This window comes from Olsenella sp. KH3B4 (assembly GCA_900111695.1).
Lineage (GTDB): Bacteria > Actinomycetota > Coriobacteriia > Coriobacteriales > Atopobiaceae > Tractidigestivibacter.
Genome location: FOHD01000002.1, coordinates 57,672 through 115,342, shown reverse-complemented (window position 1 = coordinate 115,342; position 57,671 = coordinate 57,672). Strand labels below are relative to the sequence as shown.

Below are 57,671 nucleotides of genomic sequence, written 5' to 3'. Positions count from 1 at the left end.
ATTATTGCAGTCATTAATTCTGCTCCAGTAACCGATGACACGACCAACGGAATACTGTTGGCTTGGGCGGCTTTCGGCCAGCAGAATGCCCTCGTTCTGGGTTGGCTCAATCAGGTTACCCTTGGGTTCCTCTCTCTTTATGTTTGTATTGGTATTACCTATTACCTCGCCAAATCGTATGACATGGAGGTGTTTCTTCCAATCATTATTTCTCTTGCGGGATACTGCATGCTTGTAATTGATCCGCAGGAAATATCGTTTGGGAATGTGCTTGGCCAGCTGTCTTACTTTGATGGCAAGGGAATCCTGGTTGCCCTCTTTGTATCCATAATGACTGTGGAGCTCTCTCGTGTTCTTTATGAGCACAAAGTAGGATGGATTAAGATGCCAGATTCCGTTCCACCCGCTCTGATGGTTTCCTTCGGTTCTCTTGTCCCTTGTCTCATTGTTCTCGGAATTGATTCGGTCATCTTTATACTTTGCAAGAACATTGCGGGAACTTGTTTCGCGGCAGTTGTTATTGGGGCACTCTCGCCTGCGGTTGAGGCGACCGATAATATGGCGTTCGCCATTCTTGTTGCATTTCTGCTCAATTTTGGGTGGTTCTTCGGAATACACGACACGGTTTGGTCTGGATTCCTTAGCCCCATTGAGTACGGTACCCTCTCCGTTAATGCTGCTGCTCAGGCGGCGAGTACAGCTTTGCCTCATGTCTTCACTGTTTCGTTTTGGTGCTACTTTGGCATTATCGGGGGTTTGGGAAACTGCCTTGCTCTAGGTCTGCTTTGTCTTCGCTCAAAGAATAAGGAAGTCAACCTTGTTGGTAAACTCGGTATCGTCCCGGCCTTTTTTGGCATTTCTGAGCCAATAACGTTTGGACTTCCAATCATGCTGAACCCGCTGCTGTTCATTCCTAGCATTGTTACCAGCATCGTTAACGTTATCATTTCTTATTCACTGATGTCCGCCAACATCATCGGGAGAACCTATGCGATGCTCTCATACAACATGCCTTCAGTTTTTGGTGCGTACTTTTCGACCGGAGACTGGAAAGCAGTATTGCTCATCGTCGTATTGATTATGCTTGACATGGTTATCTACTTCCCATTCCTCAAGGCATACGAGCGTTCTATGGGAGAGGAGACGACCGAGGCGAACGCGGCCGTTTAGAACTAGCGATTCATTATGCAGGGAAAGGCCGATGCATTTGTATTGACGAGGCCGACCGTGAGGTCGGTCTCGTTTTTTCTGGAAAAGGGATTCTTTTCAATACTGTCTCAATCAAAATGTTGAACTAATCAATTTGAAAGGCTGTGGGGATGTGAGCAGTACTAACACGAGTGACCAAGGCACATTTTCCCGAGCACTCGATGCAAGGACGGTTGTATCAATAATCGCTTCGGGTAGTCTCGCATTCTGTGCGATTGTGTTTGAGACCTCGACTAACGTCGCCATCCCGGTCATGATGTCGGAGCTTGGAGTCGACACAGCGACAATACAGTGGATTACATCCGCGTACCTACTCGTTTTGTCGGTGACGATTCCCGTATTCCCTGTACTCAAGTCACGCTATTCCTTGCGTCGTCTTTTTGCTGTTTCAACACTTTCCTTTACAGCGGGAACGCTGCTTTGCTGTACCGCAGCTACATTTCCCCAGCTCCTGTTGGGTAGAGTTATTCAGGGGCTGGGGACTGGCGTTGCGATGCCGCTTATGTTCAACGTTGTAATAGATCAAGTACCCTTTGAGCACATGGGCATGATGATGGGCGTTGCGTCGCTGATTATTTCGTTGGCACCGGCAATTGGGCCTGCTTATGGTGGAGTTGTGCTAGAAGCGTTTGGGTGGCATGCGATGTTTTTGTTTGCGGTCCCCCTCATTACTGTGGCATTCGTTGCAGGAGTGGTCTGTCTACGACAGACAACGGAACTGGCTATACGCCCATTTGACGCGACGGGGTTCCTTTTTGTAGCCTCTGGTTTTCTTCTGATTGTGGTGGGGGTGAATCGGCTATCTAACGGTGGGCTCACCGTTATTGTTGCAGCTCTTCTAATTGCCGGCCTCATTCTTCTTGTTCAATTTGTAAGACACGCAAGACGTGCTAAATATCCTCTAGTGTCTCCTGAAGTGTTTTCCTCAACTAGATTTATGACGTCAGTAGCTGCAATTGCGGGCGCGTCCTTCGTATGCCTCGGATATGCATGGTTGATTCCCAACTTCACCCAGGTGGCTCTTGGTACGGGAGCAAAGGTTTCTGGCCTTGTAGTGGTTCCTGGGTGCGTGGCTACGATGCTGTTCTCTCCGGTTGCTGGTCGACTTCTTGATAGAAAAGGACCGTGCGCTCCCATCGCAGTTGGTGCAACCCTGTTGGTATTGGGTGCTATTCTGATGTGCTTCCTTTCATTGGATACCGTCTTGGGATTGGCGGTGTGGTACCTGCTATCGGGAATGGGGGAAGGTCTGTTGGCTAGTCCCTCGATGACCTACGGTCTTTCTTCTCTAAACGATAGCCTGCGGGCTGATGGGACTTCGGTTTGTAACTCTCTGCAACAGCTAGGTGGCTCGGTAGGAGTAAGCACCGTTACGGCGGTTGTGGCCGCTGCTCAATCTTCAAATGCTGACAATACAACCGGAATGGCGCTAGGTGGACAAACCGCCTTTGTCGTGCTGGCAATCGTTGCTGCCGTTGCAGCCGCATTCTCGTTGATTGCTCTGCGGCTTGCTAAGTCCTGATTGACCCTGCGAGCTCACCCCGAGTGGGCGAGCAACATGCTAAACAGTTCTCACTACCGGAACACCTGGTGCTGCTGAGAAGAAATTGGACGAAATTGCGCCGCCGAGCGGCCCAAAACGTGGTACGAAAAGTTCCCAACAGCGCCTGGGGGGCGGAGGCGCGCCGTTCGGCATAAAGAACGGGGGACGGCCGCAAGACTGCCATCCCCCGTACGTGCGTCTATCCTGCAAGTGCCCTACATGTGGTCGTGGCAGGTGCGCGCAATCACGTCGAGCTGCTGCTCGCGGGTGAGGTCGATGAACTTCACCGCGTAGCCGGAGACGCGGATCGTGAAGTTGGCGTACTCGGGCTTCTCGGGATGCTCCATCGCATCTTTGAGCTTCTCGACGCCAAACACATTGACGTTGAGGTGGTGCGCGCCGTTGGAGAAGTAGCCGTCAAGCACGTTCACCAGGTTGCCAACGCGCTGCTGCTCGTCGGTGCCAAGCGCGCCGGGGTTGATGGTCTGCGTGTTCGAGATGCCGTCAAGGGCGTACTCGTAGGGAAGCTTGGCCACGGAGTTGAGGCTCGCGAGCAGGCCGTTCTTCTCGGCACCATAGCTGGGGTTGGCGCCGGGCGAGAAGGGCGTGTAGGCCGGGCGGCCGTCGGGCAGGGCGCCGGTGGCCTTGCCGTACACCACGTTGGACGTGATGGTGAGGATGGACGTCGTGGCCTCGGAGTTGCGGTAGGTGTGGTGCTTCTTGATCTTGGTCATGAAGGTCTTGAGCAGCCACACGGCGATGTCGTCCGCGCGGTCGTCGTCATTGCCGTAGCGGGGGAAGTCGCCCTCGGGAACGTAGTCAACAACCAGGCCGGACTCGTCACGCACGGTGCGCACACGGGCGTACTTGATGGCCGAGAGCGAGTCGACCACGTGGCTGAAGCCCGCGATGCCGGTGGCGAAGGTGCGGCGCACATCAGTGTCGATGAGGGCCATCTCGGCGGCCTCGTAGTAGTACTTGTCGTGCATGTACTGGATGAGGTCGAGGATGTTCACATACAGGCCGGCCAGCCAGTCCATCATGATGTCGAACTTGTGCATGACCTCGCCGTAGTCCAGGTACTCGCTCGTGATGGGGGCGAGCTCGGGTCCAACCTGCATGTGGTTGCCCTGCTTGTCGGTGTACTTGAGGTCCTTGCCGCCGTTGATGGCATAGTTCAGGCACTTGGCGAGGTTCGCGCGAGCGCCAAAGAACTGCATCTCCTTGCCGGTCTGGGTTGCCGAGACGCAGCAGCAGATGCTGTAGTCGTCGCCCCACACCGGGCGCATGACGTTGTCGTTCTCGTACTGGATCGAGCTGGTGGTGATGGAGATCTTGGCCGCGTAGCGACGGAAGGCCTCGGGCAGGCGCTTGGAGTAGAGCACCGTGAGGTTGGGCTCGGGCGCGGGGCCCATGTTCTCAAGCGTGTGCAGGAAGCGGAAATCGTTCTTGGTCACCATGTGGCGGCCATCCTGACCGAGACCCGCCATCTCAAGCGTTGCCCACACGGGATCGCCGGAGAACAGCTCGTTGTAGCTGGGGATGCGTGCGAACTTGACCATGCGGAACTTGAGGACCAGGTGGTCGATGAGCTCCTGCGCCTGAGTCTCGTTGAGCTTGCCGGCCTCGAGGTCGCGCTGAATGTAGATGTCCAGGAACGTGGAGATGCGGCCAACGGACATGGCGGCGCCGTTCTGGGTCTTGATGGCGGCCAGGTAGCCAAAGTAGAGCCACTGCACGGCCTCGTGTGCGTCGCGTGCGGGCTGCGAGATGTCGTAGCCGTAGATCTTGGCCATCGCCTTGATGCCCTTGAGGGCGCGGATCTGCTCGGCAATCTCCTCGCGCAGGCGGATGACGTCGTCGGTCATGGTGCCGTCGCCGCAGTTGAGGAGGTCTTCCTGTTTCTTCGTAATGAGGAAGTCAATGCCGTAGAGCGCAACGCGGCGGTAGTCGCCCACGATGCGACCGCGGCCGTAGGTGTCGGGCAGACCGGTGATCACATGGCTGTGGCGCGCGGCGCGCATCTCGGGAGTGTAGGCGTCAAAGACGGCCTGGTTGTGGGTCTTGTGGTACTCGTTGAAGATCTGGTCGTACTTGGGGTTGATCTTGTAGCCGTAGCTCTCTGCCGCCTGCTGGGCCATCTTGATGCCGCCGTAGGGCATGAAGGCGCGCTTCAGGGGCTTGTCGGTCTGGAGGCCGACGACCTTCTCGAGGTCCTTGAGTTCGGGGTCGATGTAGCCGGGGCCGTATGCGGTGAGGCCAGAGACGACCTCGGTCTCGCAGTCGAGCACGCCGCCGTTGGCGCGCTCCTGCTTCTGGAACTCCTGGACCTTGCCCCACAGCTTGTCGGTTGCCTCGGTGGGGCCGGCGAGGAACGACTCGTCGCCCTCGTACTGGGTGTAGTTGCGCTGGATGAAGTCGCGGACGTTCACGTCATCTGTCCAGTGACCTGCCGAGAAGCCCTGCCATTCGTCACGTAGTGCCATGCGTTCCTCCTGTAGTTGCTATGCCTGCGGAAGCCCCGGCACCGCTGCGCCGAGGATTCGTTCCGCGTTTTCCACTCGTTCCTTGCTGGGCGGCTGGGTGTCGCGCAGCGTGTACGGGATGCCAAGCTCGTCCCACTTGTAGACGCCCAGGCTGTGGTAGGGGAGCACGTCCACGCGACGGACGTTCGAGAGAGTCTTGATGAAGTCCGCAGTGCGGTGGAGGTACTCGTCGTTGTCGGTGATGCCAGGGACCAGCACGTGGCGGATCCATACGGGGACGCCGGCGTCGGAGAGCCAGCGCAGCGCGTAGAGGATGTTCTCGTTGGAGTGGCCCGTGAGGGCGCGATGCTCCGCCGGGTCGATGTGCTTGATGTCTGCGAGGACCAGGTCGCAGGCCGACATGATTCGCTCCCATGCCTGGTAGAAGGGTTGCTGGCGGGTGAAGGGCGCAAGCGAGGTGTCCAGGCAGGTGTTGATGCCACGAGCGTGAGCACCCTCGAAGAGCTCCGCCACGAAGTCCGGCTGGAGGAGCGCCTCGCCGCCCGAGACGGTGATGCCGCCCTCGCGTCCCCAGTAGCTGCGATAACGCTCCGCCTGGTCAAGGAGGTCCGTCGGCTCCATGAGCGTGCCGCGGTCGAGGGCCCAGGTATCGGGGTTGTGACAGTAACGGCAGCGCATGGGGCAGCCCTGGAGGAAGACGATGAAGCGCACGCCCGGGCCGTCTGCCGAGCCAAACGATTCTGTCGAGTGAACACGTCCTTGCATGGTCTGCCTCCGTTCAAGGGTGAGAGTGCCGTTGCCACCTGTGCGCTGCCTTCGTGTGGGCTCAAATGTAATGGGAGTTGCCCGAGCGGTCCTTGATTGAAATCAAGTAAATGAGAAATCACGTGATTCAAACAGGCGCATTATCCCGCGGAGGCACGGCGAGCGAGGGAGCGAGGGGCCACGGTGCATCGAAGTACCCTTCGTTACATTAAATCGCCCGCGGATGCGCCGAACTGCCCTTCGTTACACCCCTTTTTCGGGCTCGATTGGCTTTTGCATTCTAGTTAAGGAATTGATAACGCTTCTACCTGGGCTTTTTCTCCCGTATCTCAGTTCACTACTTTGGGGGTGCCAGAAACTAGGTGTAACGAAGGGCAGTTCGGCGCAGTGGAGAAGAAAAGTGTGTAACGAAGGGCAGTTCGATGCGCTCTAGACGCCCCAACTTGCATTGTGGCCACATCAGAGTCCCGGGCCGTTCGAAACAGCATTCATGTACTGCCCCGTCCACTCGCCCCGCTTAGCTGAGGCAGCGCATCCTGTCCCGGTCGACAATGCGCAGGCGACCGCGGCCCACGCGTTCTACCAGGCCCTCTCTGCTCAACGAGGAAATGGCGCGAGAGACGGTCTCTGGGCGCAACCCCACCGAGGCAGCGATGTCCTCCAGTCCCAGGTGAATCTCTGCGCCAATGCAGCGCTCGTCGCGAAGAAGCAGGTACTGGGCCACGCGCCGCCGCGGGTCGCGAATGCCGAGCATCATCGCCTTCTCCTCGGCGTCGTCCAGCTCGGTGCATACCATGCGAATGAGCCCCAGCGCGGCGTCGGGGTGTTCCGCGAGCATGGCCTCGAAGTCCATGCGGTGAATGGAGCACAGTTCAACGCGGGTGAGGCAGCCCACGGAGTAGTGGTAGACGTTGTCCTCGAGAAACATCCCGTGCCAGATGGCCTGCCCGTCGTGCAGCACGTCGAGCACGTATTCCACGCCGTCGGGGTCGATGCGAAAGGTCTTGATGCGGCCTGACCGCACGATGAGCACCGAGTCGATCGGGTCTCCCTCGTGCACCAGGATGTCGCCGCGCCGGTGGGAGGAACGCACGGAGCGGGCGAGAAGGTCATGCTTCGCGTCATCGGGCAGGCCTGCGAACAGGCGGATCCTGTTGACGCAGGTGCCGTTTGCCGCCTTGAAGCGACAGTCCTCACATTGCTGGCAGGGTATGTCGTCTGCGCGTGCCAACCTGTGTCCCTAAGCTTGATCGGCGAGCTTGAAGCCTGCGAAGGTGAAGCCCGGGCTCACCACGCAGGAGACAAGTGCGTCTTCGCTTGAGGGAACCGTGCGTTGCCAGACTCCTGCGGGAACAACCAGCTCGCCACGGGCGCTGTCTTTGTCAACGCGAAGCGTGACGCTTCGCGCACCGGTCTCGTCGGGCTGCCTGCCACTGCCCCCAAGCTCGAGCGTCACCGCGCCGGGCCCGTGCCAAAGCCACAGCTCGTCCGCATCGACCACGTGCCACGCACTGGCGTCGCACGCCGGCAGCAAAAAGTAGATGCACGAGGCAAGCGGCCGGTCCCCGCCTGCGTTGACCGGAGTTGCCGACTGCCATGTGCGGCGATACCACCCGCCCTCGGGATGCGGAGCCAGGCCCAGCTCATCAATCACGCGCTGCGCGTAGCCGCTGAGCTGCGGCGTGCCATCTGCAGCTGTGCTGCTGTCATCCTTGGTCATCGCGTGCCTCCCGCAAGCGGTCGTCGTGAACCTGAGCCTCCATCATAGCCGCGCGGCGTGCGCTGCGTCCGGCTCGCGCCTGCGCGGGAGTCTCGCCAAAGCGCTCGCGGAACAGCCGATGGAAGTTGCTGGTTCCTTCATACCCAACCATGGCGGCGACCTTCGCCACAGAAAGCCCGGTGTCCGTAAGCAGCTGATGTGCGCGAAGCATGCGCTGTTCGCGCACAAGCTGCGAGAAGGTCCGTCCGCACTGCTCGTGGAGCAACCCCGAGAGGTAGGTGGGGTTGTACGAGAAGCGCTCGGCCAATCCCTGGAGCGTGACGCTTTCGGGGTGTGCGGCAATTTCGGTGAGGAGCAGGGCGACAAGGTCGTCGGGGCTTCGACGTCCGGGATGTCGGCGAATCGCGGGGCTTGCCAGCGCGATGGCCGCCGAGGCCAGGCCACCTATTGTCAGCTCCCACTCCTCCCGACGCTCGGCGTAGGCAACCACCATGAGCGAGAAGATGTCCTGCAGCATAGCGGGGTCAACCTCGCCCGCCTCCGCTATCTCCGTGGTGCCTTGCTGCTCTTGGCCAAGGTTGTCAACCAATACCTGGAAGAAATTGGACGAGGAGGGCGCCAGGGCCATGAGCACCCGGTCCAGCCGCTGCTTGCCGAGAAAGGCGTAGACCATGATGTCATCAGGCCCTGGGCGGCGGTCCAGCAGCAGGTGAGCCGGATGCTCTGCGTCGTAAGTGGTCCTCAGGATGTGGCAGGGCACTGAGGTAGGAATGGCTGGCCTGTCGCGCAGCCGGTACGCCACGAGGAGCGTACCCGACCCCGGCTCCGGGTGCTCCTGCGGCTCCGCGAGCAGGGTTTCAAGCGCGCGCTTGAGCCTCGCTTCGTCCATGAGTCCTCCAACTCCATCGCCTAGAGGCCTGTCCGTGTCCCTATGGTACGCCAGAATTTCTGGTATCTAACGCTGGGGCTTTAGGCGTAGTGTCCTGGTACAACGGGGACGTTTTCCCTGTTTTAACTTGGATAACAGCAAACAATTAGGGCGCATGCCACACAGCGTCCCCATGATGCAAGCGACAAAACCTCAGGCAATTGGTACGGAGGCGCTGAATGGATTCGCAGAGAACAACGTCTGCGGCAAGCGGGAAGGACGTCGCGCGCGAGCTGTGGGCAAGCATGTTTCGTGGGAACTGGCTGCTCTTCTCGGCAAACGTGGCGCTGTATCTGGCGCAGGCCATCGTCACGCTGGCCTTTGCCTACATACTCAAGCAGACCTTCGACGCCGTGGCTGCGGGCGCCCTCGACCTTCTCGTCCAGACGGGCCAAGAGGTCGCCCTGCTCATGGCGGCAGAGCTTGCAATCGGGCTGGCCATGCGCGCCTCGCTGCCGGCGTTTCTCCGCCGTGCGGTGAGCGGGTATCGCCGTGCGGTCTTCGACCGACTGCTGGGCAAGGGCATTGGCGCCTTCGACGGCGGCGGGGCGAGCCGCTACGAGTCAGCGCTCACCAACGACGTTACCACCATCGAGACTACCTACCTCGAGAAGATCTTCACGATGGTCATCGAGATCGTCTCGCTGGCGGGCTCCGTTGCCATGCTCCTAGCCCAAAGCGTGCCTCTGGCCGTGGTGGCAATTGTGTCCGCGCTGGTGCCGCTTGCGATTGGCCTTGCGTCCGGCGGTCGGCTTGCCTCGCGCCAGCGTGTGGTCTCCGATGCCATGGGGCGCTTTGTGGGAGTGGTCCACGACCTCGCCTGCGGCTTCCCTCTCATCAAGAGTTTTCGCGCCGAGCCCGCCGCGCGCGAGCGATTCGAGACAGCAAACGGCACGCTTGAGGCCGACAAGCGCCTCCGCCGCCGCATGGAGCTGGGCATACGTGCGCTGGCAATGACCGCGCAGGGCGTCTCTCAGCTTTCTGTCATGTTCTTTGGCGCGTGGCTCGCGCTTTCGGGCCGTGGGATGACGGTGGGTGGCATCCTCATGGCCACGCAGCTCATGAACAGCATTGCCCAGCCAATCCAGGGCCTGCCGTCCATCTTTGCCGCGCGTCGGGCGTCGCTGGGGCTGGTGGGAAAGCTCGCCCAGATGCTCGGCGAGAACCGCGAGCGTACGGGCGGTACGGCGCTGCCCGCCTCGCTCGCCCAGGGCATCTCGCTTTCAAACGTTACCTTTGGCTATGACGAGAACCGCCCCGTTCTCTCTGGCCTGAGCGTGGAGTTTGCCGCAGGTGGCTGCTACGCCGTGGTGGGGGCATCGGGCAGCGGGAAGTCGACGCTGCTCTCGCTGCTCATGGGTGCGCACTCCAACTACGACGGTCGGATTGCCTTCGATGGGCGCGAGCTGCGCGACGCGAGCCTTGAGTCGCTCTGGGAGACGGTGTCGCTGGTGCGGCAGAATACGTTCCTTTTTGATGCCACGCTGCGGGAGAACGTTACGATGTTTGCAAACGTTGATGCCGCTGAGCTGGAGTCTGCCGTGCAGCGGGCGGGGCTTGCCAGCTTTGTGGCAGCGCATGGCATGGACTACCCGTGCGGCGAGGGAGGCTCCAACCTATCCGGCGGCGAGCGGCAGCGTGTGTGCATCGCGCGGAGCCTGCTGCATGGATCGGGGGTGCTGCTCTTTGACGAGGCCACGTCGGCCCTGGACCAGGAGACGGCGGACCAGGTCACCCGCTCGGTGGTGGCACTTACCGGGACCACGCGGATTATGGTGACGCACCGCCTGGACGCCGGGCAGCTGCGGCTCTTCGACGGCATCGTGGTGCTGCGCGACGGCCGCGTGTGCGAGCAGGGCACCTTCGACGAGCTCATGGCCGTGCCGGATGGCTACTTCCGGGCGCTCTATACTGTGGGGGAGTAGGGCAGCGCGCTGGGTGGCGGGGCGCGACCGGTGTTCCGGGGCTGCGTTCCCAGCCGGCGTTCCGGGGCTGTTCTGGGCCGTTTTTCTTGTCTAGGACGGTGTAATGTGTCGTGTATTGGCCCCGCAGCGCTCGCGTGGTGGGGCCAAGCGCTGCTGACAGCTCGATGCGGGAGATGGTGTCTGTTATGGATTCCGATGAGCCGGTTCAGTCCGCGAGAAGTACCATCATTCTCTTCCTTGTGGCGGCATTTGCCCTGGATTGGGTGGGTTGGATTATCGCCGGTGCCCAATCGGGATGGGTCATTGACGAGTCGAGTGGCATATGGGGTCCGCTGCTTGCCGTCTCGATGTTTGGACCTCTTGCTTCTGCCGTCATAGTTCGCGTGACGAGAAAGACCGCCGTCGACGCTGGCTGGCGGCCTCGCATCAAGGGTGGCGTGCGCTGGTACATGCTGGCACTGGCAATCCCACCGGCCCTTACGCTGGCCGGCTCCGCAGTCTACTTCCTCTTCTTCTCTGGTGACTTTGATCCGGAGGCCTCGCGCTTCTCCGCTGCCGCCATCGCCCAGCTGGGCGTAGGCAGTGATCAGGTTCCGGCAATCTTCGCCATCCAGGTGGCCAATGCTGTAATCTTCGCCCCGTTCATCAACATGCTGCTGGCCATTGGCGAGGAGGCGGGCTGGCGCGGGTTTCTCTATCCCGCGATGAGGGAGCAGATGCCACGCCGCCGCGCGGCAATTCTCACTGGAGCTGCATGGGGCCTCTGGCATGCGCCCCTCATTGCGATGGGGTACAACTACGGTAGCGATTACCTGGGATTTCCTGTGAGTGGCATTGTTGCCATGACCATCTTCTGCATGGCGTTTGGAACGTTTCTCTGCTTTCTCCGCGAGCGCTCGGGAAGCGTCTGGCCTTGCGCACTTGCGCATGGGTCACTCAACGCCGTGGCCGGGCTGGGTATGTGGTTTAGCCGCAGTGCAGGCGGCACTCTGGGGCCAATGCCGCTGGGGCTTCTCGGGTGCATCCCGGTGGTGTTGCTCGCGCTCTGGCTGCTGGGGCGCCTTGGCGCCCCAGGCGCGGACATCGCTAGATAAGGCAGCTCACCAGGAGAATCGCAGGCAGAAGGCCCTGCTTGAGGAGAATCATGGGGTCGCTGGTGGCGGCTCCGTATGCGGCGACGACAACCATCGACGTGCTGAGGGCAATCACCGCCGCCTTGCTGGGGATGCACAGCGCGGCCACAAGCAGCAGAATCGCAAGGACGCCGTTGTAGACGCCCTGGTTCTTGAAGAGCGTGCTCACCGAGGGGCGCGACAGCTCGTCGACGGTCATGTTGAACGTCTGCGCCGTGCGCGCCGACGTGGTCGCGAGGGTCTCCAGGTAGAAGATGAAGAGAAACTCCGCCGCAACCAGCACGGCGAGGACGGTAGTGATGACGGACATGGCAACTCCTATCGGCGGCGTAGCAATTCTTTCTCGGCCCCTAGTCTAGGCGCATCCCATTCGACGGCACGTCGCGTTGGCGAGAAAAACAAATTGCACACAACTAAAATTTGGGTTTGGGTGACGGAAGCATGGTCTTCTCGGCGCTCCACTTCGCGGTGAATTACGCACGGCTGCAGCAGACGGCGACAAAAGCCCAGGACTCCACAAAGCCAAACTCAGCCGTGCGTAATTCCGGCACACCAGATCGCCGCGACGTGAGGTGTCGCCCGCGGGAACGCTACCATGGGGCGTACCGAATCCAACCGAAAGGGTGACGAGATGGACTACCGCATGAGCATCGACGAGGCCGTGGAGTCGCGGCATGCCGTTAGGCGCTTCACCGAGGAGCCCATCTCGGCCGAGGAGCGCGCGGCGCTCGAGGAGGCAGTTGCCACGGCAAACGCAGACGGTGCGCTCCACATGCGGCTGGCGTACGACGACTCCGAGGTGTTCTCGAGCACGCTCGCCCGCCGCGCCGGCTTCGAAAACGCCAACAACTACCTGGTCGTGGCGGGCCACGAGGGCAACAACCTGGACATGCGCGCAGGCTACTTTGCCGAGAAGGTCGTGCTCGATGCGCGGCGGCTTGGCCTCAACAGCTGCTGGGTCGCCGGCACCGCCAAGCGCCGAGCCGTGCGCCAGACGCTCGCGCAGAAGGACAAGCTCGTGGCAATCATCGCGCTTGGCCACGGCACCACGCAGGGAGAGCCGCACCGTTCGCGGACAATCGCGCAGGTATCGCGGCCGGTCAGCAACGTGCCCGAGTGGTTCGCGCGCGGCGTTCGCTATGCGCTGCTCGCACCGACGGCCATGAACCAGCAGACCTTCTGGGTGCAGATGACGAGAAAGACGAACGCGGACGGGCTCCCGCTTGTTGCCCTGAGCACCAACGGTGGTCCCTGTGCCCGCGTCGACCTGGGCATCGTGAAGCTGCACTTTGAGCTGGGCGCTGGCACGGAGAACTATGCCTGGGCAGATCCGGTGGTGCACTAACTAGCACCGCGCTCCGCCGCCCGCCCGCGTCGTCGCTACAGCACCTGCTCCATGCAGGTCTTCTGCACGCCCATGCCCATCGCCTCGTAGAACTTGCGGGCCCCGGGGTTGCACTCCCACACGTTGAGGGTCACGTTGTGGAACCCGCCCCTGCGCGCGAAGTCGATGATGTGCTGGTAGACTGCCGTGGCAACGCCGTGGCCGCGCGCGCCTTCGTCCACGCAGATGTCATCGATGTAGAGCGTGCGGATGGGTTGGAGGTTGTTCGAGTGCGTGTGGTCCTCCACCACGCAGAAGCCGTAGCCCAGGATCTCGCCAGGGGCCGCGTCATCGGCGACGGCGACAAAGACGGGCCTCTCGTCGTCCGCGATTATCTCGCGCAGCTCGTCGTCGGTGTACTTGCGCGTCCCGGAGCGAAAGAGGTCCGGCCGCCCCTTCGCGTGCACCTCGAGCACCTGCGAGAGGCAGTTGTCGATTCCTGGGATGTCGGCGTCGATTGCCCTTCTCACCTGCATGTGTGTGACCCCTATCCTTCCTGAGCGTCGTGGTTCTCGCCAGTGTCTTCTGCCGAGAAGCCCTCGACCGCGCGCTCCTGCACGAACGCGATGAACTCCTCGCGTTCCTGCTCGGTGCGCACGCGCGCTACGTACATGTGGTTGCCCATGTCGTCCGAGAGAACTCCGGGCACGCGTCTTTCCATCATGAGGCTCCCGCCCCAGCGCGCAAGGATCTCGCGGTGGCTGTGGGCGTAGGTGTGGTTGTCTCGCCTTCCGGCGTACACGGCGAACCAGTTGTCGTGGGCGTCGTGCAGGCGGCGCTCGCCAAAGCACACCACCTCGGCCCAGATGCGGTAGACGTCGGTGGAATGCGCGAAGTTCATCATGTCCGGCGTGTAGCCGCCGGTGGGTCGGCAGTTGACCTCCAGGCCAACGTAGTCGCCAGCGTGCCCCAGCCCCTCGCGGTCCTCCGCGAGGCGGAAGAACTCAAGGTGGACGAAGCGGGCGCGTATCCCAAAGGCATGCACGGCAGCGTGGCCCAGGTCGCGCAGCCGGGGGTCGATGCCGGGGCAGCAGTAGTAGGAGAGGTCAAGGCCCTGCCGCGCGACGTCGGACATCGACGGCGGGAACTCCTCCTGGTTCTCGAAGACGGGCTTTCCCCAGGGATCGATGATGGCGTCGTAGGCTGCGATGCCACTGGCGGGTACGAACTCCTCGAGCACGTAGGGCGCGGCACCCTGCCACGAGCAGCGGCCGACAAGGTCTCTGAGCTGGTCGTCGTTGTCGATGCGCATGGCGCCGCCGGCGCCCACGCCGTACTCCGGCTTGGCGAAGGCGGGAAATCCGCCCCACTCCCACACGGCCCGACGGGCGTCGTCGAGTGAGCCCACGCGGACCTGCCTAGCCGTGGGGACGCCGCCCGCCGCGTAGAGTGGCTTCATCTGCGCCTTAGACTGCCACTGGTCGATGGTTGCAAGGCTGGCGCCAGTGGTCACGTGGAAGTCGTCGCGAAGCCGGGCGTCGAGCGGCAGCCAGTGCTCGTTCATCGACTCGATCCAGTCCATGTGGCCGTGCTTCCAGGAGAGGTACGCGACGGCGCGGAACACCTGGTCGTAGTTCTCGAGCGAGTCGACGTGGACGTACTCGTCAAGCGCGCGGTGCAGCTGGGGAGAGATGGCGTCGCTCGGGGCGTCGCCGATGCCGTAGACCGAGGCGCCGCACGAGCGCAGACGGTCGCACCACAGCCAGTAGGTCTCGGGGAACTGAGGCGAGATGAAGACGAAGTTCATGTTGCCCTCCCTGCTACGAATGGGTGGCCGCTGGGGTTCGATTGACCGAATGTGTCCCACATGATAGAGCGACGCAACGTCATTCATTCTTCGGAGTTTATCGCCATTTCTTAAAGTGCCGACGCGTTTGCGCAGGTCGCAGTCATCCGTTTTAAGAGATGGCGATATTCTTTGCGAGTGCGGTGGGCGAGAAGGACGATGAGCCCGTAGGAAAACGCCCTGGCGTGGTGCCGGAGCTTCGGGGGAAATCCTCGCTTTGGCGAGAAAACGACGCCCGAGAAGGACTTTCGTACGCACTTGCCGCGGGAACGCGCCCTCCGGCGAGAAAACGGCGCCGGAACCGGGGCTTCGGACGCCATTCCGTACGAGATGCGCCTTCCGGCGCCAAAATAACGCCGGAGCGAAGGTTCCGTACGTCATCGCCGCGGGAACGCGCCCTCCGGCGAGAAAACGGCGCCGGAACCGGGGCTTCGGACGGGATTCCGTACGAGATGGCCCCTCCGGCGTCGAAATGACGCCGGAGCGAGACTTCGATAACGGCGAGAGCGCCTAAAGTCCCAGAAAGCCGTTTCGTGTTTCTTGTGTCGGATATCCTGCGGTCCCACATGAGTTGGATAGAGTGAACTCGTCTGTACACGCGCGAAGGGTGCCGAAGGCCGGGAGACTGCGTTTTGGAACTGTTCTCGCTGCATTTTCTGCTGTTCCTCGTGGCATCTCTCGCTGCCTACCACGTGGTTGGCCGCCTCGCGCGGGACCACGCCTGGCTGGTCCTGCTCGCCGCGAGCCTGGCCTTCTACTGCCTGGTGGGCAGGTGGCAGACGCTCGCCTACATGCTGGCCTGCGCCGCCGTCACCTGGGCGGCGCCCCTCGCGCTCGCGCGCATGGACGCCCGCTGCAAGGAGGAGCGCGCGGCCGCGCCGGACCGCGCCGCGAGGAGGGCCGTGAAGGCCGCCTGGGCGGGGCGCCGCAGGGCGGTGCTGGTGGCCGCGCTCCTGGCCTGCTTCGGGATACTGGCCTACCTCAAGTACTGGAACGTGCTGCTCTACGAGGTGGGGCTGGCCGCCTCGCCCGCCAGCCTGGGGCTGCTGCTGCCCCTCGGCATCTCCTTCTACACCTTCCAGTCCGTCTCGTACGTCATCGACGCCTACAACGGCCGCTTCGAGCCGCAGAGGAACTTCCTCAAGCACCTGCTCTTCGTCTCCTGGTTCCCGCAGGTCATCCAGGGGCCAATCAACCGCTATGAGCAGCTTTCCCCACAGCTCCTCGAGTACCATGAGGCGCGCTCGGTTCGCTATGATCGCGCCATCCTGCGTTTTTGCTATGGCGCCCTCAAGAAGATCGCCATCGCGGATATGCTGGTGGGAGTCATCGAAGCCATCTTCTCGAACGTCACCACAGGCATCCCCGGCAGCGTGGTGGTCTTCGGCATCCTGCTCTACTCTGCCCAGCAGTACGGCGACTTCTCCGGCGGCATAGACATGGTGGAGGCGGCCTCCTCGCTCTTCGGCGTGGGCATGGCCGAGAACTTCCGCCGCCCGTACTTCTCGGTCTCCCTCGCCGACTTCTGGCGCCGCTGGCACATAACCCTGGGCACCTGGATGCGCGACTACGTGTTCTTCCCGTTCGCCCTCACCAAGCCCATGCAGCGCCTGGGCAAGTGGGCCGACGAGCGCCTGGGCGAGCACCTGGGCCGCACCCTGCCCGCCTGCGTGGCCAACCTCCTCGTGTTCCTGATCGTCGGCCTCTGGCACGGCGCGGAGCCCCACTACGTGGCCTGGGGCCTCTACAACGGCGTCGTGATCGCGCTGGCGGACCTCCTCGCCCCGGCCTTCCGCCGCGCGAACGCAGCGCTCCGCGTGGACACGGATGGCCGCGCCCACCGCGCGTTCTGCGTCGCGCGCACCTTCGTGGTCGTCAACGTGGGCTGGTACTTCGACCGCATCTACGACTTCGGCGACAGCCTGCTCTGCCTGCGCAACACGTTCACCAACTTTGATGCCAGCGCTTTTCTCGTCACGCTGCACGAGGACGGCCTTACGACGCTCGACCTGCAGTTCCTGGCGTTTGCCGCGCTCGCCTGCATCATCGTTTTTGTGGTGAGCCTCGCGCAGGAGCGCGGCGTGGACGTGTCCGAGCGCATCCTTGGCTGGAACTGCGTGGCCCGCGCTGCCCTCTACTTCCTCGTTCTTGGCCTCATCGTCATCACGAGCTTCCTCACCCAGAACGTCGCCGGGGGGTTCATGTATGCGAACTTCTAGCGAGAAAGTCAAGAAGGCCGAGAAGGCCGAGAAGGTCGCCGCCCAGACCGCCGAAAAGCCCGCGAACACCGAAACCGCTGCGAAGGCCGCAGCTGCCGGCACCCCCGCGACCAACGGTACCCCCACGTCCCGCAAGCCGCGCGCACCGCGCCACGGCTGGCACCGCGCGCTCGAGGTCATCGTTATTGTCGCGCTCATCGTTGCCGCGAACGTCCTCATCAACCTCGGCTTCGAGCTCTACGGCTCGCTCGCGAACGTGATGTGGGACGAGTACCGCGCGGCGGCGGGGGAGGGCATCGACACCGTCGTGGTGGGCTCCTCGACCGGCCAGCGCTCCTTCGACCCGCAGGTCCTCGACGCCGCGCTGGGCACCAGCACCTTCAACATGGCCACGCCCGCCCAGGAGCTGGACGACTCCTGTGCCGCCGCCCGGCAGGCGATTCGCGACCACAACGTGCGCCGCGTCATTCTCGCCGTGGACTACGAGTCGATCTCGACGGTCAACTGGCCGGGCTCGCACGTTGCCTTCGCCCGCGCCAAGATGGAGGGCGAGCCCCTGCCCCAGGCCGTCGCGGACTACTGGGGGCTCCTCACCAGCGCGTCGTTCTTCGACGGCCCGGACTCCATCAGCGCGCTCTTCCCGTGGGGATACAACCACGTGGAGCTGGACGCCGAGCACATCGCGACCAACCTCCGCGACCGCCTGGGCGACACGACCTCCGTCCAGGCCGCCGAGCGCGTCATGGACGGCTGGACCTACTACGGCCGCGGCTACGGCAACTACGACGGCGTCCTCGACTACTCCATGGCGCAGGACCACCTCTCGGCGGCGGGGGATGGTCCGGCTGACTTCAGCCAGCAGGGCCTCGACTGGATCCAGGACATCTGCGACCTCTGCCGCGAGAACGGCGTGCAGCTCATTGTGGTGGTGACACCGCGACCGGCCTTCAACGTGCTTTCCTACGGCGAGAAGTACCCCGAGCAGATGTCGCGCCTCCAGCAGGTGGTCGAGCAGGGCGGGGGCGCCTTCCTCGACGCCAACATGGCCAAGGGCGGCTGGTGGGAGCCCCAGGACACCGACTTCTACGACGGCGAGCACCTCAACCACGACGGTGCCGCGCGGTTCTCGCAGGCCTTCGCCCAGGCGCTCGCCGCCCTTGACGCCGGCGGCTCGGCCGCGGACCTCACGTATGCCTACGGCCAGTGGGACCAGTACCTGGCCTCGGTCGACGACATCTCGGCGGTCGCCGCGACGTCCTCCCTGGAGGACGACGCCACCACGGTGACGGCGATGGCATTCACGGGGTCCAACGTGCAGGTGGAGTATCGCTTCTCGCTCGTGGCCGAGGACGGCACGGAGATGGTCGTGCAGGACTGGGGCACGAGCGACACCTGCACCATCCCGCAGGAGCAGATCCCCGAGGGCTCCTCGCAGGTCGAGGTCTGCGTGAGGAAGGCCGGCTCTGCCGTGGGCTACGAGCGCTACTGCATGGTTGACATCTCGGGCTAGGCGTCGGCGAGGCGCCCGCCCAGGAAGGGAGCAGGACATGAGGAACGTTATCGAGTGGCTGGAGGCCACGGCCGTGGCGACGCCTGAGCGCGTTGCCGTGGCGGACCCGGACTCGAGCCTCACCTACGGCGAGCTTCGCCGCGAGGCCCAGGCGGCAGGCACGTGGCTTGCCGCGCGCACGCAGCCCCGCCAGGCGGTGGCTCTCTACCTCGAGAAGAGCTGCAGCGCCCTCGCCTGCATGCTGGGCGCCGTGTACGCGGGCGGGTTCTACTCGGTGATCGACGTCCGCCAGCCCGAGGGCCGCGTCCACGCCATCGTCGACGCGCTGGCACCCTCCTGCGTCCTCACCGACTCCGCTAACGCCGCGCGGGCCCAGGAGCTTCTCGGCTCCGCGGGCGTCGAGGTCGCGCGCATCGAGGACATCGTGGGCGGCCCCGTCGACGAGGGCCTTCTCGCACGCAGACGTGCCCAGGCGCTGGACGTGGACCCGCTCTACGTGAACTTCACGAGCGGCAGCACGGGCACGCCCAAGGGCGTGGTTGTCTCGCACCGCTCGGTCATCGACTTCATCCCGGTGTTCGACCAGCTCTTTGGCATCGACGAGAGCGACGTGATCGCCAACCAGGCGCCCTTCGACTTTGACGTCTCGGTGAAGGACATCTACTCGGCGCTGCGCTGCGGCGCGCGGTTGCAGCTCATCCCGCGCGAGTATTTCACGCAGCCCACCAAGCTCATGGACTACCTCGCTGACAACCAGGTCACCTCGCTCACCTGGGCGGTCTCGGCGATGTGCTTCGTCTCGATCATGAACGGCTTCGGGTACCGCGTGCCCACCACGGTGCGCCGCGTGCTCTTCTCGGGCGAGGTCATGCCGCCCAAGCAGCTGGCCGTGTGGCGCCGCTACCTGCCCCAGGCCACCTACGTGAACCTCTACGGCCCCACCGAGATCACCTGCAACTGCACGTACTACGTGGTGGAGCGCGACTTTGGCAAGCACGAGGTCATCCCCATGGGCAAGGCCTTCCCCAACGAGCGCGTCTTCCTTTTGGACGAGAACGACCACGAGGTCACCGAGGCGGGCGTCGAGGGCGAGGTCTGTGTCTCTGGCACAGCGCTGGGCCTGGGCTACCTGGGCGACGCCGAGCGCACCGCCGCCGCGTTCACCCAGAACCCGCTCAACGGCCGTTGGCTCGAGCCGATCTACCGCACCGGCGACCTGGCGACCTACGACCAGGACGGCGACCTGGTGTACTCGTCGCGCAAGGACTTCCAGATCAAGCACATGGGGCAGCGCATCGAGCTGGGCGACATCGAGGCCGCCGCGCAGGCCACCGACGGCGTGGAGCGCGCCTGCTGCACCTACGACCAGCGCCGCAAGCGCATCCGCCTGTACTATGTTGGTACGCTTGACGAGAGGGGCCTGGCAGACGCGCTGGCGGTGGCCCTGCCGCCCTACATGGAGCCCAACCACGTGCGCCGCGTGGACCAGATGCCGCTCACCAAGAACGGCAAGATCGACCGCAAGGCCCTCGACGAGATGGGAAGGTAGCCATGACAAGCGACGAGCTTCTCGCCTGCGCCACCCAGCTGGGGACGCCGACCTACGTCTTTGACACCCAGGCCTTTGGCGCGCGCCTTGACGCCGTGCGAGAGATCTGGGGGCCAAGGGTCGACCTCTGCTACTCGATCAAGGCGAACCCCTTCCTTGCGCCCACGGCGCTGGCCCACGGCTACGCGCTTGAGGTCTGCAGCCCCGGCGAGCTGGCCATCTGCGAGCGCGATGGCGTTGACCCGGCGCGCATCGTCTACTCCGGCGTGTGCAAGCAGACGGCGGACGTCCGCGAGGCCCTGCGCTATGGCGCGGGCACCTTCACGGCCGAGTCGCTGGGACAGCTGGCGCTCGTGGACGCCGAGGCAGCCGCGGCCGGCGTGCGCGTGCCCACGCTCCTGCGCCTGAATGGCGGCAGCCAGTTCGGCATGAGCCGAGAGGACCTCGTCCACGCCGTCGACCACCGAGACGAGCTTGCCGGCTGCGAGCTGGTGGGCATCCACTACTTCGTGGGCACCCAGCGCGCGAAGCTCAAGTGGCAGCAGAAGGAGCTTGCCATGCTCGCCGACCTCATCGACGAGCTCGAGCGCGAGCACGGCTGGCGCGCGCAGCGCCTGGAGTACGGCCCCGGCCTTGCCGTGCCGCTTTTCGAGGGCCAGGACTTCTCGGACACGCTTGCTCCCGCGCGCCAGATCGCGTCGGAGCTTGCGGCCATCGCCGAGCGCGTGGAGCTGCAGGTGGAGATGGGCCGCTTCCTGGCCACCGAGTGCGGCTGCTACCTCGCGCGCGTGGTGGACGAGAAGGACAACGAGGGCACGAGCTATGCCTTCATCGACGGCGGCATGAACCACGTGACGTACTTCGGCCAGATGATGGGCATGAAGGAGCCCCGCATCCGCAACCTCTCGCACGAGGGGCGCGTGCGCGCGGGGCGGGCAACGGAGGACGCCCGCGACTGGGCGCTCTGCGGGAGCCTTTGCACCACCGCCGACGTGCTGGTGCGCAAGGCGCCCTTCGCCGACCTGCGCACGGGCGACCTTCTCGCCTTCGAGAACATCGGCGCCTACTCAGTGACGGAGGGCATCTACCTCTTCCTGAGCAGGACCATGCCCACCGTCGCGCTGCGTGACGGACGCGGGGTCCGCGTGGTGCGCGAACCCATGGAGACTTGGCAGAACAACTGCTGCTAGGGGACGGTCGCGGCCGGACTGCGATAGGCTTTTCACCGGTAACTGCGAAATGTGTTGGACATTTTTGGAGGTAACCATGGATGACGATCTGACGCTCGACCACATGATTGAGCTGCTTGAGGACGTTAAGGGCAACGTTGACTACGAGAACTGCACCACGCTCGTGGACGACCGCGTGCTGGACTCCTTCGACATCCTCTCCATCATCAGCTCCATCAACGACGAGCTTGACGTCTCGGTGCCCGCCAAGGACATCGTCCCCGACAACTTCAACAGCGCGCAGGCAATGCTCGAGATGGTGAAGCGTCTGGTGGACGAGGAGGGCTAGGGGCCGACCGTTGGATCTTCTCTCGCTCTCGTTCGTACTCTTTCTCGCGGTTTCTCTTGCGGCCTACTACCTGGTAGGCCGTTTCTCTCGGCGCTCGCAGTGGGTCGTTTTGCTCGCCGCGAGCCTCGCCTTCTACTGCCTGGTGGGCCGCTGGCAGACGCTGGCCTACATGCTTGCCTGCGCCGCGGTCACCTGGGCGGCGCCCCTGGCGCTCGCGCGCATGGGCGAGAGGTGCAGGGAGGAGCGCGCCGCCGCCCCGGACCGCGCGGCGAGGAGGGCCGTGAGGGCCGCCTGGGACCGCCGCCGCCGCGCGGTGCTGGCGGCCGCGCTCCTGGCCTGCTTCGGTATGCTCGCCTACCTCAAGTACTGGAACGTCCTGCTCTTCGAGGTGGGGCTCGCCGCCTCGCCCGCGAGCCTGGGGCTGGTGCTGCCGCTCGGCATCTCCTTCTACACCTTCCAGGCCGTCTCCTACCTCGTGGACGCCTACAACGGCCGCTTCGAGCCGCAGCGAAACCCCCTCAAGCACCTGCTCTTCGTCTCCTGGTTCCCGCAGGTCATCCAGGGCCCCATCAACCGGTACGCCGACCTCGGGCCGCAGCTGCTCGAGGGGCACTCCGCCAAGGACGTGCCCGTGCGCCGGTCTCTCTTGCGCTTTGGCTATGGCGCGCTCAAGAAGTACGCGATCGCCAACATGCTCGTTGGCACCATCGACCAGATCTTCTCCAACGTGACGGGTGACATCCCCGGCAGCGTCGTCGCCTTCGGCGTCCTGCTCTACTCGGCCCAGCAGTACGGCGACTTCTCCGGCGGCATCGACATGGTGGAGGCGGCCTCCTCGCTCTTCGGCGTGCGCATGGCAGAGAACTTCCTCCGCCCGTACTTCTCGGTCTCGCTCGCCGACTTCTGGCGCCGCTGGCACGTGACGCTCGGCGCCTGGATGCGCGACTACGTGTTCTTCCCGTTCGCGGTCTCGCGCCCGATGAGGGCCCTCGGCGCCCGCGCCTCGCGCCTGGGCGAGCACCTGGGAAGGACCCTTCCCGCCTGCGCGGCCAACGTCCTGGTGTTCCTGATCGTTGGCCTCTGGCACGGGGCGGAGCCCCACTACGTCGCCTGGGGCCTCTACAACGGCCTGGTGATCGCGCTGGCGGACCTGCTCGCCCCGGCCTTCCGCCGCGCGAACGCCGCGCTGCGCGTGGACACGGGCTCGCGCGCCCACCGCGCGTTCTGCGTCCTCCGCACCTTCCTCGTGGTCAACCTCGGCTGGTACTTCGACCGCATCTACGACTTCGGCGACAGCCTGCTCTGCCTGCGCAACACGTTCACGAACTTCGCGCCCCAGCAGTTCTACCTGTGGCTCATGCAGGCCGGCGTGCGCGACTCGGACCTCAAGTTCATGGCCTTCTCGGCCGTGGCCTGCCTCTTTGTCTTTGTCGTGAGCCTCGCGCAGGAGCGCGGCGTGGACGTGTCCGAGCGCATCCTCGGCTGGAACTGCGTCGCGCGCGGCTTGTTCTACTCTGCGGTCATCGGCCTCATCGTGATTACGAGCTTCCTAACCCAGAACGCTGCGGGGGGATTCATGTATGCCAACTTCTAGGGAGAAGCATGCCCGCGGCGACGCCTCCTCCCCGCGTGGTTGGCGTAGGAGGGTCGTCGAGACGCTCGTCGTGATCGCGGTCATCGTGGCGATGGACGTGATCTGCTCCTTTGCCCTCGAGCAGTATGGCTCGCTCTCGAGCGTCATGTGGAGCGAGTACCGCGCCGCGGCGGGGGAGGGCATCGACACCGTCGTGGTGGGCTCCTCGACCTCGCAGCGCGCCTTCGACCCGCAGGTCCTCGACGCCGCGCTTGGCACCAGCACCTTCTCCATGGCAACGCCCGCGCAGCCGCTGGACGACTCGTACACTGCCGCCGAGCAGGCGATTCGCGACCACCACGTGCGCCGCGTCATTCTCGGCGTGGACTACGAGTCCCTCTCGTTTGACAACTGGGCAGGGTCGCACGTTGCCTTCGCCCGAGCCAAGATGGACGGCGAGCCCCTGCCCCAGGCCGTCGCGGACTATTGGCGGCTCCTCGTGAGCCCCTCCTTCGTCCGCAGGGCGGACTCGCTGTGCGCCCTGTTCCCATGGGGCTACAACCACGTCAAGCTCGATCCCGGAAGCGTCGCCGCAAACGTGCGCGAGCGCCTGAGCGGGGACGGCACGCTCGAGGCTGCGAAGGTCGTGAACGGCGGCTGGACCTACTACGGCCGCGGCTACGGCAACTATGACAACGTCATCGACTACTCCCTCGCGCGCAAGGAGACATCCGTCGCCATCCACGGGACGAGCGACTTCAAGGAGGCCTGCCTCAACCAGGTGGCGGACATCGCCCGCCTGTGCCGCGAGAGCGGCGTGCAGCTCGTGGTGGTGGTGACGCCGCGTCCGGCGTTCAACGTGCTGGTCTACGGCGAGAAGTACTCCGAGCAGATGTCGCGCCTCCAGCGGGTGGTCGAGCAGGGCGGCGGCACTTTCGTTGACGCCAACCTGCTGCGCTCCGAGGCCTACAGCCCCCTGGATGCCGACTTTGGCGACGGCGAGCACCTCAACCGCACTGGCGCCACGCGCTTCTCGCAGGCGTTCGCGAGCGTCCTCCAGGCGCTCGATGCTGGGCAGGACATTGGCGCCCTTTCGTATTCCTACGATCGCTGGGACCAGTACCTGTCATCGATCAAGCACCTCTCCGCCATTGTCTCCCGGCTCGATGTGGGCGATGACGGCACCGCCACGGTGACCGCCCAGGCTTACACCGGCACGGACGTCCAGGTGGAGTATCGGTTCCTGCTGGTTGGGGAGGACGGCGGCACGACGGTCCTGCAGGACTGGAGCAGCGCGGACAGCTGCGACGTTCCGCAGGGGTCGCGCGGCCAGGTGATGGTCTGCGCTCGCCAGGTTGGCTCCACGGCGGACTACGAACGCTACTGTTTGCAGGGGTTGGCGCGCTAGGTGCGCGGGCACCGCTGCTTGCACTGTCTGTACGTGCCGGAGGAGGCATTCAGTGACATCGAGAAAGGCGGGAGAGAGCGCCCCCAAGGGGCAGCGGAGCGTGCTGCGCCGCATTGTCGAGACCCTGGTCATCGTTGCCATAGCTGTTGGGCTGGACGTCCTTCTCGTCTATGCGCTCTATCCCTATGGCTCCACGAGCGAGGTCGTGTGGTCCGAGTACTTCTCGGCAGCCGACAAGAGCATCGACACCGTGATAGTTGGCTCGTCGACGGCGCAGCGTGCCATCGATCCAAACGTTCTCGATGACACCCTTGGTACCAGCACCTTTACGCTTGCGACGCCCGCCCAACCGCTTGAGGACAGCTACCTTGCCGTAAGGGAAGCCCTCTCGGGTCATAAGGTGAGGCGGGTTATTCTCGGCCTTGACTACGAGACCATGTCGCTTGGCACCTGGGACAAAGCCAACGTCACGTACGTCCAGACCAAGGCGGCCTACGAATCGCTGCCCAAGGCGGTTGGTGACTACGTTGGACTGCTCACGAGTTCTGGATACCTCACCAGCTCGAAGTTCCTGGAAGTCCTCTTCCCTTGGACGCTTGCGCACGAGAAGGGCGGGATTCAGGGGGTTGCCAACAACCTGCGCATGCGCCTCGACGGAACGACTCCCATCGAGGCGGCGGGGGCGCGCGAGCCTGGCTGGACCTATGTTGGCAAGGGGTACGGCAACTACGACTACCTGCTGGACACGAGCAACGCCAAGGCGTCCATGTCCACCACGAGCCATGCAATCGCGGATTTCACGGACGAGAACATGGGGATGCTGCAGAGGATCGCCGACGTCTGCCATGAGAATGGCGCTCAGCTCGTCGTGGTGGTGACCCCGAGGCCTGCGTTCAACGTGCTTTGTTATGGTGACGCGTACCCCGAGCAGATGGCGCGCATGCGTGACCTGGTTCAGACGGCAGGCGGCGTCTTTCTCGACGCGAATCTTCTCAAGCGCAGCTGCTACGCGCCAACCGACGAGGACTTCGCCGATGGGGAGCACCTCAACGCCACGGGCGCCGAAGGCTTCTCGGCTACGCTCGCTGACTACCTGGGGCGCCTTGATGCCGACGAGGACGTGTCTGAATTGTCCTACTCGTATGAGGATTGGGCTTCTTATCTGGCTTCGGTTGATTACATCTCGGCGGTGACGCTTGACGGAAGCGTTAAGGATGGCGTTGCGTCGCTTGAGGCGACGCCGTACTGCGGAACGAACGTGCACGTGGAGTATCAATTCTGCCTGTGTGACGCGGACGGCAACGTGACTGGCGTACTGCGTGATTGGAGCAACGACGCAACTGCAACGTGCGAGGTGCCGGCAGATGGCAGCCTTTCCGTGCGCGTGAACGCGCGACGGGCGGGACTGGGAGTGGAGCCCGAGCGCTCCTGCGTCTGGAGTCTCTAGGCCTTCCTCTCTCCCTCTCCTCCGTCCCCCTCTCCTTCTTTATCGGTATCTGTGAAAAGGGTTCCTCGTCAACTGGGCAAATGCGACCTCCGATTCACAGATACCGATAAAGAAAGGGGGGGACGGAGGGGAGTGGGCGCGTGAGGGGGGCACGAGAAAGGCGAGGCAGGAACTTCTCCTGCCTCGCCTTGTGTTGCCGGTGGGGTTTGTGCTGCTAGCGGGCCGACTTGCGAGAGCGCGTGGTCTTCTTGGCGGCGGGCTTCTTTGCGGGCTCGGCCTTCGTGGCGGGCTCGGCCTTCGCGGCGGGCTTCTCGGCCGTGGCCTTTGCAGGCGCCTTGGTCTTGGTCGCGGTGCTCGCTACAGCGGGCTTCTCTGCCTTCTTTGCGGGAGCTGACTTTGCTGCCGGGACGGCCTTGGGTGCAGCCTTCTTTGCGGGTGCGGTCTTCTCGACCTTGGGCTCTTCCTTCTTGGCCGCCGCCTTTGCGGGCGCTGCCTTGGGGGCCGCAGCCTTCTTCGTGGCGGGCGCTGCCTTCGCGGCGGGCTCCTTCTTCGTGGCGGGCGCTGCCTTGGTCGCGGGCTCCGCCTTGGTCGCGGGCTCTGCCTTGGCAGCCGGCGCAGCCTTCGTCGCAGGTGCCTTCTTGGCCGTCGCCTTCGCGCGAGACGTGCGCGTGGCCTTGGTGCCAGCGGGCTTCTTCGCGGTCACGGGCTTGGCCGGGGCGTTCTTCGCCGCCTCGGCGACCTCCTCGGCGTGGTACTTCTTGGCCTCGTCCAGCACATAGGGGAGGAAGTACTGGATCTGCTTCTGCCACCAGGGCCAGTCGTGGTCTACGTCGTTGCCCCAGTAGTCGCACCAGGCGTCGACGCCCAGCGCGCGGAACGCGTCGTCCACGATGTGCTCGGTGCGCAGGCCCTCCTCCTCCCACGCGCCCTGACCGCAGCACAGAACGATCTCACGCCTGTTGTAGAGGTCGATGTAGGGGTGGTCGTGCGGGGTGTTGGGCAGGAAGTGGACGGGCGAGTTGAAGTAGAGGGTGGTGTTCATCCAGTCGCCAAAGAAGAACTGCGCGTCATAGCCGCCGGAGAGCGCGATGACGCCCTGGAAGAGGTCCGGGCGGCGCAGGAAGGCGACAAGGGCGTGCGTGGCGCCCAGCGAGCAGCCCATGGTGAGCGGGCGCAGGTCGGAGCCGTTGCGCTCGTGGACGAAGGGGACGACCTCCTCGCACACGTAGTTGTAGAACGCCTCGATCACCTTGACGCGCAGGACGTTGTCACCGCCGCGGTCCGACCAGCCCTCGGCGTCCACGGAGTCGAGGACAAAGAGCTGGACCTTACCGCCCTCGATGTAGTCCTTCATCGCGTCGACCATGCCGAACTGCTCGTAGCAGTCGCTCATGGCGTCCTGGATGGGAAATGCGACGATGGGCCATCCGGACTCGCCGTAGACGCGGATGCTCATGTCTTTGCCGAGGTTCTTGCTGTGCGCGGTTACCGTTTCCCGATTCATTTGACCGCTCCCCTCATTTTCTGACTCAAGGTTGCATCTTTATGGTAGCAAAACTGCGTTTCGGGTGGTTTTCGAATCTTGAAGATGCAGGGCCATCGTTATGTTATCCATTCGACCCCCGTGCGCCAAGAAGTTCCTCGCGTGCTGGCGCCGCTGCCCCTCGCTGCCCTCTTGCGTCCACCCAATTCGGCCGACCGTCGAACCCCATGGTTAACGTCGGCGTCATGGGGGACTGCTATGCTAAAACCTCATGCGGATGGGCGGCCACGGCGGCCCTGTCCGCCTGAGAGCGTTCATCGTGTAGGTGGAAGCGTTGCATCTGCGGAGGTTGTCTCATGGTCAGGACCCTTGTTCTCGTGCGGCATGGCAAGGCCGAGAAGGCGCAGGACGACTCGTCGGACCTTTACCGCGAGCTCACGCCGGATGGCCGGCATGCCCTCGAGATTGCATACCCGCGCACGTTCTCGCTGCTCGAGGACTACGACGACGTAAACGTGTGGTCGAGCCCCGCGATTCGGGCCATGCAGACGGCGCAGGTCGTCGCAAGCGTCCTGGGCGTCGACGGCATCGAGGTCGACCAGACGCTCTACGACCAGAACTATGACGCCCTTCTCGGCCAGATCGCCACCACTCCGGAGGAGACCGTGGTCGTGGTCGGCCACGTGCCCTCGCTCGACGCCATCGCGTCGCACCTGCTTGGCCGCCAGGTCAGGCTGTCGAAGGGCGCCGCGATTGCCCTCGAGCTCCCCCAGCCCGCACCTGCCGCCGAGGGGGAGGCGGCTGGCTCGACGCCCGCCCTGCCCTCCTCTGCCTCGCTCCTGTGGTTTGTCGACGGCCCCAAGTCCAGCGCGTGGGGCTCGCTCGTCTCCATCGAGGGGGAGGTCACGGCTTCTGCCGGCGAGCTCGCCGCCGAGGCCGAGCGCTTCTTTGCCAACCCGGATGACGTCGACGCCCTCTGCGACTTTCGCATGGCCGTGCGCAGGCTCCGCTCGCTCGTCTCGTTCCTCTCGCCCTGGGAGTCCAAGAAGCAGGCGGAGCGTGCCGACAAGATCCTGCGCAACCTGCTCGACGCCACCGCGCGCCTGCGCGGCATAGACATCTTCTCCCAGACGGTGGACGACCTTGTCGAGGCTGGCGAGCTTGGCGAGAACAGCCTGCTTCCCGTTGCGTGCGCCCACGAGCGCAAGCTCGAGCGCAGCTCGTTCATGGAGCTGGTTCGCAAGAAGGGACTGGTAAAGAAGGTCGACTCCCTGGTCGAGGAGCTCTCGGCGTTTCGCTGGAAGAAGTCCGTGCTTGCGCGCGGCCTGGGCGAGGGTGACCTGAGGTCCCGCTTTGACGAGGAGCTTGACGCCCTTGATCAGGCGCTCTTTGGGCTTGACCTCTCCAGCGCCAACGCCGTCTACGACGCCCGCCGCGATGCCAAGGAGCTTCACTACGTGGCCAACCGCCTGGGGGTGGTCCTGGGCGACGAGCGCGCGCAGATGAGCCAGTACATGGACGAGATCCAGCGCGACCTGGGCGCCCTCTGCAACGCGCGCACCAACGCGACGCTGGCAGACGAGTTCCGCCACAGCCCGCGCTTCCGCGGCGTGCGCGCGGACCTCGGCGTGGCCGGTCGAGACCAGAGCGAGGTCGTCTCGGCCATCGTCTCGGGCATGAGGCGCCGCGAGGCCACGGACGAGGCGGCGGTGGACGAGGAGGACGTGCCTGCCGAGACGGGAGCGCTCGAGGCTGACGTGGCGACAGAGGCAGGCGCTCTCGCCGAAGTGACCGACCCGGCCGAGAACCCCGAGGACGCCGCCACCGGGGTGGCCCCCGAAGACGCCGCGCCTGTCGCCGACGCTGCCCCCCAGATTCCCGCAGAATAGGAGGTACGGCCCATGGAGTACCGCCGCGAGCACGACTCGATGGGGGAGGTGCTGGTCCCCGCAGACGCCCTCTGGGGCGCCCAGACCCAGCGCAGCCACGAGAACTTCCCCATAGGCACCGAGCGCATGCCGATTGAGATAATCCGCGCGTTTGCGGTGCTCAAGAAGGCCGCCGCCCTGGCAAACGCGTCGCTTGGCCGTATGGACGAGAAGGACGCCGCCCTCATTGCCCAGGTGGCGGACGAGATTCTTGCCGGCAAGCTTGACGGTCAGTTCCCGCTCGTGGTGTGGCAGACGGGCTCGGGCACGCAGTCAAACATGAACGTCAACGAGGTCATCGCCAACCGTGGCAACGCCCTTGCCGGCGAGCGTCGCCTGCACCCCAACGACACCGTGAACATGAGCCAGAGCTCAAACGACACGTTCCCCACGGCGTTGCACATCGCGGCCGTCACGGCCATCACGCAGGACCTCCTCCCCGCAATCGACCAGCTCGTGGGAACTCTGCGGCAGCTCGAGGAGAGAAGCGCGGGTATCGTGAAGTGCGGGCGCACGCACCTGCAGGACGCCGTGCCCATTGCCTTCTCGCAGGAGGTTTCCGGCTGGCGCGGCCTCTTGGAGGACTCGCGCGAGCAGCTTGAGGTCACGCTGCCCGGCCTCTATCGCCTGGCGCTCGGCGGCACCGCCGTGGGCACCGGCCTCAACGCTCCCGCTGGCTTTGACGCCGCCGTTGCCGCGGAGGTCGCCCGCCTCACGGGCATGCCGTTCGTCTCGGCGCCCAACAAGTTCGCGGCCCTCTCCGGCAAGGATGCCGTCGCGTTTGCGCACGGGGCGGTCCGCACGCTTGCCGCCAACATGATGAAGATCGCCAACGACGTGCGCTGGCTGGCCTCCGGTCCGCGCTGCGGGCTGGGCGAGATCCGCATCCCTGCCAACGAGCCGGGCAGCTCAATCATGCCCGGCAAGGTCAACCCCACTCAGTGCGAGGCCGTGACCATGGTCGCCGTCGAGGTCATGGGCAACGACGCCACCATCGGCTTCGCTGCCAGCCAGGGGAACTTCGAGCTCAACGTCTTCATGCCGGTCATCGCGTACAACTTCCTGCAGTCGACCCGCCTCTTGGCTGACGCCATCCGCTCCTTTGACGAGCGCTGCGCCAAGGGCATCGAGCCCATCCGCGAGAGTATGGACGAGAACCTCCACCGCTCGCTCATGCTGGTGACCTGCCTCAACCCCTACATCGGCTACGAGAACGCGGCGAAGGTCGCCCATAAGGCCTTCGACGAGGGCACCAGCCTGCGGGACGCCTGCGTCGAGCTGGGATTTCTCACGCCAGAGCGCTTCGACGAGGTGTTTCACCCGGAAGAGATGGTGTGATCGCGGGGTTACCCGCGCGCACCGCAGAGAGGAGTTCTCATGAGCGAGCAGAGCATCGAGACCCGCTGCGTGCAGGCGGGCTACACGCCGGGCAACGGCGACCCGCGCCAGGTGCCCATCGTCCAGTCCACCACCTTCAAGTACGACACCTCCGATGCCATGGGGCGCCTCTTCGACCTCGAGGACTCCGGCTACTTCTACACGCGTCTCCAGAACCCCACGAACGACCACGTTGCCGCCAAGATCGCCTCGCTCGAGGGCGGAACGGCGGCCATGCTCACCAGCTCCGGCCAGGCGGCCAACTTCTTCGCCGTCTTCAACATCTGCGAGGCCGGCGGTCACGTGGTGGCGAGTTCCGCCATCTACGGAGGCACCTTCAACCTTCTCTCCCATACCCTGGGCAAGATGGGCATCGAGTGCACGTTCGTCGATCCCAACTGCACGCCCGAGGAGCTTGACGCGGCCTTCCGCCCCAACACCAAGTGCGTCTTTGGCGAGACCATCGCCAACCCCGCGCTCGCGGTTCTCGACATCGAGAAGTTCGCCGCCGCCGCGCATGCGCACGGCGTGCCGCTCATCGTGGACAACACCTTCCCCACGCCCATCAACTGCCGTCCCATCGAGTGGGGCGCGGACATCGTGACCCACTCCACCACCAAGTACATGGACGGCCACGGTGCGTGCGTGGGCGGTGCCATTGTGGACTCGGGCAAGTTCGACTGGATGGCAAACGCCGAGCGCTTCCCCGGGCTCACGACGCCCGACGAGTCCTACCACGGCATTGTCTATGCCGAGAAGTTCGGCCAGGCCAGTGCCTACATCACCAAGGCAACGTCGCAGCTCATGCGCGACTTTGGCAGCATCCAGAGCCCGCAGAACGCCTTCTATCTGAACCTCGGCCTCGAGAGCCTGCACGTGCGCGTGCCGCAGCACTGCAAGAACGCGCGCGCCGTGGCGGAGTTTCTCTCCGCGAACGACAAGGTGGCGTCCGTGCGCTACCCGGACCTCCCGGATGACCCGTACCACAAGCTTGCCGAGAAGTACCTGCCCCACGGAAGCTGCGGCGTGGTGAGCTTCGAGGTCGCGGGCGGCCGCGAGGCGGCGGAGCGCTTCATGGCCGGGCTCCGCGTCTTTGCCATCGAGACGCACGTGGCCGACGCGCGGAGCTGCTGTTTGCACCCGGCGTCCTCGACGCATCGCCAGATGACCAACGAGGAGCTGGTGGCGGCCGGCATCTCTCCCGCGATGGTGCGCATGAGCTGCGGCATCGAGGGAACCGACGACCTCGTGGCAGACGTGGAGCAGGCCCTGGCGCGGGTGTAGGGGAGCGACAACTCGCTCGGGGTGCCGCTGCTGCAAGCCGCTCGCGGCATCCGAGAAGGGCGCTTCTTGCGCCATACGCAGAAGGAGGAACGACATGCAACTCAGCTCGAATGGTCTCGCTGGTGAGGCAACGCTTTCCGCCACGGTCGTGAGGACCCCCTCCGCACGCGCGCTTGCCGCGGGTGTCGCCGTTGCCGCGGCCGTCGCGCTGCCACAGGCGGCGCACGTTCTCGGCGCCGCGCTCGGCCTGGGGCCAGCGGTGGGCCAGGTGCTCCTGCCCATGTTTCTTCCCGTGATGGCCGTGGGTCTTCTCGCCGGCCCCGCGTCCGGCCTCGTTGCCGGCGCGTTGGCGCCGCTCGTGAGCTTTGCCCTCACCGGCATGCCCGCCGGCCCCCTGTCGCTTCTGGCTATGGTGCCCGAGGTCGCGACCTTTGGTCTCGCGTGCGGCCTGCTGGCAACGAAGAGGCTCCCCTGGATTGCGAAGGTCCTGGTGTCCGAGGCCGCGGGCATCGTGGTCTACGCCGTGGTCCTTGCCCTGCTCGCCGCCCTTACTGGGAGCGCCGGCGTCGACGTCTTCGGGACGGTCCTCTCGGTGGCCAGGACGGGGCTCCCCGGTCTTGTAATCCAGTGGGTGTCCCTTCCCCTCATGATGCGCGTGGTCACGCGGGCGGAGCTGCACCATGGCAGGGACTAGCACGCCCGAGCCAGGCGCCGCCGACATGGCGCGTGCCTGCGGGCTCCTCTCGGCGGACGAAATTACCGCGGCAGCCGTCAAGGGCGACGCCGTGCTCACGAGCAAGGCGCGGGGCGTGCGACCCTTGCTCGAGTGGGTCTCCGCTGGCACCAGCCTCGAGGGCTTCTCCGTTGCGGACAAGGTGGTGGGGAAGGCGCCCGCGCTTTTGTACTGCCTCTTGGGGCCGAGGGCGGTGCATGCCCCGGTGATGTCCTTCTCGGCAGAGAAGGTGCTGGTAGACCGGGGGATTGTTGCCACGTGCGACCTTGAGGTGGACACGATTCTCAATGCGCAAAGGACTGGCCAATGCCCGATAGACGCCTCGGTGGCAAGCGCCGATGAGCCCGAGGCGGGTCTTGCGGCCATCCGAGGGTGCCTGAAGAGGCTGGCCGGTACCGGAGGACCTGCCTCCCGGCAGTAGCGGTGCTCGCCTGCATGCGACGCCCAGGGGCTTCTCGCATGACATCGACCGTTTCATTTGGAGGGGTGGACAACGGCGTCCACTCCTCCTTTCGTACCGCTCGTAGAATTTTACGTTTCTGGCCTATATGCCAACAGCGAAACTCGAAACGTTATGCGCCCTTTCGGGAGGGGACCCAGCAAGGGCGAAAACGACAAGGAGAGGACCTTATGGCTAGGCTTCATGTCATGCAGCGTAGCGAGGCCCAGGCTGTGATGGACAGCCTGCACGAGGCGCTTGGTCGGCGCCTTGCGGTAAGCTCGCTCGCCCCCTGCCCGGTGGAGTTCACCGCGGCGTACGTCAACATGTGCGCCACGCAGAGCTGCGGCAAGTGCACGCCGTGCCGCGTTGGCCTGCGCGCACTCTCTGACCTCCTGAACGACGTCCTGGAGAACCGCGCGGACGAGCACACGCTCGACCTCATCGAGCGCACCGCGCGCACGATTTATCTCTCGGCCGACTGCGCCATTGGCTACGAGGCCGGCGACATGGCGCTCACGGCCATCCGCGGCTTTCGCGACGACTTCGAGCACCACGTCCAGAAGCACGCCTGCGGCTTCACGCAGAGTCAGCTCGTGCCCTGTGTCTCCGGCTGCCCGGCGGGCGTGGACATCCCCGGCTACATCAGCCTGGTGGAGGCTCGCCGCTACACGGATGCCGTGCGTCTCATCCGCAAGGACAACCCGCTGCCGCTGGTCTGCGGCTACGTATGCGAGCACCCCTGCGAGATGAACTGCCGTCGCGGCATGGTCGACGACCCCATGAACATCCGCGGCCTCAAGCGCTTTGCCGTAGACCACATGGAGACGGACTATCGACCCAACATGGCCGAGAAGACCGGCAAGCGCGTGGCCGTTGTGGGTGGCGGCCCCGCGGGCCTCTCGTGCGCCTACTACCTCTCGGTCATGGGACACGACGTGACCATCTACGAGGCACGGCACAAGCTGGGCGGCATGCTGCGCTACGGCATACCCAACTACCGCCTGCCCCACGAGCGCCTTGACGCCGAGATCCAGTGGATCCTCGACTGCGGGATCAAGGTCAAGCGCGACACCAAGGTGGAGGACCTCGCCGCGCTGCGCAGGGACTACGATGCCGTCTACCTGGCCATTGGCGCGCACCTCGACCGCAAGCTCGGCCTTCCCGGCGAGGAGTCGGTGGGCGTGCTCTCGGCAGTCGAGATGCTGCGTGCCCTGGGCGACGAGGTTCGCCCGGACTTCTCGCACGAGCGCGTCTGCGTGATTGGTGGCGGCAACGTGGCCATGGACGTGGCGCGCTCGGCCATCCGCCTGGGCGCCAAGAAGGTCACCATCGTCTACCGTCGCCGCGTGGCGGACATGACGGCCCAGGACGAGGAGATCGCGGGCGCCAAGGCCGAGGGCTGCGAGCTTCTCGAACTCCACGCCCCAATCGCCATCGAGTCCCAGGACGGCTACGTCACCGGCCTGCGCGTGCAGCGCCAGATCATCGGCGGGCTCTCGCGCGGGCGCTTTGCCCCGCGCGAGGCGGACGCCCCCGAGGAGGTCATCCCCTGCGAGCGCGTGGTGGTGGCCATTGGTCAGGCCATCGAGTCCGGCCCCTTCGAGGAGCAGGGCGTGCCCTGCAGGCGCGGTCGCATCGACGTGGGGGAGGACTCCGCCGTGCCCGGCATGGAGGGCGTCTTCTCGGGCGGCGACTGCCAGAGCGGTCCAGCCACGGTCATCCGCGCCGTCAACGCCGGCAAGGTTGCCGCGGGCAACATCGACAACTACCTGGGCTTCAACCACCAGGTCACGCTTGACGTGGAGCTGCCGCCCGTGCAGTTCAAGGGCAAGACGAGCTGCGCCAGGTGCGAGATGACCCTGCGCGAGGCCGAGGACCGCAAGCGCGACTTTGACCTCATCGAGAACGGGCTCACCGACGAAGAGGCCCACCAGGAGGCATCGAGGTGCCTGAGGTGCGACCACTTTGGCTTTGGTGCGTTCCGTGGGGGGAGGATCGAGCAGTGGTAACCCTTACCATCGACGGCAAGCAGGTCACGGTCCCGGAGCACACCTCCATTCTGGACGCGGCCAGGTCCGTCAACATCAATATTCCAACCTTGTGCTTCCTGCGCGACATCAACGAGATTGGCGCGTGCAGGGCGTGCGTGGTCGAGATTGAGGGCATCGACCAGCTGGTGGCTGCCTGCAACAACACCGTGCTCGACGGCATGGTGGTGCGCACCAACAGCCCCAAGGTCCGCATGGCGCGCAAGGCCAACGTGGAGTTTCTCCTCTCGCAGCACGACTCCGAGTGTACGAGCTGCGTGCGCTCCGGCAACTGCACGCTGCAGACGGTGGCCAACGACCTTGGCATCACGAGCCTGCCCTACACCAAGCACCTCCCGCACCAGCCCTGGAACCAGGACTTCCCGCTCATCCGCAACAACGACAAGTGCATCAACTGCCTGCGTTGCATCCAGGTGTGCGAAAAGATCCAGGCCGAGGGAATCTGGGACCTCACCAACCGCTCGAGCCACACCTGCGTGGGCGTGCGCGGCGGCGGCCTCATCGAGGACTCCGACTGCGCGCTGTGCGGCCAGTGCATCACCCACTGCCCCACCGGAGCGCTCCGCGAGCGTGACGACACCGACCGCGTCTTCGATGCCCTGGCAGACCCGGACAAGATCGTGGTGGTACAGGTGGCGCCCGCCGTGCGCGCGGCCTGGGGCGAGCCGTTTGGCCTTCCGCGCGAGAAGGCCACGGCGCAGCGCCTGGTCACCGCACTCAAGGGTATGGGCTTCGACTACGTGTTTGACACGGACTTCTCGGCCGACCTCACCATCATGGAGGAGGGCTCCGAGCTGGTGGAGCACCTGAAGCATCCCGAGGGCGTGAAGTTCCCCATGTTCACGAGCTGCTGCCCCGGCTGGGTGCGCTACTGCAAAGCGCGTCACCCGCGCTTCACGGACCAGCTCTCCACCTCAAAGTCGCCCGGCCAGATGTTTGGCGCGATCGCCAAGAGCTACTACGCCGAGCTTCTTGGCGTCGACCCGCACCGCATCTTCTGTGTCGAGATTATGCCCTGCCTGGCCAAGAAGTCCGAGGTCGACATCCCCGTGATGAACGACGCTTGCGGCGACCCCGACGTGGACGTGTCGCTCACGGTGCGCGAGGTGGACCGCATGATTCGCGCCGAGCACATCGACGTCTTCTCGCTTGCCGAGTCCGATTTCGACCAGCCGCTTGGCACGGCAACGGGCGCCGGCGTCATCTTCGGTGCCACGGGCGGCGTCATGGAGGCCGCGCTGCGCTCGGCGTATTACCTGGTAACAGGTGAGAACTGCGACGCCGACGCGTTCAAGGACGTGCGCGGTCTCGACGGCTGGAAGGAGGCCAGCTTCGACATTGCCGGCACAACGCTGCACGTTGCCGTGGCGAGTGGCCTGGGTAACGCAAACCGCCTGCTCAACGCACTCGAGACCGGCGAGGTCTCCTACGACTTCGTCGAGATCATGGCGTGCCCGGGCGGGTGCTCCGGTGGCGGTGGCCTGCCCATCCATGACGGCGAGGAGCTCGCAGGTGTGCGCGGCGACGTGCTTTGGGGGCTCGACCGCACGGCCAAGCTGCGGCGCAGCCACGAGAACCCCGCAATCCAGGCGGTCTATCGCGACTACCTGGGCGAACCTCTCTCCGAGCGCGCGGAGGAGCTGCTCCACACCAACCAGCATGCGTGGAAGATGCCGCGCGAGGCGTAGCGGCAGCGCTTTGGTCGCGGTTTTTCTCGGCCTTCCCATGGGTCTTTGACGAGAATCGGCCCTCCGGCGTCCATATGACGCCGGAGGGCACGTTGTTGCAGCAGTCTCGTACAAAGTGAATGCTCCGGCGCCAAAATTGCGCCGGAGCGTGCGTTATCGCGGGTTTCTCGTACGGAAGAAGCCTTCCGGCACCGCCGATGTCGCGTTGGCGGTTACTCCTCCACCTCGAGGAGCTCGATCTCGAAGTTGAGGTCCTTGCCGGCCATCTCGTGGTTGAGGTCGAAGGTGATGTTGGTGTCGTCCTTTGCCGCAACCAGGGCGGGGAAGGGCTGGCCAGACGGGGTGGCCAGCGTCACGCGGTCTCCCACGGAGAGCTTCTCGGCGCCGGGCATCATTGCGATGGGCAGCGTTTGCACAAGGTCCTCGCGCCTCTCGCCATAGGCCTCGGCCGCGGGGATGTGGACGTTTCTCGTCTCGCCAACGGTCATCTGATCGACGGCCGCGTCAAAGCCCTTGATCATCTGGCCGGCCATGCACGTGAAGGCCAGTGGCTCGTTGCGGTCGCGCGACGAGTCGAACTTGGTGCCGTCGTCGAGGGTGCCAACGTAGTGCACCTTGACCTTCTTGCCTGCGTTGCTCATGGGTCCTCCTTTGGGTGGCCGCGCGCGGCCGCTTGTGGTTGCAATGCCGACAACTCTACGCCACAACGCCAACCGCTGCGAGTGTCATACTGGTTCCATGCAGGTATCGTGGGGAGGAACGCATGGCGGAGCAGGACACAGGCTTTGTGGGGGTGTTTGACTCGGGGGTGGGCGGCCTCACGGTGCTGGGGCGTCTCGTCGCCGAGCTGCCGCACGAGCGCTTTGTCTTCTTTGGTGACTCCGCGCATGCCCCCTACGGCGACAAGCCGCCCGAGGAGGTCTTGGCGCTCTCGCGGCGCATAGCTGCCGCGCTTGTTGACGAGGGAGCAAAGGCGCTGGTCATTGCCTGCAACACCGCCACCTCCGTTTCCGCGCAGGCGCTGCGCGAGGAGTATGCCAGCATCCCCGTGATTGGCGTGGAGCCGGCGCTCAAGCCGGCGACGCTGGCACCACGGCATCGTCGCATCCTGGTTATGGCCACGGCCGCTACGCTGCGCCTGGGGAAGTTCCAGCGACTCGAGGACCGATGGGGCGCAAACTCCGAGGTCATTGAGGTGCCTTGCGTGGGGCTGGCAGATCTTATCGAGAAGGGCGACCCTGCCTCGCCTGCGATACGCGAGCTGCTCGAGCGCTACCTTGGCCCCTGGCGCGGGAAGGTTGACTCGGTTGTTCTTGGCTGTACGCACTACCCGCTCATTCGTGATCAGATTCGCGAGGTCATGGGCGACGTGCAGCTCTTCGATGGCGGTGCGGGCACGGCGCGCGAGACGCGGCGGCGCCTTGCGGCGGCAGACCTTCTCGCCCCAGAATCCCAGGCGGGGAGCGTTGAGCTGCGTTCGAGCATCGATACCCCGGATGAGCTGGCGCTCTACCGAAGGATCTTCGAGCTGGCGCGGAGCTGCTGCTGACGGCGTTGCCTCTTCTGAGGGAAAGTCCCTGTTCCTAGTTGGCCTCGCGTTTCCGCAGGTCGACGCCACCGGTCTACAGAAGCGGCGATGAGCCCTGCGCCTGGCTGGCACGTCGCGAGCCGGCCTGCTCGCGCGCCTGCGATTATTGCGCGTTATTTCTCGCCAAATAGACAATAGCCCAGTTGGCCTAGACCTTCTCGCGAAATAACGCGCAATAATCACCGGATAAGCAGCGGAGGTCCCGAGGCAATGCCGCAGGGGGGCCAATGGGGCCCGCCGCCCCTGGCCTGCTTCCCCAGGGGTTCCTCATCGGCTCTATGTCTCCTCTCGGCCAGAATTATTGCGCGTTTTTTCTCATCAACAGAGCTATTTACCAGGTCGTTATCTTCACATCAAGAAATTTCGTGCAATAAAGATAGCCGAGAAGACCTGCCACCCCGAGGTGGCGCTGAAGACGGGGGTGTCACGGCCAAGAAAAAGCGGCCGGCACCCAACAGGTGACCGGCCGCCATACGGCAACGCTGTGCGAGAAAAGCCTAGAACAGACCGAGGAACCCGTGGACAAAGAGTGCCGCCAGCGCCGCGCCCACAAACGGAGCGATACCGGGAACCGTGAGGCCGTACTTCCAGTTGTTGTCGGCCTTGTTCTTGATGGGAAGCACCTGGTAGGCCATGCGAGGACCAAGGTCGCGCGCCTGGTTCATGGCAAAGCCGGTGATGCCACCCATGCCCATGCCAACGGCCCACACCAGAAGGCCAACGCAGATGGCGCACAGCAGCAGGTTGTCGCCGGCGTAGTGCGCAATGGCGAGAATGCCCGAGATGAAGAAGAACGTGCAGAACGCCTCGCAGAAGAAGTCGTGGGGCAGGTTGTTCCTGGTGGGGTTGGTCGAGAAGATATTGCGCTGCGCGATGGGGTCAACCACGCCCTCGGAGTCCTTGAACTCGTCCTTGTACATGAACCACGCGGCAACGGCACCCACAAAGCCGCCGAGCATCTCGGCGATCACGTACGGGACGAACATCTCCCAGGGAACCAAGCCAAGGATGCACTGCGCAAGCGCCATGGCGGGGTTCATGCAAATAGAGCCACCAAAGATGAAGAGGCACACCGAGATGCCAAACGACCACGTGGTAATGGCGAACATGTGGCCGGAGCCCTGGTACTTGGTCCCCTTGAGCACGGTGTCGCAGTGGACGCCAACGCCAAAGATGATCATGAGGGCGGTACTCCCGAACTCGGCAAGGATGTTGTAGGGCATGGGGGCTCCTTCTCGCTGTGCTGTCTGCAATGGGTGTGGGGATAATGCTGCCGTTCGCTCCAAAAATCATACCGGTTACGGAACAGAATGAGGATATTTACGTATTTCTGCGAGAGAAACGCATAAGTCGCGAGGATTTGGAGAAAGGCGCTTCCAAATCACGTAGGCGAGAACCCCGCGCATACAACAACAGGGCCGCCACCCAAAGGTGACGGCCCTGAAAACCGTGCAGCGCAAAGAGCGATGCCGAGAAGCACAAGCCTGCCGAGAAGCGCAAGTCTACTTCTTGAGGGACTCCTCAACGGCGACGGCGCACGCAACGGTGCAGCCGACCATGGGGTTGTTGCCCATGCCGATGAGACCCATCATGTCGACGTGCGCAGGCACGGAGCTGGAGCCGGCGAACTGCGCGCTGGAGTGCATGCGGCCCATGGTGTCGGTCATGCCGTAGGAGGCGGGGCCGGCAGCCATGTTGTCCGGGTGCAGCGTACGGCCGGTGCCGCCGCCCGACGCCACGGAGAAGTACTTCTTGCCGGCAAGCACGCGCTCCTTGAAGTAGGTGCCCGCGACGGGGTGCTGGAAGCGGGTGGGGTTGGTGGAGTTGCCGGTGATCGAGATGTCGACGTTCTCGTGCCACATGATGGCCACGCCCTCGCGGACGTCGTCGGCGCCGTAGCAGTTGACCTTGGCGCGTGGGCCGTCGGAGTAGGGGATCGTCTCGACGATCTTGAGCTCGCTCGTGTAGTAGTCGAACTGCGTCTTCACGTAGGTGAAGCCGTTGATGCGGGCGATGATCTGCGCGGCGTCCTTGCCCAGGCCGTTCAGGATGACGCGGAGCGGCTTCTTGCGGGCCTTGTTGGCGTTGTTGGCGATGCCGATGGCGCCCTCGGCGGCAGCGAAGGACTCGTGGCCAGCCAGGAACGCGAAGCACTCGGTGTCCTCGCCGAGGAGCATGGCGCCCAGGTTACCGTGGCCAAGGCCAACCTTGCGGTCGTCGGCGACGGAGCCGGGGACGCAGAAGGCCTGCAGGCCCTCGCCGATGGCGGCGGCAGCCTCGGAGGCCGTGGTGACCTCGCCCTTCTCGGCCTTCTTCAGCGCGATGGCGCAGCCCAGGGTGTATGCCCACTTGGCGTTCTCGAACGCGATGGACTGGATGCCGGTGGTGATGTCATAGGGGTTGAAGCCACGGTCGGTGCAGAGCTTGAGGGCCTCCTCGAGGTCCTTGATGCCGTACTGCTCGCACGCCTTGTTGATCTGGGCGATGCGGCGCTCGTAGCCTTCGAACGTGATGGCCATGTGCTGTACCTCCTTCTCTCTACTCGGAGTTACTCGTGGACGGGGAACGTGGACTCGGTGCTGTGGGTCTCCTCGTCGGTGCGAGGATCGATGAACTTCACAGCCTGATCCCACTGGCCGTAGTGGCCCATGGCCTTCTGGACGGCCTCTGCGGGGTCGACGCCGGCCTTGACCGCGTCGGTGAACTTGCCGAGGTTGAGGAACTCAAAGCCCACGATCTCGTCGTTCTTGTTGATGGCCATGCGGGTGACGTAGCCCTGGGTGAGCTCGAGGTAGCGGGCGCCCTTGGCGGCGGTGCCGTACATGGTGCCCACCATGGAGCGCAGGCCCTTGCCGAGGTCGTCGAGGCCGGTGCCGATGGGCAGGCCGTCCTCGGAGAACGCGGTCTGGCTGCGGCCGTAGACGATCTGCAGGAACAGCTCGCGCATGGCAACGTTGATGGCGTCGCACACGAGGTCGGTGTTCAGGGCCTCGAGGATGGTCTTCTTGGGGAGGATCTCGGCGGCCATGGCGGCGGAGTGGGTCATGCCCGAGCAGCCGATGGTCTCGATGAGGCACTCCTCGATGACGCCGTTCTTGACGTTGAGGCTGAGCTTGCAGGCACCCTGCTGCGGGGCGCACCAACCAACACCGTGGGTGTAGCCGGAGATGTCAGTGATCTCCTTGGCCTGAACCCACTTGCCCTCCTCGGGGATGGGCGCCGGTCCGTGGTATGCACCCTTGGCAACTGGGCACATGCGCTCCACTTCTGCCGAATACTGCATGTGTTCTCCTCTCCGAACTCCCTCGCCGGTGCCCCTTGCACCGACGCGATAGTTGCCGGCTATGCCGGTTAGAGCTCTGGTGCCGGAAATCCTCCAGCGCTTTCAAGTTTACGGCATGCGGGCGCCAGCGGAGGCGAGCGCGAGAAAAATCCCTGCGCCTGCCGTGTGAGACCGTTCCCGGGTCGTATAATCGCCCACATGCCAAATACGCGAGACATACCAATGTGGGCCTGGAAGCTGGCCCTTGCCTCCTGCGCCCTTATCTGGGGTGGCTCCTTCGTCATTATCAAGGGGTCTCTCGACGCCATGCCCGCCTGCTCGCTCATGGCGCTGAGGTTCCTTCTCGCCGCACTGCTCCTGGGCGCCGTGTGCTGGCGCCAGCTGCGTGACAACTTTGACTGGAGCCACCTTCTTGCAGGAAGTATCTTGGGCGTGCTTGCCGGCGCTGCCTACGCGGTGCAAAACGTGGGCCTCACCTACACCACTCCTGGCAGGAGCGCCTTTCTCACCGCGGTCTACTGCGTGCTGGTGCCGTTCGTGAACTGGGTCGTCGCCCGCAGGAGGCCGGGTGCGACCAGCGTCCTTGCGGCGGTGCTCTGCATGGCTGGCGTGGGTCTCATCTCGCTGGGGGAGGACCTCGTGCCGTCCCTCGGCGCCGGCGAGCAGCTCACGCTCCTCTCGGCGCTGCTCTTTGCGCTGCAGATTGTGTTCGTGGCCAAGTTTGCCGGTGCGCACGACATGATGACGCTCACGGTGATCCAGATGGCCGTGAGCAGCGCGGCCTGCTGGGTCTTCTCGCTTCTCCTGGGCGAGCCGACAACGGACCTCTCGACGCTGGATGCACCGTTTTGGTGGTCGCTCGCGTATATGGTCGTGCTTGCTTCGTGCGTGTGCTACGCGGTTCAGAACGTGGCACAGACCGTGGTGCCGCCGGCGCCCGCGGCGCTTCTGCTCTCCCTCGAGAGCGTGTTTGCCGTGGTGGCGAGCGTGATCTTCTACGGCGAGCAGCTCACGTTGCGCCTGGTGGCGGGCTTTGCGCTCATCTTCGTGGCGGTTCTCGCTAGCGAGCTGGGGCCGCGTGTGTTCGACAGCAGCCGCGGTTGATTCGGGGCGGGTACAAGTGGCTGCTGCGCGAGTTTTAGCGGTTCTCGTCCAAAGTTATTGCACGCTTTTTTGGACGTTCACGGTATTTTCCCAGTTGGTTCTTAGGTAGATGCAAATTAACGCGCAATAATTTCATCCCGAGAAAAGCGGACTGCCGAGAAGGACAGTCCGCCGGATCTGCAGCGGTATCAACCGCACAAAATGCCCCGGCACCGAAGCGCCGGGGGCCGCAAGCAACCAGTCGTGTCCTACTCGGCGGTCACCGCGGCAATGCCAAAGGCGCCCGGGCCGGAGTGGCTGGCTATGACGCAGCCGGACTTGACCCACTCGATCTCCTGCGCGCCGTGATCGCGCAGGATCTTCTCGACAAGCGCCTTTATCAGCGGGTCGGGCGCGTTGCCCACCGTGTAGGTGAGGTTCACGCGCGAGAGGTCCATGGGCTCGCGGGTCACGAAGTCCTCGACGAGCTGACCCACGCACTTGACCATGGCGCCGCGGCGCTTCTTGGTTGCCACGAGCTTGCCGTCGAGCACCTCGACCGTGGGCTTGATGCGCAAAAGGGTCGCGCCGAGAAACGCCACGTTGGAGAGGCGCCCGCCCGCGCGCAGGTAGTCGAGGTCGCCGGGGATGAAGGCAAAGCGAACGCGGCGCACCTGGTCATCGACGAAGGCCTCGACCTCGTCTTCCGTGGCGTCGGGGTTGACCTCCATCATGCGGGCGACGTTGGTCACCACAAGGCGAAGCGCGCAAGAGACGGACTTGGTGTCCATCATGGCCACGTAGTCGCGGCCCTCGGCTGCAAGGTGCGCGCTGCGGTAGGAGACCGTGGTCGCCGCGGAGTAGGCCAGGTAGAGGATCTTGGCAGTGGGGTACTTCTCGTGGATGTGGTCAAAAGCGGCGCTGAAGTCGGCAGGCGTGCAGCCCGAGGTCTGCGGGAGCTTTCCCGTGGTCTTGTAGTACTCGTAGAGCTCCTCAGGTGGGAAGGAGTCGTCGTCGCGTGAGAGGTCGCCAAAGTTCACGTGCATGGGGACCACCACAATGCCGTGGCGGCGCGCGGTCTCCTCGTGGATGTCGGAGCCGGACTCGGTGACGAGGATGTAGTCTGCCATGGGTTCCTCCGATGCCTGCGTGACGATGATATCCAAACGCTTCTCGTAGCTATTGTACGGATATGTTGGTGCGCCACGGGCATTCGTCGGACCGCGTGGGGATAATGCACACATGAGACAAAGGGACAGTCCCTTTGTCTCACCGGAGAGGAGCAAACGTGATCCAGGAGACGGGCAAGCCGTACGACAACCACTTTGAACCCAAGGATCCGGAGCCCCAGAGCTACGTGCTGCATTACCGCGACCGCTCTGCCCTCGTGCGCGTGGTTGCCGCTGGCGAGCGTGGCGCCGACGAGTTCTCTTCGGGTGAGACAATCGAGCTGCCGCGCCTCGCGGACTATCCCATGCCGCCCGAGCGCATGGTGTTCGCCTTTCGCATTGGCGAGGAGGACTTCTTCCTGGCGCTCGACGAGGACGTCTCCGCGCCAGCGGGCTTTACCTACGAGCGCGTTGGCTGGCTGCGTGGCGTTGGGCCCGCCGACCTCGCGTTTGCCGCTGCCGTGGGCTCGCAGCTTGCCGCGTGGTACCGGGACAACCGCTACTGCTCGCGCTGCGGACACGAGATGGAGCTCGCTCCGCACAGCCGGGAGATTGTGTGCCCCAACTGCGCAAAGATCGTCTATCCCAAAATCCAGCCGGGCATCATCGCCGCCGTGACCGATGGCGAGAGGATCGTCCTCACCCGCTACCAGGGGCGCTCCCTCAAGCTGTGGGCACTTGTGGCGGGGTTTACCGAGATCGGCGAGTCGGTCGAGGACACCGTGCGCCGCGAGGTCATGGAAGAGGTGGGGCTACGCGTGCGCGACCTGCGCTTCTACAAGAGCCAGCCCTGGCCCTTCTCGGACACGTTGCTTGTGGGCTTCTGGTGCCGCGTTGACGGCAGCCGTCGCATACGCACCGACCATCAGGAGCTGGCCGAGGCACGTTGGTTTTCCCCGGAGGAGATCCCGCTTGAACGCACTAACGACCATGCCAGCCTGACGGGCGAGATGATCGAGCTCTTCCGCACGAAGGGTGCCACGGGGCTGGGGCTCTGAGCAGCGCGGACGATCTGTTATTCTGTCGGGGACGCCTGTCTGCATAGTTGGCGTGTCGGCTGCTTGGCAGGAGATTCAGGGGTCGCCCCGAAAGCTGCTCTCGTTTGGATTGCCAGATGTACAGTTTGCATCGCCAGGCCTGCATTCCGGTTTGTCAGGTGCACAAAAAGGCTCTAACGAACGGGATTATCGTGTGCGCTGCATAAAAATGCTCTACCGGACAGTGCCATTCGTAGCCCATATCAACAGTTGAATTAAATTCCCCAAAATTATGAAAATTTACCTTATAAATTGCACAATATTGCATATAATTATCTCCATTTGGCAGACTCTCTTCCACAGCACTGTTCGATAGGGCATTTTTGTGCACGGACTCGGGAAAACTCGTTCGATAAAGGCTTTTTGTGCAGTTGCAAGGTGAAGAAGATAACTTCCACGGGGCTTTTGTGCGAAATCTGCGGCCCTGGGCATACCCGCAATGTTACCGTTGGGATACTACTTGATGAACTGCGACGTCTGTAAGATGTCGAGGTGTCACAGTGTCAATCACCGGCTGCACCCAGCAGCCCTGGCCAAGGGAGGAGGAAACATGTGCACCACTGTCCAAAGCATGCCCATGTACGCCTGCTCTCTCGCCCTACGCGGCCTAGAGCTTACGTGCGCGAACGCGCGCTAGGTCAAAGGTCCAGCAGGTATCATTAGACCCAGCTTGCGTTCGCGTCCCGCCTTGGGACAGCGGCAGCTGGGTCTGTTCGTGTGTCATGCTGCCATCCCAAGGCAATCCGGTACCAGTCCCTGGGCCCACGTCCACTGGAGGTAGCAATGACCCGCAAGATCGCCATCTTCGACACCACCCTGCGTGACGGTGAGCAGTCGCCCGGCGCGTCCATGAACACCGAGGAGAAGCTCGTTATCGCTCAGCAGCTGCTGCGCCTTCACGTCGACGTTATCGAGGCCGGCTTCCCCATCTCGTCGCCCGGCGACTTCCGCTCCGTGCAAGAGATTGGCCGCCTCGCCGGCGACGACGCCGTGGTCGTTGGCCTTACGCGCGCAGTTGACAAGGACATCGACCGCGCCGCCGAGGCACTGAAGACCGCCAAGCGTCCCCGCATCCACACTGGCTTGGGCGTCTCTCCCCAGCACCTGCACGAGAAGCTCCGCATTACGGAGGACGAGTGCATCGAGCGCGCAATCCACTGCGTGAAGTACGCCAAGCAGTACGTCGAGGACGTCGAGTTCTACGCCGAGGACGCGGGCCGAGCGGACCAGAAGTTCCTCGAGCGTGTGATTCAGGCAGCCGTTGACGCTGGCGCGACCGTCGTGAACATTCCGGACACCACCGGCTACCAGCTGCCCGATGACTTCGGCGCCCGCATCAAGGGCCTTGCCGACAACGTTCGTGGCATCGAGAACGTCTCCATCAGCGTTCACACCCACAACGACCTGGGCATGGCCACCGCGCTCGCGCTTGCGGGCGTCAAGAACGGCGCCACGCAGATCGAGTGCACCATCAACGGCCTGGGCGAGCGCGCCGGCAACACCGCGCTCGAGGAAGTCGTCATGGCCATTAAGATGCACGGCGACGAGCTGGACGCCCACACCGACGTCAACACTCGCGAGCTCACGCGCTCGAGTCACCTGGTCTCTCGCATCACCGGAATGAACGTCCAGGCCAACAAGGCCATCGTGGGTGCCAACGCGTTTGCGCACAGCTCTGGCATCCACCAGGACGGCGTGCTTAAGGCCCGCGATACGTACGAGATCATCAACCCCGAGGATGTCGGCGCCGCTGGCTCCGAGATCATCCTTTCCGCGCGCAGCGGCCACGCAGCGCTCAAGCACCGTCTGACGGAGCTTGGCTACACGTTCACCAAGGAAGAGTACGACGACATCTACAAGCGCTTCCTCGAGGTCGCAGACCAGAAGAAGGAGGTCTACGACGAGGACCTCGAGTCCATTGTCCAGGAGCGCCAGCGTGAGGTCGCGGCCGTCTACACCCTTGATGCCCTGCAGGTCTCCTGCGGTGACCCGCTGGTGCCCACCGCAACGGCAACCATCACGGACGAGCTGGGCGTGAAGCACGTTGTGTGCGCCACCGGCACTGGTCCCGTCGATGCGGCCTACAAGGCCGTTGACCAGGTCGTTGCCGTCCACGGCGACCTCGCGGAGTTCTCCGTGAAGGCCATCACCCGCGGAATCGATGCCATTGGCGAGGTCACGGTGCGCATCACGGCAGAGGACGGCAAGGTCTTCACCGGCCGCGGCGCCGACAACGACATCGTGGTCTCCAGCGCAAAGGCCTACATCAACGCCATCAACCGCATGATTCAGACCGCACGTTCCAAGGAGGGCAAGTAAATGGCACGTCCCATGACCATGGCCGAGAAGATCCTCGCCGCCCACGCAGGGCTCGACGAGGTCGTGCCCGGCCAGCTCGTAGAATGCGACCTCGATCTCGTGCTCGCCAACGACATCACGGCGCCCATCGCCATCAAGACCGTTCGCGAGATTGGCGCGGGCGTCTTTGACCGCGACAGGATTTGCCTGGTGCCCGATCACTACAGCCCCAACAAGGACATCAAGAGCGCCGAGCAGACCAAGGTCACGCGCGACTTCGCTCACGAGATGGGCATCACGCACTACTTCGAGCAGGGCTGCATGGGCATCGAGCACGCGCTTCTTCCCGAGCGCGGCATCGTGGGCCCCGGTGACCTGGTCATTGGCGCCGATTCCCACACCTGCACCTACGGCGGCATCGGCGCGTTCTCCACGGGCGTGGGCTCCACTGACGCCGGCGTGGGCATGGCCACCGGTCGCGCCTGGTTCAAGGTGCCCGAGACCATCCGCTTCGAGATTGACGGAAAGCTGCCGGCAGGCGCCTGCGCCAAGGACATCATCCTCTACGTGATCGGCAAGATCGGCGTTGACGGCGCACTCTACCGCGCCATGGAGTTTGCCGGCTCGACCATCCGCGACCTCTCCGTGGAGGGGCGTCTCACCATTGCCAACATGGCCATCGAGGCCGGCGGCAAGGCGGGCCTCTTCGAGGTGGACGACACCGCCCGCGCCTGGCTTGCCGGCCGCACCGAGCGTCCCTACACCGAGTACCACCCCGATCCGGACGCCACGTACCTCAAGGTCATCAAGATCGATGCGGCAGACATTGTGCCGCAGGTCTCCTGGCCGCATCTCCCCTCTAACACGCATCCTGTCGCCGAGAGCCGCGACATTACCATTGACCAGGCCGTCATTGGCTCCTGCACCAACGGCCGCATCGAGGACATGCGCGCCGCCGCCGAGGTGCTGCGCGGTCGCACCGTCAACCCCAACGTGCGCTGCATTGTGATTCCCGCGACGCAGGCCGTGTGGCTGCAGTGCGTGCACGAGGGTCTCATGGACGTCTTCATCGACGCTCACTGCGTGGTCTCGACGCCCACCTGCGGTCCGTGCCTGGGCGGCTACATGGGCATCCTTGCGGCAGGCGAGAGGTGCGTGAGCTCTACGAACCGCAACTTCGTCGGCCGCATGGGCGATCCCACGTCCGAGGTGTACCTGGCGAGCCCGGCCGTGTGCGCCGCGTCGGCCGTGGCCGGCCACATCGCGCTGCCGTCCGACCTGTAGATGCAAGGGGGGTGCGGCCTTCTTCCCGTGCTCAGACAGCTTGGCTGCGCCAAGAACTCGCACGGGAGGAAGGCCGCACCCTCAGGTTGCAAGACGCCCGCGCGCGCAGCCGGCCACGGGCGTCCCACCGGCCGCGCTCTTTGCTTCTGGTTTGAACTTAGTTCTTCCGGGGGTGGAGGTTCCGTCAGGGCTCTGACGCGAAAGACGGTTCCTCTATCTGTTGGCTATTGTTTGCCCGGGTGGGCCGGTCGCCTTTGCCGGCCCGCAAGTTCCGCAGCCGCGTTATTTGCGGCGAGGACTGTCCGAAGCGAGATGGCAAAGGCGACCGGCCCTCTCGCAGGAGAAAGGAAACCCATGCAGTTCCGAGGAACCGTCTTTCGCTACGGCAGAGACATAGACACCGACGTCATTATTCCTGCCCGCTACCTCAACACGTCCGATCCGGCGGAGCTCGCCAAGCACTGCCTCGAGGACCTCGACAAGACCTTCGTCTCTCGCGTGAAGCCGGGCGACATCATTGTGGCCGACGAGAACTTTGGCTGCGGCTCCTCGCGCGAGCACGCGCCCGTGGCAATCAAGGCGGCGGGCGTCTCGTGCGTCATTGCCAAGAGCTTCGCGCGCATCTTCTATCGCAACTCGATCAACATGGGCCTTCCCATCCTGGAGTGCCCCGAGGCCGCGGACGCCATCTCTGACGGCGACGTGGTGAGCGTTGACGCCGATACCGGCACCATCACCGACGAGACCACGGGCGCCGTCTTCCACGCCCAGCCGTTCCCGCCGTTCATTCAGGAGATTATCAACGAGGGCGGGCTTGTCGCGCGCACCAAGCGCGTGCTTGCCGAGAAGAGGGGCGAGTAGCAATGGCTAAGGCGACCTATCACGTATGCACGCTGCCGGGTGACGGAATCGGTCCCGAGATCATGGCGGAGGGCAAGAAGGTCCTTGCGGCCGTGGGCGAGAAGGCCGATGTGGACTTTGTCTGCGAGGACCATCTGATTGGCGGCTCGGCCATCGACGCCTGCGGAAGCCCGCTACCCGATGCGACGCTCGATGCCGCCAAGGCCTCGGACGCTGTTCTTCTCGCCTCGGTGGGCGGGCCCAAGTGGGACTCCACCGACCCCAACGCACCTCGCCCGGAGCAGGGGCTTCTGGGCATCCGCAAGGGCCTGGGCCTCTACACCAACCTGCGTCCCGTGAAGATCTACGACGCCCTGGCAGGGGCCTCGACGCTGCGTCCGGAGGTCATCAAGGGCGTTGACCTCGTGATTGTTCGCGAGCTTACCGGTGGCCTGTACTTTGGGCGCCGCGAGCGCTTCTACGACGAGGAGGGTGCGGGCGCCAACGGCGGCCGCGGCCAGCGCGCCTACGACACCATGGAATACCGCGAGTACGAGGTCGAGCGCATTGCGCGCAAGGCCTTCGAAGCCGCGCGCAAGCGTCGCAACAAGGTCACGAGCGTCGACAAGCGCAATGTGCTGGAGACCTCCCGCCTGTGGCGCGAGGTTGTCCATCGCGTCCACGACGAGGAGTTTCCCGAGGTCGAGCTTGAGGACCTTCTCGTTGACAACACCGCCATGCAGCTCATCAACAGGCCTGCCGACTTCGACGTCATCGTGACCGAGAACACGTTTGGCGACATCCTCTCCGACGAGGCTGCGCAGATCACGGGTTCGCTCGGCATGCTTGCGAGCGCGAGCCTGGGCGACGGCGTCTCGCTCTTCGAGCCTTCCGCCGGCTCCGCGCCCGACATCGCCGGCAAGGGCATCGCCAACCCGCTGGCGCAGATTCTCTCGGCGGGCATGATGCTCACCTACGCCTTCGACATGACCGAGGAGGCTAGCTGGGTCGAGTCTGCCGTGGAGCGCGTCCTGGACGACGGGTGGCGCACCCGCGACATTGCCGATGACGCCACGCCGGCAGATCACGTCCTGGGCACTGCCGCCATGGGCGACAAGGTCGTCGAGTACCTGTAGCGGTGCCGTCGCCGCGCCACCCGGCGCGGCGGCACCTGCGGCCAGCGTCGCAGAGAACGCGGTTGCGACACGTACGTATGAACAGCCCCTCCGGCGCGCATGCTGCCGGAGGGGCTGCTTCACAGCGGAGTGGTTATTACCGCACCCTTACAGCGACGGCTGCACCAGCGTAGGCTTGAAGCCCGCCTTGCGGAGCGCCTCCACGATCTGCGCCTTGTGCTCCTCGCCGTACGACTCGATGGTCACGCGCAGCTCGACCGCCGCATTCCTGTTGGTCGAGACAAACTGGTTGTGCTCGAGCTTGATCACGTTCCCGTTCTCCTCGGCAATCACGCTGGCTACGCGCACGAGCATGCCGGGGCGATCGGGCAGCAGCACGCTTACGGTGAAGATGCGGCCGCGCTGGATGAGGCCGTGCTGCACCACGCTCGACATGGTGATTACGTCCATGTTGCCGCCGGAGAGGATGCACGCCACGCGCTTGCCCTCGGCGGGCAGGTGCTTGGCGGCCGCGACCGTGAGCAGGCCGGAGTTCTCGACGATCATCTTGTGGTTCTCGACCATATCGAGGAACGAGACAACCAGCTCGTCGTCGTCCACGCAAATCACGTCGTCGAGGTTCTGCTGCAGGTAGGGGAAGACCTTGTCCCCCACTTCGAGCACGGCGGTGCCGTCGGCGATGGTGTTGGCGCTGGGGAGCTTAACCACGTGGCCGGCCTCGAGTGCCGCCGTAAGGCTTGCGGCGCCGGTGGGCTCAACGCCAATGACGCGGATCTTGGGGTTGTAGAGCTTGGCGAAGGTGGAGACGCCGCAGGCCAGGCCGCCGCCTCCCACGGGCACGAGGATGGTGTCGACGAGCGGTAGCTCCTGGACGATCTCCATGGCGATGGTGCCCTGGCCGGTTGCCACCGTGGTGTCGTTGAACGGCGGAATGTAGGTAAGGCCCTGCTCCTCGGCCAGCTCGACGGCGCGCTGCTTTGCGTCGTCGAAGACGTCGCCGTAGAGGATGACCTCGGCACCGTAGCCCTTGGTGCGCTCAACCTTGATGAGCGGCGTGGTGGTGGGCATCACGACGATGGAGCGCGCGCCCGCGTGCGTGGCGGCGTAGGCCACACCCTGCGCGTGGTTACCGGCGCTGGCGGTGATGACGCCGCGGTCGAGCTCCTCCTGCGAGAGCTTGGAGATCTTGTAGTACGCGCCGCGAAGCTTGTAGGCGCCAGTGCGCTGCATGTTCTCTGGCTTGAGCCACATGCGGTTGCCCGTCGCCGCCGAGAGGTAGGGGCTCTCGATGAGCTTGGTCTCGAGCGTGACCTCCTTGACCTTCTCGGAGGCCTCCTCGAACGCTTCGAGCGTGAGCATCTCTGGCATGGGAACCCCTATCTGCGCAAATGAGGTGTGGGTATGTTTCTGCGCGTCGCCAACCTCGCGCGTGCGCGCACGTATTGCCTATAGTAGGTCTACGGGACGCACGTAATGGTGGTGCGTTTGTGTGAAGTTACACCAAGGAAAACCGGGAGACCGCATGCAGGGCGAGAACAACGCCGGCGATAAGACGCCGCTCTTTGCCATTCACGACGCGAGCGTGGTGAGGTCGGGCAAGACCATCCTCCACGTGGACGACTTCACGCTGCATGAGGGTGAGCACGTGGCGCTTCTCGGCCCCAACGGCGCGGGAAAGTCCACGTTCATACAGCTCCTTACCAGGGAGGTATTTCCCCTCTACCGAGACAAGCCGCCCGTGCGCTTTCGTGGCGACCCGCGCCCAGAGCTCAGTGACGTGCGCCGGGCGCTGGGCGTGGTGAGCTCGACCATGCATGACCAGATTCGCGTGCACCTGCCATCCGTCGACGTGGTGACGGGTGGGCTCTTTGGCACGCTTGGCCTGCCCAGACATGTCCAGGCCACCGAGCATGACCGTCAGCTTGCGCTCGACGCGCTCGAGCGCCTGGGGATCGCTGAGGTTGCCAACCGCGACGTGATGACCCTCTCGACCGGTCAGGCTCGTCGTGTCCTGGTGGCGCGCGAGCTCATCCGCGACCCGCAGGTGCTTGTCTTTGACGAGCCGTGCACGGGCCTTGACCCTGAGGGCATGTATCACGTGCGCGAGACCATGAGCACGCTTGCTGCCGAGGGGCGCTCAATCATCCTGGTCACGCATTACCCTGAGGACATCATCCCGTCCATCGGGCGCGTGATGCTCATCAAAAACGCAGCCATCTTTGCAGACGGCCCCAAGGACCAGATTCTGTGCGACAAGGTCCTCTCGGAGCTCTTCGACGTGCCACTCGTGGTGGACGAGCACGACGGCTGGTATTCGATGCGCGGGCACTACGGGGCGTAGGCGCTGGTGGAGGGCCTGGTAATAGAGGTTGGCGCCGGCGGAAACGACGCGCGCGCCCAGGAGCTCGCGGAACGCCTTGGCGTTGCCGTGGCGCCTGCGGGTACGGCTGCGGCCACAGGCGGGATGCGCCTTCTGGTGGGCGAGAAGGGCCTCTCGCTCGAGGGTGACGGGATGTCTCTTGCCGCAGACCTCTCGCGCATGGTGCCGCGCCTTCGTCCGGGAAACCTTGGCCGCGAGCTGGTGGTGCGCGCCGCACGCATCCGCGGGGCCGCGGGCCCGCTCACGGCTGTGGACGCCACGGCGGGGATGGGGGAGGACTCGCTGCTCCTTGCCGCGGCGGGCTTCTCGGTCACGCTCTTCGAGCGCGACCCCGTGATCTGTGCGCTGCTGGGCGACGCCCTTGTGCGTGCGGCGGCCAACCCCGCGCTGGCAGAGGCAGTCTCGCGCATGGAGCTTCGCGGCGAGGACTCCGTTCCGGCGCTGCCTGCGCTGGGCTTCAGGCCTGACGTGGTCCTTCTCGACCCCATGTTCCCCGAGCGCCGCAAGAGCGCGGCCGTCAAGAAGAAGCTGCAGCTCATCCAGAGGCTTGAGCGCCCGTGCGATGACGAGGGCGGCCTTATGGACGCCGCCCGGGCGGCAGATCCTCGCCGCATTGTGGTGAAGCGCCCGGCCAAGGGGCCATGGCTTGCGGGCGAGAAGCCCAGCTACGCCATTGCTGGCAAGGCTATACGCTACGATTGCTACGCGCTGTGAGGGGCGGCCGCGCGGCCAGGGTGCCGTGGGCCGCGTCCTTCTCGCCCCTCAATCTCACCACACGCATGCCCTAGACTCTTCCAGTTCAGCAGATACGTCGCCCGCGCCAAGCGCTGGCAGAAGGGGGCACGCATGCCCACGAAGGACACTACGACTCCGGTCAAGATCGTCATGCTCACCGGCTATCTGGGGGCGGGCAAGACCACGCTCCTCAACCACATCCTCGCCAACGACGAGGGCATTCGCGCCGCTGTCATCGTGAACGACATCGGCGAGATCAACGTTGACGCGAGCCTCATCAAGAACGGCGGCCTCTCCGCCACCGACAGCCTCATTCCCATGAGCAACGGCTGCATCTGCTGCACGCTCGCCTCCGACCTTGCGCAGCAGCTCACGTCCATCGCCGAAACCGGCGACTTTGACTACATCATCATCGAGGCCTCGGGCATCTGCGAGCCCATTCCCATTGCCTACACCATCTCGTCCATCTGCGACCAGACCAAGGGCGGCACCGCGCCGCTCGACCTGGACAACATCGTGGCCGTGGTGGACTGCGCCCGCATGTATGACGAGTTCAACGGCGGCCACGCGCTTCTCGCCGACGACATCGAGGAGGACGACGTCGAGAGCCTGCTCATCCAGCAGATCGAGTTCTGCACCACGCTCGTGCTCAACAAGTGCGATCGCGTGACGCCCGAGCAGGTGGCCGAGCTCAAGGCCATCGTGCGCGGCCTGCAGCCGCATGCGCGCATCGTCGAGGCCGTGAACGGCAACGTCCCCATGGACGAGCTGCTCAACACTGGCCGCTTTAGCTTTGACGAGGCGTACGGCTCGGCCGCGTGGGCCGACGCCATGGAGCACCCCGAGGAGCACGAGAACCCCGAGGTTCTGGAGTACGACGTCTCCACCTTTGTCTACCAGCGCCGCCAGCCCTTCGACTACCACGCGCTCTCCGAGTTTGTGAACAACTGGCCCGAGTCCGTGATCCGCGTCAAGGGCCTCATGTGGGTGAACAACGACCCGGACATGTGCTACGTCTTTGAGCAGGCCGGCCAGCAGTTCACGCTCACCGAGAACGGCCAGTGGGCCGCGCTCATGCCGGCAGACGAGCTTGCGCGCAACATGGCCGAGGTGCCTGAGCTGCGTCGTGACTGGGATCCCAAGGTGGGCGACCGTATGGTGCGTCTCTGCGTGATTGGCCGTCACATGGACAGCGAGGCCGTCGAGCGTGGTCTTGACGCCTGCCTCACCACGTGGGAGGGCGAGACGCCCGCCGTGGACGGCTTGGAGTAGGTTCGCGTGGGCGAGCGTGACGAGACACGCGTGATGGGCGTGGGCGGCGGCCGTGGCGTCGGGGTCGGTCGAGATGCCGACCCCGACGCCACGGTGTACGCCGGGCCTGGCGCCGGCCGCGGTGCGGCCGTCGGCCGAGCCGCCGACCCCGACGCCACGGTGTACGCGCCACCGCCCGCGTCGTCTCGCACTGCCCCAGCGCCGCGGCGTGCTGCGGAGCCCGTGCGCAACGCCGTGCCCTCGCCTTCACAGACGAGCTACTACGGCTATGGCTACGGTGGCGCCGCCGGATCTGGAAGCCGGGGCAACCATCGTGGCCCCAACCTTAAGCGCATCACGCTCGTGCTGGTGGGGGCGCTGGTTGCGCTTATCGTCTTTGCGGTGGTCTCTAGCTGCGTGAGCGACGCTGTTTCGAGCATGGCCGCGGGTGCCTCGAGCGGCGCCGCGTCGGGCAGTGCCACCACGACAACGAGCAAGACGGGCACGCCCACGACGGGGACCGGTGGCTCCGGTACCCCCAAAAGCACTGGTTCCAGCTCCGATACCGGCATCGACCTGGATGGGGTTACGGAAACCTTGGGGAGTGCGGCCGACGCCGCGAAAGAGGTAGCACAGGACCTCGGAGACGTGGCGCAAGGCGTGGTATCCAAGCTGCCTTCCCAGGTCAAGGGGCTTCTCTCGTCTCGTTAGGCAATGTCTGCGGAGTGCGGGCTTCTCGCCACATTGTCAGTCGATGCTGCGTACCCCGAACGAGCCTTTGCATACCGCTCGCGGAATCGTTGCCGCAGTGCAACGTGGGGCTGCTAACGTTTTGACAATTTAATAAGCCGGGTGTCGAGAGGGGCTGCCATGCTCAATCGCTTCTGCAAGTCTCCGCTGTGGGAATGCAATCGCACGCTCATCCGTGTGGCCCAGGGTCAAGAACCCGCCGACCTCGTCATTCGCCACGCACGGCTGGTAAGCGTCACCACGCACGAGATTCTCGACAACGCAGACATCGCCATTGCCGCTGGGCGCGTTGCCTACCTGGGCATTGACGGTCACACGGCAGAGCACTGCATTGGCGAGAAGACCACTGTCATCGATGCTGCCGGCAGCTTTGTGGCGCCGGGCTTCATGGACGGTCACATCCACGTTGAGTCCGCCATGGTGGGGCCCTCCGAGTACGCCCGAGCGGTGGTTCCGCACGGTACCACGGGAATCTACTGGGACCCGCACGAGGCCATGAACGTCGCCGGGCTTCCCGCGCTGAAGGAGCTCATCCGCGACTCCGAGCGCGTGCCGCTCAAGTGCATGGTCACGCCGGGATCCTGCGTCCCCGCGGTTCCGGGTTTTGAGGATACTGGTTCGAAGATTGATGACAAGGACATCCGCGAGACCATGGGGTGGGACGCTGTGGTGGGCCTTGGCGAGATGATGAACGACCCCGGCGTCCTCTCCTGCGACGAGGGTCCGCTCACCGAGATGGACGAGACGCTCAAGGCCGACAAGACCTTGACCGGCCACTTCACGGTGCCAGACACGGACCGCCAGCTCAACGCCTACATTGCCTCCGGAATCTCCTGCTGCCACGAGTCCATCACGCGCGACGAGGCGCTCGCGAAGCTCCGCCTGGGCCAGTACGCTCAGCTGCGCGAGGGCTCGGCCTGGCAGAACCTCGAGGAGCTTGCGCACGTTATCACCGACAACAACATCGACACACGCCACGTTAACCTCGTCTCCGACGACAACCACCCCGAGACCCTGGTCTCCGAAGGACACCTCGACCGCATCCTGCGCAAGGCCGTGGAGTTTGGCATCGATCCCGTCTCGGCCATCCAGATGGTCACGATCAACGTGGCGGACTGCTTTGGCATGGCGCGCGACCTGGGGTCCGTCACGCCGGGCAAGTGCGCCGACCTCGTTATTCTCGAGGACCTCAAAGACTTCCGCGTGACGCACACCTTCATCGACGGCGAGCTTGTGGCCGAGGACGGCGCGGCGCTCTTCTCGCCCGAGCCCTACCCCTGGCCAAACTTCATGTTCAACTCAATGCACGTGGCGGGGGAGATCACGCCCGAGACCTTCCGTATTCCCGCCGTCCACGCCGACGGCACGCCCATCGAGGGCGACCACGCGCTGGTACGCGTGATGACCTCGAGTGCGGGCTCCACGATTACCAAGGAGGAGCACCTCGAGGTGCCCGTGGTCGAAGGTTGCCTGGAGTGCTCGCCCCAAGACGACATCCTCAAGGCCTTCGTCTTTGAGCGCCACCACAACACGGGCTCGTTTGCCTATGGCTTTGCCAAGGGCTTTGGCATCCATGGCGCGCTTGCGCAGACCGTGGCCCACGATGCCCACAACCTGCTGGTTGTTGGCGACAACGACGAGGACATGGCCCTTGCGGCAAGTCTGCTTGTGGAGTGCGGCGGAGGCGAGGTGGCCGTCGAGGACGGTGTGGTGCTCGGCCAGGTGAAGCTGCCCGTCTTGGGCCTCATGAG

At 64.4% G+C, this 57,671-nt stretch carries 47 protein-coding genes (2 of these 47 cut by a window edge); 32 read left to right on the top strand and 15 right to left on the bottom strand.

Annotated features, from left to right (window positions below; all coding sequences use genetic code 11):
• Window positions 1-1,170: the 3' portion of a PTS sugar transporter subunit IIC gene (locus BMX94_RS02475; RefSeq protein ID WP_091003065.1), read on the top strand. The gene continues 129 nt to the left of window position 1, outside the view; only the last 1,170 of its 1,299 coding nucleotides appear in the window; its start codon lies off the left edge, out of view; the stop codon is at window positions 1,168-1,170.
• A 151-nt stretch (window positions 1,171-1,321) separates the two neighbouring features.
• Window positions 1,322-2,731 (top strand): MFS transporter, encoded by a 1,410-nt coding sequence (locus BMX94_RS02470; RefSeq protein WP_177171296.1) that lies wholly within the window; start codon window positions 1,322-1,324, stop codon window positions 2,729-2,731.
• Window positions 2,732-2,967: 236 nt separating this feature from the next.
• Here the strand turns inward: BMX94_RS02470 and pflB are convergent, their stop codons facing one another.
• The 5 genes from pflB to BMX94_RS02445 all read right to left on the bottom strand — a co-directional run bounded on the left by pflB (window position 2,968) and on the right by BMX94_RS02445 (window position 8,612).
• Window positions 2,968-5,238 carry a formate C-acetyltransferase gene (gene pflB, locus BMX94_RS02465; protein WP_091003061.1) on the bottom strand — a complete coding sequence of 757 codons (2,271 nt, stop codon included), beginning with the start codon at window positions 5,236-5,238 and terminating at the stop codon, window positions 2,968-2,970.
• Between the two features lie 18 nt (window positions 5,239-5,256).
• Entirely contained in the window at window positions 5,257-6,003 is a 747-nt protein-coding gene (pflA, locus tag BMX94_RS02460; RefSeq protein WP_091003059.1) for a pyruvate formate-lyase-activating protein, read from the bottom strand.
• A 517-nt stretch (window positions 6,004-6,520) separates the two neighbouring features.
• Window positions 6,521-7,234 carry a Crp/Fnr family transcriptional regulator gene (locus BMX94_RS02455; RefSeq protein ID WP_091003056.1) on the bottom strand — a complete coding sequence of 238 codons (714 nt, stop codon included), beginning with the start codon at window positions 7,232-7,234 and terminating at the stop codon, window positions 6,521-6,523.
• A gap of 9 nt (window positions 7,235-7,243) precedes the next feature.
• Entirely contained in the window at window positions 7,244-7,723 is a 480-nt protein-coding gene (locus BMX94_RS02450; protein ID WP_091003054.1) for a cupin domain-containing protein, read from the bottom strand.
• Window positions 7,710-8,612, bottom strand: coding sequence for a helix-turn-helix transcriptional regulator (locus tag BMX94_RS02445; protein WP_091003052.1), 903 nt, complete (start codon window positions 8,610-8,612; stop codon window positions 7,710-7,712). Before BMX94_RS02445 ends, BMX94_RS02450 begins: the two co-directional genes overlap by 14 nt.
• A gap of 218 nt (window positions 8,613-8,830) precedes the next feature.
• Here BMX94_RS02445 and BMX94_RS02440 point away from each other — a divergent pair, with 218 nt between their 5' ends.
• Entirely contained in the window at window positions 8,831-10,576 is a 1,746-nt protein-coding gene (locus BMX94_RS02440) for an ABC transporter ATP-binding protein (protein WP_091003049.1), read from the top strand.
• Between the two features lie 185 nt (window positions 10,577-10,761).
• Window positions 10,762-11,670: a CPBP family intramembrane glutamic endopeptidase gene (locus tag BMX94_RS02435; protein WP_177171295.1), complete on the top strand. Its 909-nt coding sequence runs from the start codon at window positions 10,762-10,764 to the stop codon at window positions 11,668-11,670.
• Here BMX94_RS02435 and BMX94_RS02430 read toward each other — a convergent pair.
• Complete coding sequence (locus BMX94_RS02430) at window positions 11,663-12,019, bottom strand: DUF1304 domain-containing protein (protein WP_091003045.1); 357 nt, start codon at window positions 12,017-12,019, stop codon at window positions 11,663-11,665. The genes BMX94_RS02435 and BMX94_RS02430 overlap by 8 nt on opposite strands.
• 285 nt (window positions 12,020-12,304) lie before the next feature.
• Here BMX94_RS02430 and BMX94_RS02425 point away from each other — a divergent pair, with 285 nt between their 5' ends.
• Window positions 12,305-13,054, top strand: coding sequence for a nitroreductase family protein (locus BMX94_RS02425; protein ID WP_091003043.1), 750 nt, complete (start codon window positions 12,305-12,307; stop codon window positions 13,052-13,054).
• A gap of 35 nt (window positions 13,055-13,089) precedes the next feature.
• Here the strand turns inward: BMX94_RS02425 and BMX94_RS02420 are convergent, their stop codons facing one another.
• Both BMX94_RS02420 and BMX94_RS02415 read right to left on the bottom strand, forming a co-directional pair.
• Window positions 13,090-13,569 carry a GNAT family N-acetyltransferase gene (locus BMX94_RS02420; RefSeq protein ID WP_091003040.1) on the bottom strand — a complete coding sequence of 160 codons (480 nt, stop codon included), beginning with the start codon at window positions 13,567-13,569 and terminating at the stop codon, window positions 13,090-13,092.
• An 11-nt stretch (window positions 13,570-13,580) separates the two neighbouring features.
• Entirely contained in the window at window positions 13,581-14,840 is a 1,260-nt protein-coding gene (locus BMX94_RS02415; RefSeq protein ID WP_091003038.1) for an ATP-grasp domain-containing protein, read from the bottom strand.
• A 671-nt stretch (window positions 14,841-15,511) separates the two neighbouring features.
• On the opposite strand from BMX94_RS02415, the gene BMX94_RS02410 reads away from it, so the two are divergent.
• Genes BMX94_RS02410 through BMX94_RS02375 form a run of 8 tightly spaced genes read left to right on the top strand, consistent with a single transcriptional unit; the run spans window position 15,512 to window position 26,103 of the window.
• The gene (locus tag BMX94_RS02410) at window positions 15,512-17,098 is read left to right on the top strand and encodes an MBOAT family O-acyltransferase (RefSeq protein ID WP_091003036.1); all 1,587 of its coding nucleotides are present in this window, start codon (window positions 15,512-15,514) and stop codon (window positions 17,096-17,098) included.
• Window positions 17,085-18,608 carry a hypothetical protein gene (locus BMX94_RS02405; RefSeq protein ID WP_091003034.1) on the top strand — a complete coding sequence of 508 codons (1,524 nt, stop codon included), beginning with the start codon at window positions 17,085-17,087 and terminating at the stop codon, window positions 18,606-18,608. Before BMX94_RS02410 ends, BMX94_RS02405 begins: the two co-directional genes overlap by 14 nt.
• Window positions 18,609-18,645: 37 nt before the next feature.
• Window positions 18,646-20,157 carry an amino acid adenylation domain-containing protein gene (locus BMX94_RS02400; protein ID WP_091003032.1) on the top strand — a complete coding sequence of 504 codons (1,512 nt, stop codon included), beginning with the start codon at window positions 18,646-18,648 and terminating at the stop codon, window positions 20,155-20,157.
• Between the two features lie 2 nt (window positions 20,158-20,159).
• The gene (locus BMX94_RS02395) at window positions 20,160-21,347 is read left to right on the top strand and encodes a diaminopimelate decarboxylase family protein (RefSeq protein ID WP_091003030.1); all 1,188 of its coding nucleotides are present in this window, start codon (window positions 20,160-20,162) and stop codon (window positions 21,345-21,347) included.
• Window positions 21,348-21,396: 49 nt separating this feature from the next.
• Window positions 21,397-21,675, top strand: a complete 279-nt coding sequence (locus BMX94_RS02390) for an acyl carrier protein (protein ID WP_143052247.1) — start codon at window positions 21,397-21,399, stop codon at window positions 21,673-21,675.
• Window positions 21,676-21,685: 10 nt separating this feature from the next.
• Window positions 21,686-23,269 (top strand): MBOAT family O-acyltransferase, encoded by a 1,584-nt coding sequence (locus BMX94_RS02385; RefSeq protein ID WP_091003026.1) that lies wholly within the window; start codon window positions 21,686-21,688, stop codon window positions 23,267-23,269.
• Window positions 23,256-24,656, top strand: coding sequence for an SGNH/GDSL hydrolase family protein (locus BMX94_RS02380; RefSeq protein ID WP_143052246.1), 1,401 nt, complete (start codon window positions 23,256-23,258; stop codon window positions 24,654-24,656). The genes BMX94_RS02385 and BMX94_RS02380 overlap by 14 nt, the downstream gene beginning before the upstream one ends.
• Window positions 24,657-24,708: 52 nt before the next feature.
• Complete coding sequence (locus BMX94_RS02375; RefSeq protein ID WP_091003022.1) at window positions 24,709-26,103, top strand: SGNH/GDSL hydrolase family protein; 1,395 nt, start codon at window positions 24,709-24,711, stop codon at window positions 26,101-26,103.
• A gap of 214 nt (window positions 26,104-26,317) precedes the next feature.
• Here the strand turns inward: BMX94_RS02375 and BMX94_RS10675 are convergent, their stop codons facing one another.
• Window positions 26,318-27,607 (bottom strand): esterase family protein, encoded by a 1,290-nt coding sequence (locus BMX94_RS10675; RefSeq protein WP_218138443.1) that lies wholly within the window; start codon window positions 27,605-27,607, stop codon window positions 26,318-26,320.
• Window positions 27,608-27,942: 335 nt separating this feature from the next.
• On the opposite strand from BMX94_RS10675, the gene BMX94_RS02360 reads away from it, so the two are divergent.
• The 7 genes from BMX94_RS02360 (at window position 27,943) to BMX94_RS02330 (ending at window position 37,086) form a co-directional block, all read left to right on the top strand.
• Window positions 27,943-29,475 (top strand): CHAD domain-containing protein, encoded by a 1,533-nt coding sequence (locus BMX94_RS02360; RefSeq protein WP_091003020.1) that lies wholly within the window; start codon window positions 27,943-27,945, stop codon window positions 29,473-29,475.
• A gap of 12 nt (window positions 29,476-29,487) precedes the next feature.
• Window positions 29,488-30,852 (top strand): class II fumarate hydratase, encoded by a 1,365-nt coding sequence (gene fumC, locus BMX94_RS02355; RefSeq protein ID WP_091003018.1) that lies wholly within the window; start codon window positions 29,488-29,490, stop codon window positions 30,850-30,852.
• Window positions 30,853-30,891: 39 nt separating this feature from the next.
• Window positions 30,892-32,175 (top strand): O-acetylhomoserine aminocarboxypropyltransferase/cysteine synthase family protein, encoded by a 1,284-nt coding sequence (locus tag BMX94_RS02350; RefSeq protein ID WP_091003016.1) that lies wholly within the window; start codon window positions 30,892-30,894, stop codon window positions 32,173-32,175.
• 94 nt (window positions 32,176-32,269) lie between these two features.
• Window positions 32,270-32,869, top strand: coding sequence for a hypothetical protein (locus tag BMX94_RS02345; RefSeq protein ID WP_091003013.1), 600 nt, complete (start codon window positions 32,270-32,272; stop codon window positions 32,867-32,869).
• Window positions 32,856-33,329, top strand: a complete 474-nt coding sequence (locus tag BMX94_RS02340; protein WP_091003012.1) for a DUF1893 domain-containing protein — start codon at window positions 32,856-32,858, stop codon at window positions 33,327-33,329. Before BMX94_RS02345 ends, BMX94_RS02340 begins: the two co-directional genes overlap by 14 nt.
• A gap of 209 nt (window positions 33,330-33,538) precedes the next feature.
• Window positions 33,539-35,359, top strand: a complete 1,821-nt coding sequence (locus BMX94_RS02335) for an NAD(P)-binding protein (protein WP_091003010.1) — start codon at window positions 33,539-33,541, stop codon at window positions 35,357-35,359.
• Complete coding sequence (locus BMX94_RS02330) at window positions 35,353-37,086, top strand: [FeFe] hydrogenase, group A (RefSeq protein ID WP_091003008.1); 1,734 nt, start codon at window positions 35,353-35,355, stop codon at window positions 37,084-37,086. Before BMX94_RS02335 ends, BMX94_RS02330 begins: the two co-directional genes overlap by 7 nt.
• Before the next feature lie 212 nt (window positions 37,087-37,298).
• Here BMX94_RS02330 and BMX94_RS02325 read toward each other — a convergent pair whose 3' ends face one another.
• Window positions 37,299-37,727: an FKBP-type peptidyl-prolyl cis-trans isomerase gene (locus BMX94_RS02325; protein ID WP_032110301.1), complete on the bottom strand. Its 429-nt coding sequence runs from the start codon at window positions 37,725-37,727 to the stop codon at window positions 37,299-37,301.
• A gap of 122 nt (window positions 37,728-37,849) precedes the next feature.
• Between BMX94_RS02325 and murI the strand changes: the two genes are divergently transcribed.
• Window positions 37,850-38,635, top strand: coding sequence for a glutamate racemase (murI, locus tag BMX94_RS02320; protein WP_091003006.1), 786 nt, complete (start codon window positions 37,850-37,852; stop codon window positions 38,633-38,635).
• A gap of 536 nt (window positions 38,636-39,171) precedes the next feature.
• On the opposite strand, the gene larD is transcribed toward murI, so the two are convergent.
• From larD to BMX94_RS02305, 3 genes are all read right to left on the bottom strand, one after another.
• Complete coding sequence (larD, locus tag BMX94_RS02315; RefSeq protein ID WP_091003005.1) at window positions 39,172-39,897, bottom strand: D/L-lactic acid transporter LarD; 726 nt, start codon at window positions 39,895-39,897, stop codon at window positions 39,172-39,174.
• Window positions 39,898-40,176: 279 nt separating this feature from the next.
• Window positions 40,177-41,193 (bottom strand): GGGtGRT protein, encoded by a 1,017-nt coding sequence (locus BMX94_RS02310; protein WP_032110298.1) that lies wholly within the window; start codon window positions 41,191-41,193, stop codon window positions 40,177-40,179.
• Between the two features lie 29 nt (window positions 41,194-41,222).
• Entirely contained in the window at window positions 41,223-41,957 is a 735-nt protein-coding gene (locus BMX94_RS02305) for an iron-sulfur cluster assembly scaffold protein (RefSeq protein WP_032110297.1), read from the bottom strand.
• A 222-nt stretch (window positions 41,958-42,179) separates the two neighbouring features.
• Here BMX94_RS02305 and BMX94_RS02300 point away from each other — a divergent pair, with 222 nt between their 5' ends.
• Window positions 42,180-43,061, top strand: coding sequence for a DMT family transporter (locus BMX94_RS02300; RefSeq protein WP_177171294.1), 882 nt, complete (start codon window positions 42,180-42,182; stop codon window positions 43,059-43,061).
• A 248-nt stretch (window positions 43,062-43,309) separates the two neighbouring features.
• Here the strand turns inward: BMX94_RS02300 and BMX94_RS02295 are convergent, their stop codons facing one another.
• The gene (locus tag BMX94_RS02295; RefSeq protein WP_177171293.1) at window positions 43,310-44,170 is read right to left on the bottom strand and encodes a DegV family protein; all 861 of its coding nucleotides are present in this window, start codon (window positions 44,168-44,170) and stop codon (window positions 43,310-43,312) included.
• A 158-nt stretch (window positions 44,171-44,328) separates the two neighbouring features.
• Between BMX94_RS02295 and nudC the strand changes: the two genes are divergently transcribed.
• The 5 genes from nudC to leuB all read left to right on the top strand — a co-directional run bounded on the left by nudC (window position 44,329) and on the right by leuB (window position 50,804).
• Entirely contained in the window at window positions 44,329-45,207 is an 879-nt protein-coding gene (gene nudC / locus BMX94_RS02290) for an NAD(+) diphosphatase (RefSeq protein WP_091002999.1), read from the top strand.
• Window positions 45,208-46,029: 822 nt separating this feature from the next.
• Entirely contained in the window at window positions 46,030-47,565 is a 1,536-nt protein-coding gene (locus BMX94_RS02285) for a 2-isopropylmalate synthase (protein WP_091002997.1), read from the top strand.
• Window positions 47,566-48,828: a 3-isopropylmalate dehydratase large subunit gene (gene leuC, locus BMX94_RS02280; protein WP_091002995.1), complete on the top strand. Its 1,263-nt coding sequence runs from the start codon at window positions 47,566-47,568 to the stop codon at window positions 48,826-48,828. It abuts the gene before it with no gap.
• A 354-nt stretch (window positions 48,829-49,182) separates the two neighbouring features.
• Complete coding sequence (leuD, locus tag BMX94_RS02275; protein ID WP_059055039.1) at window positions 49,183-49,689, top strand: 3-isopropylmalate dehydratase small subunit; 507 nt, start codon at window positions 49,183-49,185, stop codon at window positions 49,687-49,689.
• Window positions 49,690-49,691: 2 nt separating this feature from the next.
• Window positions 49,692-50,804: a 3-isopropylmalate dehydrogenase gene (leuB, locus tag BMX94_RS02270; protein ID WP_091002993.1), complete on the top strand. Its 1,113-nt coding sequence runs from the start codon at window positions 49,692-49,694 to the stop codon at window positions 50,802-50,804.
• A gap of 147 nt (window positions 50,805-50,951) precedes the next feature.
• Here the strand turns inward: leuB and ilvA are convergent, their stop codons facing one another.
• Entirely contained in the window at window positions 50,952-52,172 is a 1,221-nt protein-coding gene (gene ilvA, locus BMX94_RS02265; protein WP_091002991.1) for a threonine ammonia-lyase, read from the bottom strand.
• Window positions 52,173-52,326: 154 nt separating this feature from the next.
• Between ilvA and BMX94_RS02260 the strand changes: the two genes are divergently transcribed.
• The 5 genes from BMX94_RS02260 to BMX94_RS02240 form a co-directional block, all read left to right on the top strand.
• Window positions 52,327-53,145, top strand: a complete 819-nt coding sequence (locus BMX94_RS02260; RefSeq protein WP_091002990.1) for an ABC transporter ATP-binding protein — start codon at window positions 52,327-52,329, stop codon at window positions 53,143-53,145.
• A 6-nt stretch (window positions 53,146-53,151) separates the two neighbouring features.
• Window positions 53,152-53,898 carry a class I SAM-dependent methyltransferase gene (locus BMX94_RS02255; RefSeq protein WP_286159989.1) on the top strand — a complete coding sequence of 249 codons (747 nt, stop codon included), beginning with the start codon at window positions 53,152-53,154 and terminating at the stop codon, window positions 53,896-53,898.
• Window positions 53,899-54,030: 132 nt separating this feature from the next.
• Window positions 54,031-55,191, top strand: coding sequence for a CobW family GTP-binding protein (locus tag BMX94_RS02250; protein ID WP_091002989.1), 1,161 nt, complete (start codon window positions 54,031-54,033; stop codon window positions 55,189-55,191).
• Window positions 55,192-55,197: 6 nt separating this feature from the next.
• Window positions 55,198-55,881: a hypothetical protein gene (locus BMX94_RS02245; RefSeq protein WP_091002987.1), complete on the top strand. Its 684-nt coding sequence runs from the start codon at window positions 55,198-55,200 to the stop codon at window positions 55,879-55,881.
• Window positions 55,882-56,040: 159 nt separating this feature from the next.
• Window positions 56,041-57,671, top strand: partial view of an adenine deaminase gene (locus BMX94_RS02240; protein ID WP_091002985.1) — the 5' portion only. 196 nt of this gene lie beyond the right edge of the window; only the first 1,631 of its 1,827 coding nucleotides appear in the window; its start codon is at window positions 56,041-56,043; the stop codon falls past the right edge of the window.

Excerpts from the sequence above, each read along its gene's own strand:
- pflB (WP_091003061.1), bottom strand. The coding sequence starts at position 5,238 with ATGGCACTACGTGACGAATGGCAGGGCTTCTCGGCAGGTCACTGGACA.
- pflA (WP_091003059.1), bottom strand. The coding sequence starts at position 6,003 with ATGCAAGGACGTGTTCACTCGACAGAATCGTTTGGCTCGGCAGACGGC.
- BMX94_RS02450 (WP_091003054.1), bottom strand. The coding sequence starts at position 7,723 with ATGACCAAGGATGACAGCAGCACAGCTGCAGATGGCACGCCGCAGCTC.
- BMX94_RS02445 (WP_091003052.1), bottom strand. The coding sequence starts at position 8,612 with ATGGACGAAGCGAGGCTCAAGCGCGCGCTTGAAACCCTGCTCGCGGAG.
- BMX94_RS02440 (WP_091003049.1), top strand. The coding sequence starts at position 8,831 with ATGGATTCGCAGAGAACAACGTCTGCGGCAAGCGGGAAGGACGTCGCG.
- BMX94_RS02435 (WP_177171295.1), top strand. The coding sequence starts at position 10,762 with ATGGATTCCGATGAGCCGGTTCAGTCCGCGAGAAGTACCATCATTCTC.
- BMX94_RS02430 (WP_091003045.1), bottom strand. The coding sequence starts at position 12,019 with ATGTCCGTCATCACTACCGTCCTCGCCGTGCTGGTTGCGGCGGAGTTT.
- BMX94_RS02425 (WP_091003043.1), top strand. The coding sequence starts at position 12,305 with ATGGGGCGTACCGAATCCAACCGAAAGGGTGACGAGATGGACTACCGC.
- BMX94_RS02420 (WP_091003040.1), bottom strand. The coding sequence starts at position 13,569 with ATGCAGGTGAGAAGGGCAATCGACGCCGACATCCCAGGAATCGACAAC.
- BMX94_RS02415 (WP_091003038.1), bottom strand. The coding sequence starts at position 14,840 with ATGAACTTCGTCTTCATCTCGCCTCAGTTCCCCGAGACCTACTGGCTG.
- BMX94_RS02405 (WP_091003034.1), top strand. The coding sequence starts at position 17,085 with ATGCGAACTTCTAGCGAGAAAGTCAAGAAGGCCGAGAAGGCCGAGAAG.
- BMX94_RS02400 (WP_091003032.1), top strand. The coding sequence starts at position 18,646 with ATGAGGAACGTTATCGAGTGGCTGGAGGCCACGGCCGTGGCGACGCCT.
- BMX94_RS02395 (WP_091003030.1), top strand. The coding sequence starts at position 20,160 with ATGACAAGCGACGAGCTTCTCGCCTGCGCCACCCAGCTGGGGACGCCG.
- BMX94_RS02390 (WP_143052247.1), top strand. The coding sequence starts at position 21,397 with ATGTGTTGGACATTTTTGGAGGTAACCATGGATGACGATCTGACGCTC.
- BMX94_RS02380 (WP_143052246.1), top strand. The coding sequence starts at position 23,256 with ATGCCAACTTCTAGGGAGAAGCATGCCCGCGGCGACGCCTCCTCCCCG.
- BMX94_RS10675 (WP_218138443.1), bottom strand. The coding sequence starts at position 27,607 with ATGAATCGGGAAACGGTAACCGCGCACAGCAAGAACCTCGGCAAAGAC.
- BMX94_RS02360 (WP_091003020.1), top strand. The coding sequence starts at position 27,943 with ATGGTCAGGACCCTTGTTCTCGTGCGGCATGGCAAGGCCGAGAAGGCG.
- fumC (WP_091003018.1), top strand. The coding sequence starts at position 29,488 with ATGGAGTACCGCCGCGAGCACGACTCGATGGGGGAGGTGCTGGTCCCC.
- BMX94_RS02350 (WP_091003016.1), top strand. The coding sequence starts at position 30,892 with ATGAGCGAGCAGAGCATCGAGACCCGCTGCGTGCAGGCGGGCTACACG.
- BMX94_RS02345 (WP_091003013.1), top strand. The coding sequence starts at position 32,270 with ATGCAACTCAGCTCGAATGGTCTCGCTGGTGAGGCAACGCTTTCCGCC.
- BMX94_RS02340 (WP_091003012.1), top strand. The coding sequence starts at position 32,856 with ATGGCAGGGACTAGCACGCCCGAGCCAGGCGCCGCCGACATGGCGCGT.
- BMX94_RS02335 (WP_091003010.1), top strand. The coding sequence starts at position 33,539 with ATGGCTAGGCTTCATGTCATGCAGCGTAGCGAGGCCCAGGCTGTGATG.
- BMX94_RS02325 (WP_032110301.1), bottom strand. The coding sequence starts at position 37,727 with ATGAGCAACGCAGGCAAGAAGGTCAAGGTGCACTACGTTGGCACCCTC.
- murI (WP_091003006.1), top strand. The coding sequence starts at position 37,850 with ATGGCGGAGCAGGACACAGGCTTTGTGGGGGTGTTTGACTCGGGGGTG.
- larD (WP_091003005.1), bottom strand. The coding sequence starts at position 39,897 with ATGCCCTACAACATCCTTGCCGAGTTCGGGAGTACCGCCCTCATGATC.
- BMX94_RS02310 (WP_032110298.1), bottom strand. The coding sequence starts at position 41,193 with ATGGCCATCACGTTCGAAGGCTACGAGCGCCGCATCGCCCAGATCAAC.
- BMX94_RS02305 (WP_032110297.1), bottom strand. The coding sequence starts at position 41,957 with ATGCAGTATTCGGCAGAAGTGGAGCGCATGTGCCCAGTTGCCAAGGGT.
- BMX94_RS02300 (WP_177171294.1), top strand. The coding sequence starts at position 42,180 with ATGTGGGCCTGGAAGCTGGCCCTTGCCTCCTGCGCCCTTATCTGGGGT.
- BMX94_RS02295 (WP_177171293.1), bottom strand. The coding sequence starts at position 44,170 with ATGGCAGACTACATCCTCGTCACCGAGTCCGGCTCCGACATCCACGAG.
- BMX94_RS02285 (WP_091002997.1), top strand. The coding sequence starts at position 46,030 with ATGACCCGCAAGATCGCCATCTTCGACACCACCCTGCGTGACGGTGAG.
- leuC (WP_091002995.1), top strand. The coding sequence starts at position 47,566 with ATGGCACGTCCCATGACCATGGCCGAGAAGATCCTCGCCGCCCACGCA.
- leuD (WP_059055039.1), top strand. The coding sequence starts at position 49,183 with ATGCAGTTCCGAGGAACCGTCTTTCGCTACGGCAGAGACATAGACACC.
- leuB (WP_091002993.1), top strand. The coding sequence starts at position 49,692 with ATGGCTAAGGCGACCTATCACGTATGCACGCTGCCGGGTGACGGAATC.
- ilvA (WP_091002991.1), bottom strand. The coding sequence starts at position 52,172 with ATGCCAGAGATGCTCACGCTCGAAGCGTTCGAGGAGGCCTCCGAGAAG.
- BMX94_RS02260 (WP_091002990.1), top strand. The coding sequence starts at position 52,327 with ATGCAGGGCGAGAACAACGCCGGCGATAAGACGCCGCTCTTTGCCATT.
- BMX94_RS02250 (WP_091002989.1), top strand. The coding sequence starts at position 54,031 with ATGCCCACGAAGGACACTACGACTCCGGTCAAGATCGTCATGCTCACC.